Annotated in this window: 54 protein-coding genes and 1 tRNA gene (2 of these 55 running past the window's edge); 22 read left to right on the top strand and 33 right to left on the bottom strand. The window is 59.3% G+C overall.

The features are described 5' to 3' along the window. From serS to AT6N2_RS02290, 10 genes are all read right to left on the bottom strand, one after another. A protein-coding gene (gene serS, locus AT6N2_RS02335; protein ID WP_209088169.1) for a serine--tRNA ligase crosses the window boundary here: on the bottom strand, positions 1 to 950 show its 5' portion. The gene continues 334 nt to the left of window position 1, outside the view; only the first 950 of its 1,284 coding nucleotides appear in the window; it begins with the start codon at positions 948 to 950; its stop codon lies beyond the left edge, outside the window. Positions 951 to 1,051: 101 nt separating this feature from the next. Next, a complete protein-coding gene (gene tatC / locus AT6N2_RS02330) occupies positions 1,052 to 1,855 on the bottom strand; it encodes a twin-arginine translocase subunit TatC (RefSeq protein WP_063948849.1) in 804 nt (267 codons plus the stop codon). Continuing rightward, the gene (gene tatB / locus AT6N2_RS02325; RefSeq protein WP_209088166.1) at positions 1,852 to 2,595 is read right to left on the bottom strand and encodes a Sec-independent protein translocase protein TatB; all 744 of its coding nucleotides are present in this window, start codon (positions 2,593 to 2,595) and stop codon (positions 1,852 to 1,854) included. Before tatB ends, tatC begins: the two co-directional genes overlap by 4 nt. 56 nt (positions 2,596 to 2,651) lie before the next feature. Continuing rightward, positions 2,652 to 2,858 (bottom strand): twin-arginine translocase TatA/TatE family subunit, encoded by a 207-nt coding sequence (locus tag AT6N2_RS02320; protein ID WP_003515599.1) that lies wholly within the window; start codon positions 2,856 to 2,858, stop codon positions 2,652 to 2,654. A 130-nt stretch (positions 2,859 to 2,988) separates the two neighbouring features. Beyond that, positions 2,989 to 3,723: an SMC-Scp complex subunit ScpB gene (scpB, locus tag AT6N2_RS02315; protein ID WP_209088163.1), complete on the bottom strand. Its 735-nt coding sequence runs from the start codon at positions 3,721 to 3,723 to the stop codon at positions 2,989 to 2,991. Beyond that, complete coding sequence (locus tag AT6N2_RS02310) at positions 3,716 to 4,561, bottom strand: segregation and condensation protein A (RefSeq protein WP_063948846.1); 846 nt, start codon at positions 4,559 to 4,561, stop codon at positions 3,716 to 3,718. Before AT6N2_RS02310 ends, scpB begins: the two co-directional genes overlap by 8 nt. Positions 4,562 to 4,616: 55 nt before the next feature. Beyond that, complete coding sequence (gene nagZ / locus AT6N2_RS02305) at positions 4,617 to 5,633, bottom strand: beta-N-acetylhexosaminidase (protein ID WP_209088160.1); 1,017 nt, start codon at positions 5,631 to 5,633, stop codon at positions 4,617 to 4,619. Between the two features lie 254 nt (positions 5,634 to 5,887). After that, complete coding sequence (locus tag AT6N2_RS02300) at positions 5,888 to 8,890, bottom strand: SPOR domain-containing protein (RefSeq protein ID WP_209088157.1); 3,003 nt, start codon at positions 8,888 to 8,890, stop codon at positions 5,888 to 5,890. Between the two features lie 66 nt (positions 8,891 to 8,956). Continuing rightward, positions 8,957 to 10,714: an arginine--tRNA ligase gene (gene argS / locus AT6N2_RS02295; RefSeq protein WP_209088154.1), complete on the bottom strand. Its 1,758-nt coding sequence runs from the start codon at positions 10,712 to 10,714 to the stop codon at positions 8,957 to 8,959. Positions 10,715 to 10,789: 75 nt separating this feature from the next. After that, entirely contained in the window at positions 10,790 to 12,007 is a 1,218-nt protein-coding gene (locus AT6N2_RS02290) for a deoxyguanosinetriphosphate triphosphohydrolase (protein ID WP_209088150.1), read from the bottom strand. Positions 12,008 to 12,221: 214 nt separating this feature from the next. Between AT6N2_RS02290 and erpA the strand changes: the two genes are divergently transcribed. Both erpA and xth read left to right on the top strand, forming a co-directional pair. Beyond that, a complete protein-coding gene (erpA, locus tag AT6N2_RS02285; protein ID WP_022556278.1) occupies positions 12,222 to 12,554 on the top strand; it encodes an iron-sulfur cluster insertion protein ErpA in 333 nt (110 codons plus the stop codon). Positions 12,555 to 12,650: 96 nt separating this feature from the next. After that, the gene (gene xth, locus AT6N2_RS02280; protein WP_209088147.1) at positions 12,651 to 13,448 is read left to right on the top strand and encodes an exodeoxyribonuclease III; all 798 of its coding nucleotides are present in this window, start codon (positions 12,651 to 12,653) and stop codon (positions 13,446 to 13,448) included. A 41-nt stretch (positions 13,449 to 13,489) separates the two neighbouring features. On the opposite strand, the gene exoR is transcribed toward xth, so the two are convergent. From exoR to AT6N2_RS02240, 8 genes are all read right to left on the bottom strand, one after another. Then, positions 13,490 to 14,284, bottom strand: coding sequence for an exopolysaccharide production regulator ExoR (exoR, locus tag AT6N2_RS02275; protein WP_063948840.1), 795 nt, complete (start codon positions 14,282 to 14,284; stop codon positions 13,490 to 13,492). Between the two features lie 555 nt (positions 14,285 to 14,839). Then, positions 14,840 to 16,132, bottom strand: coding sequence for an outer membrane protein transport protein (locus tag AT6N2_RS02270; RefSeq protein ID WP_063948839.1), 1,293 nt, complete (start codon positions 16,130 to 16,132; stop codon positions 14,840 to 14,842). 453 nt (positions 16,133 to 16,585) lie between these two features. Continuing rightward, a complete protein-coding gene (locus AT6N2_RS02265) occupies positions 16,586 to 19,429 on the bottom strand; it encodes a valine--tRNA ligase (protein WP_209088144.1) in 2,844 nt (947 codons plus the stop codon). A gap of 216 nt (positions 19,430 to 19,645) precedes the next feature. Continuing rightward, a complete protein-coding gene (gene popZ, locus AT6N2_RS02260) occupies positions 19,646 to 20,635 on the bottom strand; it encodes a DUF2497 domain-containing protein (RefSeq protein ID WP_209088141.1) in 990 nt (329 codons plus the stop codon). Positions 20,636 to 21,018: 383 nt separating this feature from the next. Then, positions 21,019 to 21,690, bottom strand: a complete 672-nt coding sequence (locus AT6N2_RS02255; protein ID WP_209088138.1) for a protein-L-isoaspartate O-methyltransferase family protein — start codon at positions 21,688 to 21,690, stop codon at positions 21,019 to 21,021. 183 nt (positions 21,691 to 21,873) lie between these two features. Continuing rightward, the gene (locus AT6N2_RS02250; protein WP_144576286.1) at positions 21,874 to 22,071 is read right to left on the bottom strand and encodes a hypothetical protein; all 198 of its coding nucleotides are present in this window, start codon (positions 22,069 to 22,071) and stop codon (positions 21,874 to 21,876) included. Positions 22,072 to 22,160: 89 nt separating this feature from the next. Further along, positions 22,161 to 22,234 (bottom strand) — tRNA-Cys (locus AT6N2_RS02245). Positions 22,235 to 22,474: 240 nt separating this feature from the next. Next, positions 22,475 to 22,627, bottom strand: coding sequence for a DUF3309 family protein (locus AT6N2_RS02240; protein ID WP_003495626.1), 153 nt, complete (start codon positions 22,625 to 22,627; stop codon positions 22,475 to 22,477). Between the two features lie 646 nt (positions 22,628 to 23,273). Here AT6N2_RS02240 and AT6N2_RS02235 point away from each other — a divergent pair. Together AT6N2_RS02235 and AT6N2_RS02230 are read left to right on the top strand one after the other, a co-directional pair. Beyond that, complete coding sequence (locus AT6N2_RS02235) at positions 23,274 to 23,579, top strand: hypothetical protein (RefSeq protein ID WP_144574044.1); 306 nt, start codon at positions 23,274 to 23,276, stop codon at positions 23,577 to 23,579. Between the two features lie 94 nt (positions 23,580 to 23,673). Then, a complete protein-coding gene (locus tag AT6N2_RS02230) occupies positions 23,674 to 23,919 on the top strand; it encodes a DUF982 domain-containing protein (protein ID WP_144574042.1) in 246 nt (81 codons plus the stop codon). 485 nt (positions 23,920 to 24,404) lie between these two features. Here AT6N2_RS02230 and wrbA read toward each other — a convergent pair whose 3' ends face one another. Continuing rightward, positions 24,405 to 25,004, bottom strand: coding sequence for an NAD(P)H:quinone oxidoreductase type IV (gene wrbA, locus AT6N2_RS02225; RefSeq protein ID WP_063949109.1), 600 nt, complete (start codon positions 25,002 to 25,004; stop codon positions 24,405 to 24,407). Between the two features lie 280 nt (positions 25,005 to 25,284). Between wrbA and AT6N2_RS02220 the strand changes: the two genes are divergently transcribed. The 6 genes from AT6N2_RS02220 (at position 25,285) to AT6N2_RS02195 (ending at position 33,752) form a co-directional block, all read left to right on the top strand. After that, positions 25,285 to 26,076 (top strand): competence/damage-inducible protein A, encoded by a 792-nt coding sequence (locus tag AT6N2_RS02220; protein WP_063948832.1) that lies wholly within the window; start codon positions 25,285 to 25,287, stop codon positions 26,074 to 26,076. Positions 26,077 to 26,171: 95 nt separating this feature from the next. Further along, positions 26,172 to 27,017 carry a universal stress protein gene (locus tag AT6N2_RS02215; protein ID WP_063948831.1) on the top strand — a complete coding sequence of 282 codons (846 nt, stop codon included), beginning with the start codon at positions 26,172 to 26,174 and terminating at the stop codon, positions 27,015 to 27,017. A 290-nt stretch (positions 27,018 to 27,307) separates the two neighbouring features. Beyond that, on the top strand, positions 27,308 to 27,805 hold the full coding sequence (gene gpt, locus AT6N2_RS02210; RefSeq protein ID WP_063949108.1) for a xanthine phosphoribosyltransferase: 498 nt from the start codon (positions 27,308 to 27,310) through the stop codon (positions 27,803 to 27,805). Between the two features lie 828 nt (positions 27,806 to 28,633). Then, entirely contained in the window at positions 28,634 to 32,452 is a 3,819-nt protein-coding gene (locus tag AT6N2_RS02205) for a vitamin B12-dependent ribonucleotide reductase (RefSeq protein ID WP_209088132.1), read from the top strand. Between the two features lie 111 nt (positions 32,453 to 32,563). Then, positions 32,564 to 33,184 (top strand): DUF5343 domain-containing protein, encoded by a 621-nt coding sequence (locus AT6N2_RS02200; protein WP_209088129.1) that lies wholly within the window; start codon positions 32,564 to 32,566, stop codon positions 33,182 to 33,184. Then, positions 33,174 to 33,752: a Swt1 family HEPN domain-containing protein gene (locus AT6N2_RS02195; RefSeq protein ID WP_209088127.1), complete on the top strand. Its 579-nt coding sequence runs from the start codon at positions 33,174 to 33,176 to the stop codon at positions 33,750 to 33,752. The genes AT6N2_RS02200 and AT6N2_RS02195 overlap by 11 nt, the downstream gene beginning before the upstream one ends. Positions 33,753 to 33,885: 133 nt before the next feature. Here AT6N2_RS02195 and AT6N2_RS02190 read toward each other — a convergent pair whose 3' ends face one another. Next, complete coding sequence (locus AT6N2_RS02190) at positions 33,886 to 35,211, bottom strand: Nramp family divalent metal transporter (RefSeq protein WP_209088124.1); 1,326 nt, start codon at positions 35,209 to 35,211, stop codon at positions 33,886 to 33,888. Positions 35,212 to 35,474: 263 nt separating this feature from the next. Here AT6N2_RS02190 and AT6N2_RS02185 point away from each other — a divergent pair, with 263 nt between their 5' ends. Both AT6N2_RS02185 and AT6N2_RS02180 read left to right on the top strand, forming a co-directional pair. Further along, positions 35,475 to 35,840, top strand: coding sequence for a VOC family protein (locus AT6N2_RS02185; RefSeq protein WP_209088121.1), 366 nt, complete (start codon positions 35,475 to 35,477; stop codon positions 35,838 to 35,840). A gap of 126 nt (positions 35,841 to 35,966) precedes the next feature. Next, positions 35,967 to 36,188, top strand: a complete 222-nt coding sequence (locus AT6N2_RS02180) for a hypothetical protein (protein ID WP_063948826.1) — start codon at positions 35,967 to 35,969, stop codon at positions 36,186 to 36,188. Between the two features lie 16 nt (positions 36,189 to 36,204). On the opposite strand, the gene AT6N2_RS02175 is transcribed toward AT6N2_RS02180, so the two are convergent. Then, on the bottom strand, positions 36,205 to 37,938 hold the full coding sequence (locus AT6N2_RS02175; protein ID WP_209088118.1) for an ABC transporter ATP-binding protein: 1,734 nt from the start codon (positions 37,936 to 37,938) through the stop codon (positions 36,205 to 36,207). Positions 37,939 to 38,166: 228 nt separating this feature from the next. Here AT6N2_RS02175 and AT6N2_RS02170 point away from each other — a divergent pair, with 228 nt between their 5' ends. Continuing rightward, positions 38,167 to 39,402: an AI-2E family transporter gene (locus AT6N2_RS02170; RefSeq protein WP_209088114.1), complete on the top strand. Its 1,236-nt coding sequence runs from the start codon at positions 38,167 to 38,169 to the stop codon at positions 39,400 to 39,402. 168 nt (positions 39,403 to 39,570) lie between these two features. Here the strand turns inward: AT6N2_RS02170 and AT6N2_RS02165 are convergent, their stop codons facing one another. After that, complete coding sequence (locus AT6N2_RS02165; protein ID WP_209088111.1) at positions 39,571 to 40,026, bottom strand: GNAT family N-acetyltransferase; 456 nt, start codon at positions 40,024 to 40,026, stop codon at positions 39,571 to 39,573. 107 nt (positions 40,027 to 40,133) lie between these two features. Between AT6N2_RS02165 and AT6N2_RS02160 the strand changes: the two genes are divergently transcribed. Beyond that, complete coding sequence (locus AT6N2_RS02160; protein ID WP_063948823.1) at positions 40,134 to 40,541, top strand: hypothetical protein; 408 nt, start codon at positions 40,134 to 40,136, stop codon at positions 40,539 to 40,541. Positions 40,542 to 40,598: 57 nt separating this feature from the next. Here the strand turns inward: AT6N2_RS02160 and AT6N2_RS02155 are convergent, their stop codons facing one another. The 3 genes from AT6N2_RS02155 to AT6N2_RS02145 form a co-directional block, all read right to left on the bottom strand. Continuing rightward, positions 40,599 to 41,753, bottom strand: a complete 1,155-nt coding sequence (locus tag AT6N2_RS02155; RefSeq protein WP_209088108.1) for a DUF2336 domain-containing protein — start codon at positions 41,751 to 41,753, stop codon at positions 40,599 to 40,601. Positions 41,754 to 41,862: 109 nt separating this feature from the next. After that, positions 41,863 to 42,474 (bottom strand): flavin reductase family protein, encoded by a 612-nt coding sequence (locus tag AT6N2_RS02150; RefSeq protein ID WP_209088105.1) that lies wholly within the window; start codon positions 42,472 to 42,474, stop codon positions 41,863 to 41,865. After that, positions 42,474 to 43,055 carry a nitroreductase family protein gene (locus tag AT6N2_RS02145; RefSeq protein WP_209088102.1) on the bottom strand — a complete coding sequence of 194 codons (582 nt, stop codon included), beginning with the start codon at positions 43,053 to 43,055 and terminating at the stop codon, positions 42,474 to 42,476. The genes AT6N2_RS02150 and AT6N2_RS02145 overlap by 1 nt, the downstream gene beginning before the upstream one ends. A gap of 110 nt (positions 43,056 to 43,165) precedes the next feature. Here AT6N2_RS02145 and AT6N2_RS02140 point away from each other — a divergent pair, with 110 nt between their 5' ends. After that, the gene (locus tag AT6N2_RS02140; protein ID WP_063948819.1) at positions 43,166 to 44,146 is read left to right on the top strand and encodes a hypothetical protein; all 981 of its coding nucleotides are present in this window, start codon (positions 43,166 to 43,168) and stop codon (positions 44,144 to 44,146) included. A 251-nt stretch (positions 44,147 to 44,397) separates the two neighbouring features. Here the strand turns inward: AT6N2_RS02140 and thrS are convergent, their stop codons facing one another. The 4 genes from thrS to AT6N2_RS02120 all read right to left on the bottom strand — a co-directional run bounded on the left by thrS (position 44,398) and on the right by AT6N2_RS02120 (position 47,857). Next, complete coding sequence (gene thrS / locus AT6N2_RS02135) at positions 44,398 to 46,401, bottom strand: threonine--tRNA ligase (protein ID WP_209088100.1); 2,004 nt, start codon at positions 46,399 to 46,401, stop codon at positions 44,398 to 44,400. A gap of 125 nt (positions 46,402 to 46,526) precedes the next feature. Further along, positions 46,527 to 47,051 (bottom strand): DUF1697 domain-containing protein, encoded by a 525-nt coding sequence (locus AT6N2_RS02130; protein ID WP_209088097.1) that lies wholly within the window; start codon positions 47,049 to 47,051, stop codon positions 46,527 to 46,529. Continuing rightward, entirely contained in the window at positions 47,048 to 47,407 is a 360-nt protein-coding gene (yidD, locus tag AT6N2_RS02125; RefSeq protein ID WP_144574018.1) for a membrane protein insertion efficiency factor YidD, read from the bottom strand. Before yidD ends, AT6N2_RS02130 begins: the two co-directional genes overlap by 4 nt. A gap of 3 nt (positions 47,408 to 47,410) precedes the next feature. After that, positions 47,411 to 47,857, bottom strand: coding sequence for an iron-sulfur cluster assembly scaffold protein (locus AT6N2_RS02120; protein ID WP_209088095.1), 447 nt, complete (start codon positions 47,855 to 47,857; stop codon positions 47,411 to 47,413). 282 nt (positions 47,858 to 48,139) lie between these two features. On the opposite strand from AT6N2_RS02120, the gene folE reads away from it, so the two are divergent. From folE to AT6N2_RS02105, 3 genes are all read left to right on the top strand, one after another. Continuing rightward, positions 48,140 to 48,766 (top strand): GTP cyclohydrolase I FolE, encoded by a 627-nt coding sequence (folE, locus tag AT6N2_RS02115; RefSeq protein ID WP_063948815.1) that lies wholly within the window; start codon positions 48,140 to 48,142, stop codon positions 48,764 to 48,766. 27 nt (positions 48,767 to 48,793) lie between these two features. Beyond that, the gene (gene hisI, locus AT6N2_RS02110) at positions 48,794 to 49,246 is read left to right on the top strand and encodes a phosphoribosyl-AMP cyclohydrolase (RefSeq protein ID WP_063948814.1); all 453 of its coding nucleotides are present in this window, start codon (positions 48,794 to 48,796) and stop codon (positions 49,244 to 49,246) included. A 96-nt stretch (positions 49,247 to 49,342) separates the two neighbouring features. After that, positions 49,343 to 50,281 (top strand): patatin-like phospholipase family protein, encoded by a 939-nt coding sequence (locus AT6N2_RS02105; protein ID WP_063948813.1) that lies wholly within the window; start codon positions 49,343 to 49,345, stop codon positions 50,279 to 50,281. Positions 50,282 to 50,471: 190 nt separating this feature from the next. Here the strand turns inward: AT6N2_RS02105 and AT6N2_RS02100 are convergent, their stop codons facing one another. Further along, positions 50,472 to 50,906 (bottom strand): CBS domain-containing protein, encoded by a 435-nt coding sequence (locus AT6N2_RS02100; protein WP_063948812.1) that lies wholly within the window; start codon positions 50,904 to 50,906, stop codon positions 50,472 to 50,474. Positions 50,907 to 51,060: 154 nt separating this feature from the next. Continuing rightward, positions 51,061 to 51,798: a rhomboid family intramembrane serine protease gene (locus tag AT6N2_RS02095; RefSeq protein WP_209088092.1), complete on the bottom strand. Its 738-nt coding sequence runs from the start codon at positions 51,796 to 51,798 to the stop codon at positions 51,061 to 51,063. A 354-nt stretch (positions 51,799 to 52,152) separates the two neighbouring features. Here AT6N2_RS02095 and AT6N2_RS02090 point away from each other — a divergent pair, with 354 nt between their 5' ends. The 3 genes from AT6N2_RS02090 to AT6N2_RS02080 all read left to right on the top strand — a co-directional run bounded on the left by AT6N2_RS02090 (position 52,153) and on the right by AT6N2_RS02080 (position 54,777). Then, positions 52,153 to 52,710: a PAS domain-containing protein gene (locus AT6N2_RS02090; protein ID WP_209089588.1), complete on the top strand. Its 558-nt coding sequence runs from the start codon at positions 52,153 to 52,155 to the stop codon at positions 52,708 to 52,710. A gap of 176 nt (positions 52,711 to 52,886) precedes the next feature. Then, entirely contained in the window at positions 52,887 to 53,504 is a 618-nt protein-coding gene (locus AT6N2_RS02085; RefSeq protein ID WP_209088089.1) for a PilZ domain-containing protein, read from the top strand. A gap of 664 nt (positions 53,505 to 54,168) precedes the next feature. Further along, on the top strand, positions 54,169 to 54,777 hold the full coding sequence (locus AT6N2_RS02080) for a transglutaminase-like cysteine peptidase (protein ID WP_063948808.1): 609 nt from the start codon (positions 54,169 to 54,171) through the stop codon (positions 54,775 to 54,777). Positions 54,778 to 54,858: 81 nt separating this feature from the next. On the opposite strand, the gene AT6N2_RS02075 is transcribed toward AT6N2_RS02080, so the two are convergent. Beyond that, a complete protein-coding gene (locus AT6N2_RS02075) occupies positions 54,859 to 55,293 on the bottom strand; it encodes a DUF1489 family protein (RefSeq protein ID WP_209088086.1) in 435 nt (144 codons plus the stop codon). A gap of 65 nt (positions 55,294 to 55,358) precedes the next feature. Next, positions 55,359 to 56,762 carry an L-serine ammonia-lyase gene (locus AT6N2_RS02070; RefSeq protein WP_209088083.1) on the bottom strand — a complete coding sequence of 468 codons (1,404 nt, stop codon included), beginning with the start codon at positions 56,760 to 56,762 and terminating at the stop codon, positions 55,359 to 55,361. A gap of 93 nt (positions 56,763 to 56,855) precedes the next feature. Here AT6N2_RS02070 and AT6N2_RS02065 point away from each other — a divergent pair, with 93 nt between their 5' ends. Continuing rightward, on the top strand, positions 56,856 to 56,888 hold the start of the coding sequence (locus AT6N2_RS02065) for a hypothetical protein (RefSeq protein WP_209088080.1). It continues 258 nt past the right edge of the window; only the first 33 of its 291 coding nucleotides appear in the window; its start codon is at positions 56,856 to 56,858; its stop codon lies beyond the right edge, outside the window.

Below are 56,888 nucleotides of genomic sequence, written 5' to 3'. Positions count from 1 at the left end.
AAATGCAGGCCGAGACGTTTCAGCACTTCCTCGGCACATGCCGTCATACGCTCATGTTCGGCAACGGCACTTTCCGCGTCGGTGATGGAGACGAGTTCGCATTTCCAGAACTGGTGCTGGCGCAACATGCCGCGCGTATCGCGACCGGCCGAGCCCGCTTCCGAGCGGAAGGACGGTGTGAGCGCGGTGAAACGAAGCGGTAGCTTCTCCTGTTCGAGAATTTCGCCTGACACGAGGTTGGTCAGCGTCACCTCGGCCGTCGGGATCAACCAGCGGCCATCCGTGGTCTTGAACAGGTCTTCGGCAAACTTCGGCAATTGGCCGGTGCCGAACATAGCCTCGTCCCGCACCATCAGCGGCGAAGAAACTTCGGTATAGCCATGTTCCGAGGTGTGCAGGTCGATCATGAACTGGCCGAGCGCCCGCTCCAGCCGCGCGAGCTGGCTGGTGAGGACGGTGAAACGCGAACCCGAAAGCTTGGCGGCCCGCTCGAAATCCATATAACCAAGTGCTTCGCCAATCTCGAAGTGTTCCTTGGCCGCGTGGTTCCAGCCGGGCTTCTGGCCGACGACACGGGTCACGACATTGTCGTGCTCGTCCTTGCCATCGGGCACATCGTCGAAGGGCATGTTCGGCAGGCGCGACAGGGCGTCGTTCAGCTCGGCGGTGACCTGACGGTCCTCCTCCTCGGCGCGCGGCATCTTGTCCTTGAGGTCGGCGACTTCCGCTTTGAGTTTTTCCGCAAGCTCCATGTTCTTCTGCGCCATGGCTGCGCCGATTTCCTTGGAGGCGGCATTGCGGCGGGACTGCATGTCCTGCAGGGACTGGATGACGGAACGGCGCTTTTCATCCAGCGCGATCAGGCCTGCGGCCGCAGGCTCCGCGCCACGGCGTGCAAGCGCCGCGTCGAAAGCTTCGGGGTTTTCACGTATCCATTTAATGTCGTGCATCGTCGTTCCAGACCGTTGTTGCATCACCGGTGTTTTACAGCAAAACGCCGGGCAGAAGCCCGGCGCGAGGAAATGTCTTGAGCGGCGAGACCGTCGAAAACTCAGGTCTCCTCCAGCTCCGTACTTGCGGATTCCGCAGCACGTTTCCTCTCCACGAGTCGAGCCATATAGATGGAAATCTCGTAGAGAATGATCGCAGGCAGTGCAAGACCGATCTGGGACATCGGGTCCGGCGGGGTCAGCACGGCCGCGACCACAAAGGCCATGACAATCGCAAACTTGCGCTTCTCACGCAGCCAGTCGCTGGTCAGAAGGCCGACGCGCGCCAGAAGCGTGGTGACCACCGGCAGCTGGAACACCAGACCGAAGGACAGCACCAGCGTCATGATGAGGCTCAGATATTCCGACACCTTCGGCATCAGTGAAATCGCGACCTCACCATCTTCCGGCAATTGCTGCATGGCCAGGAAGAACCACATGACCATCGGCGTGAAGAAGAAATAGACGAGCGCCGCACCGATGAGGAACAGGATCGGCGATGCGATGAGGAACGGCAGGAACGCGGCGCGCTCATTCTTGTAGAGGCCTGGCGCCACGAATTTGTAAAGCTGCGACGCGATCACCGGAAAGGAAATCACCATCGCGCCGAACATCGCGACCTTGATCTGCGTGAAGAAGAATTCCTGGGGCGCGGTATAGATCAGCGACGACTTCGTCACATCAAGGCCAGCCCAGAGAACCGCCCACTTATAGGGAATGACAAGCAGGTTGAAGAGATGCTTGGCTACGGCAAAACAGGCGATGAAGGCAACGAAGAACGCACCCAGCGACCAGATCAGCCGCGTGCGCAGTTCCATCAGATGTTCGATAAGCGGCTGCGGCTTGTCCTCGATGTCCCCGCTCATGCTTCGTCCTTCTTGGGCTTTGCAGCCTTGGTTTTCGCCGGCTTTGCCGGCTTGGCATCAGCGACCACGACAGGCTTTTCAGCCACGACCTTCCTGGCGGCCGCTTTTTTAGCGACGGCTTTGACGGTCGGCTTTGCAGCTGAACTTTCCGTGGAGTTGACAGCGACGGGCGCTGACGCCGCGACCGCTTTGGCGCGGCTGGCGCGTTTCGGCTTGGCGGCAACCGCTTCCGCCTCGACGGTCGCAATCGATTTCGCCCGGGCTCGCTTCGGCTTTTCCGCCGGTACGACCGGTGCCGCAACGGGGGCGGCACTCACGGGCGGCGTATCCGGTAGCTTCATCTCAGGCTCGGGAACGCTGACGAGCGGTGCAACCGGTTCACTGGTCGCAGGTGCTGCCGTCGAGGTCGCAGGTGTGGATGACAGGCTCTCAGGTGGCGTTGTCGCCTTCTGAAGATCGGATTTGATCTCGTTGCCGAGCTGGCGAAGCGGGTTCATGGCATCGCGCAGCGAGTTGGTCGGGTTGAGATTGCGGACATCGGAGATGGTCTGGCGCACATCGTCCATGTCGGCCTCTTTGAGCGCCTCATCGAACTGGCTGCGGAACTCCCCTGCCATCTTGCGAAGACCGGCCATGGTCTTGCCGAAGGCGCGGATCATGGGCGGCAAGTCTTTCGGCCCGACAACCACGATCAGCACGACCGCAATCACCAGCAGCTCGCTCCAGCCGATATCAAACATCAATATGCTCCCGAGACCCTAACGCGTGTCAGTCTCAAACTAGACGGCAGTGCCGCTTACTTGATCTCGTCAGCCTTGTGGTCGACGGTCTTTGCGTTGACATCGGCCGGCGGCGGCGTCTGATCTTCGTCAGCCATGCCCTTCTTGAAGCTCTTGATGCCCTTGGCGACATCGCCCATCAGTTCCGGGATCTTGCCGCGTCCGAAAAGGACGAGAACAATCACCAGCACGATGAGCCAATGCCACACACTAAAAGAACCCATAACTGAAACTCCTGAATTTCGCTTTCAGACGATGTAAGACGTTTGAAAGGCTTTTACAAACGACAAATCGCCGGTTCAACAGGGTGTGAGCATAAAGTTTCTGCGTCTTGTCACCCGTGCGATAACGATCTCAATCGTCGCCGTCGCTACCACCGGGCGCAAGCAGGCCCAGCTCTTCCAGATCAAGTTGCGTTATCGGATCTTCATCCTCGCGCAGCTCGTCGCTCATCATCGGCAGGGGCACGCCGAAATTGGAAGGGATGCGGCCGGAAAGCAGCCCTGCCCCCTTCAGCTCCTCGAGCCCCGGCAGATCGCGCAATTCCTCAAGGCCGAAATGGTCGAGAAACTCAACCGTGGTGCCGATGGTTACGGGTCTGCCGGGTGTGCGCCTGCGGCCCCGGAAACGCACCCAGCCCGCCTCCATCAGCACGTCAAGCGTGCCGCGCGAGGTCTGCACACCGCGGATTTCCTCGATCTCGGCACGTGTCACCGGTTGATGATATGCGATAATCGCCAGAACTTCCAGCGCCGCGCGCGAGAGCTTCTTCGGTTCCTTTTCCTCCGTGCGGATGACGAAGGACAAATCGCCAGCCGTGCGGAATGCCCATTGCCCGCCCACCTGCACGAGATTGACACCCCGATCCGCATAAGCGGCTTTCAGGCGCTCAAGAGTGGCAAGGACATCCATCCCCCGCGGCAGGCGCTCCGCGATGAAGCCTACGGAAACCGGCTCGGCAGAGGCAAAAACCAACGCCTCGGCGATACGCTCGGCCTCCTTCAGCTGACGTTCGGAAAACACCGTGGATTCGGTGGCCACGCCATCAGACACGATCGTCGCCCCGGCAGCCTCATCATGATCAGTCATTGTCAGTCCTCTGCGCGTCACCCGCGCGATCATCCCTTGTGCCACGGCGCATATAGATGGGCTGGAACGCCCCTTCCTGCCGGATTTGCAGCGATCCCTCGCGCACCAGCTCCAGCGAAGCGGCAAAGGCGCTGGCGATCGCCGTCACCCTCATGGCGGGATCCGGAACATATTGCAGCAGATACTGATCGAGAACGGTCCACTCCCCGACATCGCCAAGCAGATTGTTGAGAAGCTCGCGCGCTTCCACCAGCGACCAGACCTGCCGTTTTTCAATCGTGACCTGCGTGATCGCCTGTCGTTGCCGCAGATTGGCGTAAGCGCTGAGCAGATCATAGAGGCTGGCCTCGAAGGCCGAGCGGTTGATATGCGGAATATGTTCCGGAGCACCGCGGGCAAAGACATCGCGGCCAAGCTGGGCGCGGTTGACGAGACGTTCCGCCGCCTCGCGCATTGCTTCCAGACGCTTCAGCCGGAAGGCAAGGGTCGCAGCCATCTCCTCGCCCGAGGGACCGTCATCCTTGGATTGCTGCGGGATAAGCAGCTTGGACTTGAGAAAAGCGAGCCACGCGGCCATCACCAGATAGTCTGCCGCCAGCTCGATGCGCACACGCCGCGCGCTTTCCACGAATTGCAGATATTGCTCGGCCAGCGCCAGCACGGAAATGCGCGACAGATCGACCTTTTGCGTGCGGGCAAGGTGCAACAGCAGATCGAGCGGGCCTTCGAAACCCGCGACATCGATGACCAGCCCGGCCTCACCCGTCAGCCGCTCCGGCGTCACATCCTGCCAGAGCTTGTCCATCGGTGTGGAATTTCGTGATTTGTCTGCGGCCATCGTTCCATCCGCCGGAACTTCCGGCCTTGATCCCGGGTGAGCGGCCGCCCGACTGTCAGGAAACGGCCCACATGGCGTTAAATTCCGCTCTCAGCGTTGCTTCATCGGACGCGTCGGCGGCGGTGAAGCCAGCCTCCACAGCCCGCACCCGCTCCAGCGTACGGCCGGAAAGAACGGGAACCTCCTTCACGACCTGAAGCATTTCACTCATCACACCGTTGCAATGCAAGACTATATCGCAGCCACCCGCAACAATATTCGCAGCTCTCTCACCCAGCGTTCCCTTTAGCGCATTCATGGAGCTGTCGTCAGACATCAGCAACCCGTCAAAGCCGATGCGGCCGCGGATGATCTCCTCAATCACCTTCGGCGATGTCGTCGCCGGCCGTTCTCTGTCCACCGCGTTGAAAACGAGGTGCGCACTCATGCCCATCAACTCGTTGTTGAGAGCCCGGAACGGTATGAAATCATGCGCATCCAGCTCCTCGACCGGCACGTCGACCACGGGTAGTTCATGATGCGAGTCCACCATGCCGCGACCGTGCCCCGGCATATGTTTCATGACGGGCAGCATGCCGCCCGCCTTCAACCCGTCGGCCGCCGCCTGCCCCATCTCGGCAACCATGATGGGTGAATAACCATAGGCACGGTTACCGATGACGTTGCTCGCACCCTCCACCGGCACATCGAGCACCGGCAGGCAATCGATGTTGATCCCGAATCTCGTAAGATCAAAGGCATGCAGGCGCGACATCAGCCAGGCGGCGCGCAGACCGGCATCGCGATCACGCTCGTAGATTTCACCGAGAATACGGGCGTTCGGATAGGCTTGCAGGATCGGCGCCTTGATGCGCTGTACACGACCACCCTCCTGATCGATCAGGACCGGGGCATCTGGCCGCCCGACCGCCTCGCGCATGGCGGCAACAAGATCGGTGATCTGCTGCGGCTCGCTAATATTGCGCCCGAACAGGATGAAACCCCAGGGCTGCTCATCGCGGTAAAGGGCAATCTCGTCGGCGGTCAGCGAAAGCCCGCTGCATCCGAGGATCATAGCTTTGCAATCGGTCATGGTATCACGCTTTCAGGGAAAGGAAGGATCGGACGTCGCCAAACTCTCGACCCTTAGGGAGGCGGCAACATGAAACACACGTCACCCCGGACTTGATCCGGGGTCCAGCGCGATCAAGTCCTTGATCGCTTAAGGTCCGTTTCACGGCGCGTCTGCGCCGTGGCTGGATGCCCAATAAAGCCCGGCATGACGGAGGTTAGCTGCTCCGCCACTGCGTCAGGCAATCAGCGCCGGGGATTTCCCGGCGCGTCTCTTTACCGCGCCACCAGGCAGCTGCCGCCCGCAGAGCGGAACTTTTCGCAGAGCGCCACGGCTTCGTTCTTGTCGCCGGCCGGGATACGAACACGGTAGAAGGTGCCCTTGCCAGCGATTTCGGCTGCCTTGATGTCGACGCCGCGTCCACCGATGACCGAGCCGAACTTGGCCGACATGTTCTGGTAGGACTTCTGCGCTTCCGCCTGGCTCGGCAGCGAGGCGATCTGGATATAATAACCACCGGCAGACGGCGTGCTGGTGGCGGCAGGTGTTGCGGCTGCCGTCTGCTGCTGTGCGGCCTGCGGCTGTGCAGGCGCGGTCGGGCGGACATTGCCCTGGTTCGTCACCGTCGCCACAACATTTGCAGGCTGCGAGGACGGGCGCGCCGCTGGGAGCGGTGCTGCCGACTTGTTAGCCGAAGCCGGCGTGTTCGCCTGCGGCTGAGCCTGTTCCGATGCGACCGGAACCCGCGATGCGGCGATGACAGCCGGAGCGCCTTCGCCGGGCTTGGCGGTCTGCGGGGCTGCAAGCTCGTCGACCTTGTCGGCCTTCGGCGGCTGGGCGGCCGGTGCATCGACTTCCTGCGCGACGAGCGTGCCGTCAGGCTTGACGATCATGGTGCGAACCTTGCGCGGCGAAACGCCGGTTGCGGCAGCACCTTCATTCTGGGCAGCCTTTTCTTCCGGCGAAAGCAGGCGCGGATCCTCGGTTTCGCCAACCGGCGTACCGGCGGCTTCCATATCGGCGTCGTTTTCGCCTTCCAGCGGCAATTGTTCAGGGATCAGCGTCCGCTGAACCACGTCCACAGGCTGTTCGTTGCTGGAAATCAGCGCCGGTTGCTTTGGATCGGCAGCGCTGCCACCGGCCACGCGGTCATAAACCGCCTTGTCCTGGTTCGGCACGACGCGGCCACCCGGATTTTCCGGCACAACCTTCATCGGATCGTTATCGGCGGAAATGATGACCGGCGCGCCATTGGAGCCAGTGCCGGACGAACCGCCTGACATCAGCGCGTAAACGCCGCCACCGATCAGGACGAGGCCGATTGCAGCCGCAACCGGCATGATCCAGGGGCGACCGCCACCCTCATCCTCATCGCGGTAAGCGGCCTGAGGGTCGACATAGGTGTTTTCAGCTTCACGTGGCGCGTTGCCACGGGAGGCAGCGGCCTCCTGCATAGATCGGCGGAAGTCTTCTTCCAGAGCCCGTTCGAATTCGTCGACCTCTTCCGTCGCCTGAACCGGACGCGCCTGGGCAGCGCCGCGATTTTCCGCATGCTTGTGACGGTCGAGACCGCCGGCAACAGCGGGCGCAAACAGCGTTGCAAGCTCGGTGTCAATGTCGAGGTCTTCCTCATGACGACGGGGCGCAGGCTTCGGCTCAAAAACGCCGACGGGCAATTCCGGCACGTCCATCTCGACGATTGTTTCCGGATGTTCTTCCGTCTCGCCAATCTGCGAGGGATCGAAAGGCAGGCTTTCCAGCGTCTGCGGCGCCACGGGCTGAGGTGCAGCCGGGCGCGCCTTAACCGGTGCGGCAGCAACCGGCGCGGGGGCAACGGCAGCGACAGGCGCGGCAACAGGTGCCGGGCGCGGCTGCGGTGCGGGCTGAACCCTCACCGGCTGCGGCGCCGCGGCCTGGACGGCGACGGGCGCGGCCGGTTGTTCGCGAACGGGCTGCGGTGCAGGCGCGGGTGCAACCTCGGCTTCAGCGATGTCCGAGAGATCGAGGTCAAGATCGAGATCGTCAAGCGCAAGCTCGAAATCATCATCATTGAAGCCCGCGAAATCGAAATCATCGGCAGATACTGCCGGCTCCGCAGCGGCTACCGCTGCTGCCTTGACGGGCGGGGCCGCAACCACGGCAGGCTCAGGCTTGGCCACCTGGGCAGCGGGCACAGCCTGTACCAGCGGCGCTTCGCCACGGCCGGGAATCGAATATTTCGCGACGTCGTAAATCAGCTCGTCCATCGGCGAGAGATTTTTTGCGGCAGGCCTCTCGGAAGGCTCGGCCGCTTCAGCAGCCGTGAAGGTGTCTGCCTTAGGCGGCGTGAAAGAAGGCGCAGTGTCTGCGGCCTTTACGACCGCCGGCGCGGGCGCTGCAGCTTCCACCTGCGGCTCGATACGGGCTGCGGCAGGCTGCTGCTCGGAGCGCGGCCCAACCCGCTTCGGGTCACCAGCCGACACATCCCGGCGCGCGCCAAAATTGGCAAGCGGCAGACGCAGGCTTGAAAACTCCAGCGAGGAACGACCGCCGTGCGATGGCGGGCGAACCGAAATCGGCGCGGGCGCTTCTTCGGCGACGGCTATTTCCACCTCGTCGGCAAGGTCGATTGCCTGCGGCTCCAGCGCATGAGGCTGAACATTGCTGGAGACGTCGGCCGGAAGCTCCGGCATGGCGTGCCATTCCGGCTGCGAGGCCTGCGGCTGTTCCCAGGCAGCCTGTGGCGTAGCCGGCTGATACACCATCGGCTCGGCAGGGCGCGCCTGGCGAGAATGCACATCGAAAACCTCGGCCACAGCACCGGCATCGTCGCGGAAATCCGCACGAATGTCCTGGGTGGTCGTGTCGACATAATTGTGAATATAGGCCTGATCGACCTCCGGGAGCGGCTCCTCCCTCACCTGCGGGGCAGGCGCGGCAGCGGCTTCCGGCTCGGCAATCGGCGCAAGCTCCGGCTCGCGGCGGGCAAACACCTGCTCGACGCGCTGCATGAAATCATTGGGATGAATGCCCGCACGGACATCGTTTGCCGGATCGAGAACGACCGGATCGGCGTGCGGCGCATCGTAAACCTCAAACTCCCGAAGCAGCTCGTCCTCGAGATTGAATTCGGGTTCGCGGCGGGTAGCCGGCGAAACAGCGCGTGGCGCAGCGTCGGAACCCGCATGCGAAGGACGATCTTCAAAGCCGACGATCCGCGCCAGCTCTGCCAGAGGATCGTTGTCAGCGAACCCTTCGGACCGGGTGTCCCGGTTATACGCGACATTTTTTTCGACCATTACGTGTTCCACCATCTACGCATTGCAGCTCTTGCCAGCGTATTGTGAGCAAATAATGGTGAGATGTTATCGCATTTCAGCAGGTGCGTCCGCTCCTAAAAGCGTGAGGCCGGACCTCAAAACATTTGCGACAGCATTCACCAGCCCGAGTCTGGCAATGCTTAATTCTCGGTTTTTATCGTTAATAAAACGTAATTCCGGATTGTCTTTGCCCTTGTTCCAGTGTCCGTGGAAGGAACTGGCCAGATCATAGAGGTAAAAAGCAAGCCTGTGCGGCTCGTGTGAAAGGGCCGCAGATTCGATCAGACGCGGATATTCGGCAAGCTTAGCAACCAGCTGCAACTCGTTGATATCGCTAATTAAAGAAACGGACCTTGCCATGTCTTCCGCCGATGGGGACAAGTCCGGAAACGCCTCCTGCGCCTGCCGGAAGATCGACATGCAGCGAGCGTGCGCATATTGCACATAAAATACCGGATTATCCTTCGATTGTTCGGTCACTTTCGCGAAATCGAAGTCCAGCGGCTCGGAATTCTTCCGGTAAAGCATCATGAATCGCACGGGATCGCGACCGACTTCGTCAACGACATCGCGCAGCGTGACGAAATCGCCGGAGCGTTTTGACATCTTCACCGGCTCGCCGTCACGGAACAGCTTGACGAGCTGGCACAGAAGAACCGTCAGCTTGGACTTGCCCTCAGAGACGGCGCGCGCAACGGCTTCCAGACGCTTGACGTAACCGCCATGGTCGGCGCCGAGCACATAGATCATCTCGGAAAAGCCGCGATCGAACTTGTTCTTGAAATAGGCGACGTCGGCGGCGAAATAGGTGTAGGAACCATCCGACTTCATCAGCGCACGGTCCATGTCGTCGCCCACTTCGGTGGAGCGAAACAGGGTCTGTTCGCGGTCTTCCCAGTCATCAGGTAATTCGCCCTTCGGCGGCGGCAGCGTGCCCTTGTAGACATGGCCCTTGAAGGTGAGGTCGTTGATCGCCGAGAGGATCGGCCCGCCATTGCCCTCATGCAGCGTGCGCTCCGAGAAGAACACGTCGTGCCGGACGTTGAGAAGCGCCAGATCCTCGCGGATCATCGCCATCATCGCATCAATGGCCTTGTCCTTGACGATCGGCATCCATTTTTCTTCAGGCATGGTGCGCAGCTTGATGCCATATTCATCGGCGAGCGCCTGTCCAACCGGAACGAGATAGTCACCCGGATAGAGACCGGACGGAATGGTGCCGATATCCTCGCCCAGCGCCTCGCGATAACGCAGGAACACGGAGCGGGCCAGCACATCGATCTGCGAGCCGGCATCGTTGATGTAATATTCCTTGGTAACGCCATAACCCGCAAAGGCGAGCAGGTTCGCCAGCGTGTCGCCCACAACGGCGCCACGGCAATGGCCGACATGCATCGGGCCGGTCGGGTTGGCCGAGACATATTCGACGTTGATCTTCTGGCCGGCACCGATGGTGGAGCGGCCGAAATCGATGCCCTGCCCGATCATGTCGGCGAGAAGGCGCTGCCAGTAACCGACCGAAACCTTGAGATTGATGAAGCCGGGACCGGCGACATTGACGCTATCGACATCGCCATCCGCCTGAAGCGCCGGCACGATGAGTTCGGCCAGCGCCCGCGGATTGGTGCCGAGCGGCTTGGCGAGCACCATGGCTGCATTGGTCGCGACATCGCCGTGGCTGAGATCGCGCGGGGATTCGACGGTAATTCGACTGAAATCGACCTTTTCGCGGTTCTCTTTCACGAGGTCGAGCGTCTCGAGCGCGTTTTTGATCCTGGTATCGAAATCGGCAAAAATGTTCATCGTTCCAACCTGCGCGAAGGGCTTCTGTTCATGTCCGGTATATTAGCCGGTCGGGCTTCGCGATCGCCCGCTGCCCTATCTCAAATCGGGGGTGCGGTCAAACAGCCGCTGGTGGGCGCGCAGTGCATAACTGTCGGTCATGCCCGCCAGATAGTCGCCCACATGCCGCGCTTTCGCGGCCACGCTCATGCCGGAAATGCTGTCCACCCAGTAGTGGCTCTGCATTTCCGCCGGCATCTCCATATAACGGTGGAAAAGATCGGTGACGATCTGCGTAGCGCCGGCGCGGATGCGCATGATGTCCGGGTGCCGGTAGATATGGGCAAAGAGCAGCTTCTTGATCTGCCGGTCCGTCTCGGCCATCTCGGGCGAAAAGGTCGCGACAGTAAAATCCGCGGCCCTGATGTCGGCAGCCCGCTGCGGCTTCAGCCGGGCAAGATTCTGCTGCGCCACGCCGATCACATCCTCAACCATGTGGGTGATCTGCCGCCGCATGATCTCGTTGGCGAAACGCTCCTTGTCGAGAACAGGATATTTCGCGCGCACCTGCGCCATCAAGCCGCTGAGGAATGGCACCTCCTCCAGCATTTCAAAGCTGAGATAACCGGCACGCAGACCGTCATCGATGTCATGGGTATTGTAGGCGATGTCGTCGGCAATTGCCGCCACCTGCGCCTCGAGGCTGGCATAGCTGCCGATCTCGAGATCCTGCAGCTGGCAATATTCGAGGATGGGCAGCGGAACCGGACCTTTTATGCCCTCGCCCTCCGCATTCACCAGCGGGCCATTGTGCTTGACGAGGCCTTCCAGCGTTTCCCAGGTCAGGTTGATGCCGTCATATTCGGCATAACGGCGCTCCAGCTTGGTGACGATGCGCAGCGACTGGGCGTTATGGTCGAAGCCGCCATAGGGCAGCAACACCGCATCCAGCGCGTCTTCGCCGGTATGGCCGAAGGGCGTGTGGCCGAAATCATGCACCAGCGCCACGCCCTCGGCCAGATCCTCATCCAGCTTCAGCGCACGGGCGAGCGCGCGGGCGATCTGCGCCACCTCGATGGTGTGGGTGAGACGCGTGCGATAATGGTCGCCATCGGGGCTGATGAAGACCTGCGTTTTGTGCTTCAGGCGGCGAAAGGCTGTCGTGTGGACGATCCGGTCACGGTCCCGCTGGAACTCGGAACGCGTCAGGCTTCCCTCTTCGGGAAAAAGACGTCCGCGCGTCGTCCATGGATCCGAGGCGAAGACCGCCCTCTCCCCACTTCCGAAACCCAATGCGCGCTGGTCTATGATCATGCATCCACCTGTTACTTTCCAAGGCCGCGACGTCCTTTTGGTCCCGGCCATTGACCTTTTCATTCACCCTTCATACCTATCGCAGAGGTCAGCGCAAAGCATCATCGCCGCGCAGACCCCCTTACACAGGCTATAGACCGTTAATTTGACCGGTTTATAATAGTGGCAACGAGATTATTGCTCTCCGGATCTTGACCCCGGCAGGAGGAACGACATGGAAAACAGCGACATTACCCTTTCGGAAGCGGCAGCAAAACGAATCGCGCAGATCGTTGCAGCAGATGCCGGCAAACAGGCGCTGCGCGTCTCCGTCGAAGGCGGCGGCTGCTCGGGCTTCTCCTACAAGTTCGACCTGGCCGAAAACCCGGCCGATGACGACATCGTGATCGCCCGCGGCGATGCCAAGGTGCTCATCGACAGCCTTTCGGTCGTCTATATGGCCGGCTCGGAAATCGACTTCGTCGACAATCTGCTGGGCCAGTCTTTCCAGATCAAGAACCCCAATGCCGTGGCAAGCTGCGGCTGTGGCACCAGCTTCTCGATCTGACGATATCTATCCACCACATCCTCGCCACCGTTTTTCAAAAACGGTGGCATTCGCTTTTCCATCGGGTAAAAGTACCTCCACAAAAGGGAAACTCCGATGAAGATTGCCACCTGGAACATCAATGGCGTCAAGGCGCGTATCGAAAACCTCTGCCAGTGGCTGAAGGATTCGTCACCTGACATCGTCTGCCTTCAGGAAATCAAGTCGGTCGACGAAGGATTTCCCCGGCTGGAGATTGAGGCGCTTGGTTATCACATCGAGACCCATGGCCAAAAAGGATTCAACGGGGTCGCCCTGCTCTCGAAAGTCAAACCCGATGAGGTAAATCGTGGCCTGCCGGGCGATGATGCCGACGAGCAGGCCCGTTTCATCGAAGGCGTGTTTTCCGTCGAAGGGGGCGCGATCCGCGTCTGCTCGCTTTACCTGCCGAACGGCAACCCGCCTGACGATCCGGTCAAATATCCCTACAAGCTTGCCTGGATGGAGCGCCTGCGGCGTTTTGCCGAAGAGAGGCTGGCACTCGAAGAGCCGCTCATTCTCGCCGGAGATTACAACGTAATCCCCGAACCCTTCGATTGCCACGACCCACGCGTGTGGGAAGGCGACGCCTTGTTTCTGCCGAAGACCCGAGAAGCCTTCCGCAAACTCGAAAACCTCGGCCTGACCGACGCCGCGCGCGCGACCACCGATGAAGCAGGACTTTATTCCTTCTGGGATTATCAGGCCGGCGCATGGCCGAAAAACAACGGCATCCGCATCGATCATCTGATGCTGTCAGCGGAAGCGGCCGACAGGCTGGAAACCGTCAGCATTGAAAAACACGTTCGTGGCTGGGAAAAACCGTCCGACCACGTCCCGGTTTGCGGTTATTTCGATTTTAGTCCGGCCAACTGACCGGCTCGCGGCATGCGAAAAAGAACGCCTGATCGACCCGTTCAATCCGGGTCGTTGAACTGCATGTTCTGCGCAAGCGCAATGGCAGCCCGGCGGTCATTCTCGCCGGCGAGCGAAAATGCCTGCTCCTGCAGGTTCTGAATCCAGGTACAGTCCGCCGCCGTGCATTTGTCGAGCGCCGCCGTCATGAAGGCGAGCCCCTGCGTCGTCTGGCCTTCCTGAAAGATCAGGTTGCCGAAGATCGACATGGCGCCGGCATGGCCGTGCTTGCGGGCCTGGTTGAGCCACTTCTTGGCCTGCTGCACATCCGCGCGCCCGCCCTCACCGGCGAGGATCATCTCCGCCAGCCGGAACTGCGCTTCCGCGACGCCAAAGGTGGAGGCGACCTGAAAATAAAGCTGCCGCGCCTGTGAAAGGTCCATTTTGACGGGGCTTCCGGGAATACCGTGGCGGTAATAATCGGCCAGAGACAGCAGCGCATTGACGAAAAAGCCGGTGTCTTCCGACCCGGGCTCTACGCCCTGGCTGGCAATTTCGCTGTAAATCTTGAAAGCTTCGAAATCATTCTTGGCGACGCCGTCGCCATAGGCATACATATTGGCAAGCGCCCAGCGCGAACCGGTATGGCCCTTCTCGGCCGCATAACGATAAGCCTCGACGGCTTCGTCCTTGTTGCCGTTCTTGTAGGCCTTGAAGCCGAACTTGAACAGGTCGAAAGGACCAGACTCCTTCGTCACGCCCGCATTGATGTCAAAAGCCAGAACCGGCATTGCGAGCGACGCAAGCAACATGCCCATGAAGAGCGGCTTTAAAACGTTGGCTTCACATTTCAGCATTTCAGCGAACTTCTCTCACTCTTCCCGGCATGACGCCAATCCTTGCGGAATATGAACCCCGCCGGGCCGCGATTTTTCGAACACACTGCGCCTCTCCGGCAGCACTTTCCAGCGCACCACCGGTGGTCATCTGCGGTCATTGCTCCAAATTCTCGTCAAGACAGGTATAGGCATAATTTCCGGCAATATCACGGCATTTCCCCGCTCGCCGACCAGTGTCAAACAAGAAAGCCGGGCCAATTTCCCGTGTTACTTGCTTAAACCCTGAATCCAAACCCGTTTTCACTTTTTGCAACTCCACAGGCCCACATCAAACGCCCGCATGTTCTTTCATTCCCGCGCCTCTAAACATCAGCCAAGCACTCTGTTTGTGGCGGGAAATGGACAGATATGCTCACATTCCAACGCGACCACACGCTTGCAGAAAAGTGTTGCCAAATCGTCACAAAACTCCCGGGCCAGAAACTTTTATCTGACAGAAATGACAGGTCGCGCATGAAAAAAGGTCCGGTTGGTAAACCGGACCTTTATTTTAGCAACTTACGTTGAAAGCCTTCAGAACTTGACCTTCACGCCGGTCGAGATGGCTGCAACGAGATCGTTGCCGAAGGAGTAACCTGCTTCATCGCCGCAACGTGCGCCCAGCGGACCGCAAGGGGCACCGCCAATGGACGAGCTGCCGGAGGTGAGCAAACCGAGCGCACCGGCAATCTTGAACTCGACGTTCTTGTTGGGCGAATAAACGAGCTGCGTGCCAAGCATCCAGGTGTCGGTCTGCGTGCCGATGACAGTCGAGGTGCCGCGATCCCACGTCAGGCTGACGGCGCCGCTCCACTGTTCGTTGAACTTGTGGCCAATACCGCCCGAGATCGTCCAACCGTCACGATAGAAGAGGTCGAGCGTATTGATCGCGCTCGGCGTTCCCGCAACGCAGGTGGGCGAACCGATGGCGCAGAATGGGATCGTCTGGATCTGGCTCCAGTCTGTCCACTTCACCGAACCGAAAGCGAGCCAGCCGGGCGCAATACCCGACTGTACCTTCCACTCGATGCTATCAGGCATGGACACACTGCCGTAGACGGGCGTGATGCGGCCTGAAATCGGATTAAGGCCGATCGGCAGATTGGTCAGATTGACGTTACCCGTCAGATCAACGTCCACCGCGCTGTTGTAAACAAGGCTCGTGCGGAACGCGATTTCAGGAATTTCGTAGGCCACGCCGGCGCGCCAGCCCCAGCCATCGCCTTCCATGTCCAGCTTGCCGATGCCGTTATAGATCGACGTCGGGATGCCATTTGCAGCCAGTGCGATGGGCGAAACGACCTGACGATATTTGTAGCCGCTCAGTTCCTGATAGAAACCGCCGCCAATGATCGAGAAATCGCCCTTGCCCAGATCGAACTTCACGCGGCAAGTCGTTGCGTAATTATGCGACTTAACCTTGGTTTCGATATTATAGCTGGAGCCCTGCCAGATGCCCGGATTGAGATCCGCACCCCACGGCTGCGAATAATCGAACATGCAGTCGCCGAAATCACCGATAGCCGCCTTGGCGCCAACGCGCGTCGTCCAGTAATTTTCGCCATCATCGGCGGTCGTGCTCCAGCTGGATGGCAGCGGGATCGGAACCGGGCTGGTCGGGCTCTTGTTGGGATTGTCCCGTGCATTCTCAACCTTGCGCTGCGGCGCGACGAAGGTTGCGGAACTGTCCAGAACGTAATCGGACGGATCGAACAGCAGATCGATATTATAACCGCCGCGCTCAAGACCGCCGGCCAGTGAAGGCGTTACCGCCGCAATGCTGACTGCGAAACATACCGCGCCGCGAAAAATTGCAGTTTTTGCCATCTCTCTCCCCAATCAAGGCAATGTGATCATCAAAAGAGTGAAGGGCTTTGAGGCAAATGACAATCTTCAGCACAGTGGCACAGTTCTGCGACACTGCCTCATATTTTACGTAAGAATTTCATAAGTAAGCCTTGAATTAGTCATTTTAGGTTATTTTTCTAATCCCTTGGGATAATCCCGTCGCGAAATGAAACAATCGACTACGCATGAGCGGAATTGTCGCCAAATAACCACAGTCGAAAGTTTCGCTAAAAAACCCCGTTATGGGACCGTTTTTATTAGCTTATTTCGCTTCCCAGCGATGATTTTCGTGGCCTGCCCTTGAAATTGGCCTGCCATGTACAGGTGACGATTCGACGCTGCGACGCAACATTCCAGGAGTTGGCAAAACGCAAAAGCGCCCCGCTTGATGCGGGGCGCTTGATTTGTCGTGCTTGTTTATGATGGCGAGGATCAGCCGGCTTCGCTAACGCGCTTCAGTGCCGTTCGAAGGCTCGTCAGCTGAACGTCCAGCTCCGCCTTTCGCTCACGCTCGGCGGCGACGACATCAGGATCGGCATTGGCCACAAATTTCTCGTTCGAGAGCTTCTTGTCGATGCGTTCCATTTCCGCATCCACCTTGCCGATGGCCTTTTCGAGCCGCGCCTGTTCAGCAGCCAGATCCACCAGGTTGCCGAGCGGCAGGCAGACCGTTGCTTCACCGACGATGATCTGCGCCGAGCCCTTCGGTGCGACGTCGGCAGCGCGGATTTCGTCCGCCCGGGCAAGGCGCCGTATGGCGGCGGCATGGCGATCAAGCCGCGCTTCCGTGGATGTGTTCGCCCCCACAACAACGAGAGAGGCGGTGGCGCCGGGCGGCACGTTCATCTCGGCGCGAGCCGAACGAATGCCGGACACGAGGTCGATCAGCCAGTTGATTTCGGCGGCTGCGGCATCGTCGCGGAATTCCGGCTCCGGCCAATCGGTGAGGCACAACAGGTTGTCGCGCTCCACGCCCTCGCCCGCGGTATGGGCCCACAGCTCTTCCGTCATGAAGGGCATGAAGGGATGCAGCAGCTTGTAGATTTCATCAAGCACATAGGCCGCGCAGGCCTGCGATTCCGCCTTCGCCTGCTCGTCTTCACCGCCGAAGACCGGCTTCAGCAACTCCAGATACCAATCGCAGAACTGGTTCCAGACAAAGCGATAGAGAATGCCTGACGCGTCGTTGAAGCGGAAGGCCTCGAGCGCCGCCGTCACGTCGCGCGCCGTATTGGCGAGCTCGGTCAGGATCCAGCGGTTGATGGTCAGCGACGCCGTCTCGGCAATGAAATGCGGATCGCGCTTGACGCCGTTCATTTCGGCAAAGCGCGTGGCGTTCCACAGCTTGGTGCCGAAGTTACGATACCCTGCAATACGCGCCGGATCGAGCTTCACGTCGCGACCCTGCGCCGCCATGATGGCCAGCGTGAACCGCAGCGCATCCGCGCCATATTCGTCGATCAGCTCCAGTGGGTCGATGACGTTGCCCTTGGACTTCGACATCTTCTGGCCGTTCTTGTCACGAACCAGCGCGTGGATGTAGACCGTGCTGAAGGGCTCGACGGGATTGCCGGCATCGTCCTTCATGAAATGCAGGCCCATCTGCATCATCCGCACCACCCAGAATGGGATGATATCGAAACCGGTCACCAGCACGTTGGTCGGGTAATAACGCGCCAGTTCCGGCGTCTGCTCGGGCCAGCCGAGCGTCGAGAACGGCCAGAGCGCCGACGAGAACCACGTGTCGAGCACGTCTTCGTCTCGCGTCAGGATTTCGCCGGGAGCGAAGTTCTCAAGCTTCTCCTCAACCCAGGCCTTCCACGGGCCTTCATGCGCAATGTAGTGCTGGATGGCCGCCTGAAGCGCCTCTTCTTCGGTCTTCTCAACGAAGACCTGCCCGTCGGGGCCATACCATGCCGGAATCTGGTGTCCCCACCACAATTGCCGCGAGATGCACCAGGGCTGGATGTTCTCCATCCACTGGAAATAGGTGTTTTCCCAGTTCTTCGGCACAAAATTGGTGCGGCCTTCACGAACCGAGGCGATCGCCGGCTGGGCCAGCGTCTTGTTGTCCACCCACCATTGGTCGGTCAGGCGCGGCTCGATCGGCACGCCGCCACGGTCGCCATGCGGCACCACGTGCTTGTGCGGCTCGATCTTGTCGAGCAGGCCGGCTTCCTCGAAGATTTCGACGATAATCTTGCGCGCGGCAAAACGATCCTGCCCTTCCAGACGGTCCCACGCGCCATGCAACGCTGCGGGATGGCTGAGACCCTCGAGAAAATCCTCGTTCTCCTTGATGGTGATCGTGCCGTCGATATTCATGACGTTGATGGCACGCAGGCCACAACGCTTGCCGACTTCGAAATCGTTGAAATCATGCGCGGGCGTGATCTTGACCGCACCCGTACCGGCGGTCGGATCGGCATAATCGTCGGCAACGATCGGGATCCTACGTCCGACGATCGGCAGGATGACATGCTTGCCGACGATACCCTTGTAACGCTCGTCTTCCGGGTTCACGGCAATGCCGGTATCCCCAAGCATGGTTTCAGGACGGGTCGTCGCCACGACGATGTAATCGCGGGTCTCGAACTCGGTGGGCTTGCCCTCCTCATCGAAAGCGACGGGGTATTGATACGTGACGCCCTTTTCCAGCGGGTAACGCAGGTGCCAGAGATTGCCCTTCATCTCGATCTGCTCGACTTCCATGTCGGAAATCGCCGTCAGCAGCTTCGGATCCCAGTTGACGAGGCGTTTGTCCTTGTAGATCAGGCCCTGCTTGTAGAGCGTGACGAAAACTTCGAGAACGGCTTCGGAGAGACCTTCATCCATGGTGAAGCGTTCGCGCGACCAGTCGCAGGACGCGCCGAGACGTTTCAACTGGTTGAAGATGAGGCCGCCGGACTCAGCCTTCCACTCCCAGACCTTTTCCACGAAAGCCTCACGGCCCATATCGCGGCGGCCGGGAAGCTGCTGTTCCATCAGCTTGCGCTCGACGACCATCTGCGTGGCGATGCCGGCATGGTCCATGCCCGGCTGCCACAGCACGTCCTTGCCGCGCATGCGCTCGAAGCGGACCAGAATATCCTGCAGCGTGTTGTTGAGCGCGTGGCCCATATGCAGGGAGCCGGTCACATTCGGCGGCGGAATGACGATGGTGAAGGTTTCCGCACCCGGTTTTGCGTTGGCGCCGGCGCGAAAAGCGTTAGCCTCGTCCCAGGCTTTGGCAATTTTCGGTTCGACGGAGGCGGAATCGTAGGTCTTTTCGAGCATTTCCTGACCTGAATTTTAGAGTTCTTGTGTGGATTTTTTAAATAAGGATGGACGGGAGAGAGTCAACAGAAACCCACCCGCTGGCCGACCATTGAGCGGACCCACTGATAACTATGACCCCATAACACCTTCATCTTCAACAAAAAAGCCGCCCCGTTGCCGGAGCGGCCGCTGTTTCATCGCATCAGCAGCAATTGCGGATGCGCAGACCGGGATTCAGCGGCGCGAACCGCGCGCCACCCGCTCGATTTCCTCACGCACCAGACGCTCAACAAGCGTCGGCAGATTGTCTTCCAGCCAGTCCTGCAACATCGGGCGCAGCATCTCGGCAGCCATATCTTCGATCGAGCGCCGCTCGACGCCGTCGAAAACCTCCGCCAGTTCGCTGAACGACCGGGCAATCTGCGCACCGGCAGCGGCGGAGATCAAGTTGAGCGAGAGGCCGCTATCGCCATGTGTCTCTTCCGGCGCCAGCTCCTCAGCGGGTTCGAAAGTCGCCGTCTCGACGACAGGTTCCTGAGCTGACGCGTCTGCCTGCGTCACGGCCGGGGCCGCATCGATGGAGCCGCGCAACGAGAGCTGGTCAAAACGGCTTTCCGGCGACGGCGCGCTTTCGATGGCCGCAGCGGCGGCGCGATCTTCCGAGACGAAGGGGGCAGGCTGTTCAGCCACACCGGCGGCTGCAACAGCCGCCATCAGCGGCCGGACATCCGTCGGACGCTGGGGTGCAGCGCGCTCCGAAGAAGCCGCGGACACTGGCTGCGACGCATTCGAGGGCGCAGAGGCAGGAGACGGTGTCATCTCAACCGCGCCACGTTGCGCCTGTGCAGCAAAAGCCTGCGGGCCCATGGCGGCATTGCGGTCGGCCGCGGCACGCACACGGGCGGCGACATCGGCAAGCGACATGGTCTTTTCCGCGGCGGTTTCCTGCCGTTCGCTTACCGCACTTGCGGAAACCGGCGAAAATTCCGGCGCGGGGCGTGCACCATAAGGCTGATTTGCGGCGGGGGGAACGCGGGCCGGCGGGCTGATGGGCTCGGCAAGGAACGGGCTCTCACTCGCAGCCTCGTCTTCATCATCGTAAACCGGCGGCAAGGGCCCCGAAAACGCGCCGGCAGGTCCGGGTTCGTTGCTCTCTATGATCCGGCGGATAGATGCCAGAATCTCCTCCATGGACGGTTCACGCGCTACGCTTGGCTGGGCCATATCAATCCCCGGTTTCCACTTTTTCAAGCACCCGCCACACCCTTGGATACGGCATAAGCGCCTTTGACCTGTTCAATTCGCACACCGCCTCGCGGCAACCGAAATGGTTGTCGCGCCGATGTTCTGAAACATGACGGGCAAAAGTGCCTTGGCGCTCCGCTGTCCCTGTCCCAGGTCTCACGGGGCAGAAATACGCACACCCCGAATCACCCATAGTGTAAGTCAGCAGCATCAGGAACTAAATCACTGATTCGATGCGTTTCGTGGTGATGCACAGCTTTCTCTGGGGACCGGGGAAGAAGTGCTGCACAGTGGTTCGGACATGAAAAAGCCGGCGCGAAAAATACGCGCCGGCATTAACAAGTCAGCTGATCGTCAGCCGATCAGAAAACGAATTCGGCCGCCTTGGCGAAACCGGGCAGCGGCTTGACCGATGCGTTAAAGAAAGTCGCCGCAGACGTGCTATTGCCATCACGGCGATAGACGGTGGCCTTTGCGGCATTGCCGTATCCGACAACAACGACAAGGCGTCCGCCGTCGCGCAGCTGGTCCGTCAGCGCCGCCGGAACTTCTTCCACCGAGCCATTGAGGAAGATCAGATCGTAAGGCGCTTCGCTCGCATAGCCCTTGGCCAGATCACCCGTGACGACGGCAACATTGTCGTAGCCGAGGGACGCCAGCGTTTCGGTTGCCTGCGCGGCAAGAGCTTCGTCGCTCTCCAGCGACACGACGGAACCAGCAAGTTGCGACAGGATGGCGGCCGCATAGCCGCAACCGCCACCGATCTCCAGCACCACGTCTTCCTTGGAAACAGCGGCAAGCTGCAGAAGTTTCGCCAGCGGCGACGCCTTCATGACGTAACGGGCCGGACGGCCATCCCGGGCGGGACAGATCTGGAGATCTTCGTCCACATAGGCAATCTGGCGCACGCCGGCCGGCACGAACGCCTCGCGCGGCACGCTCAGAAACGCCTTGAGCACCGAATGCGACGTTACGTCGGTCGTGCGCAGCTGGCTGTCGACCATATTGGCGCGTGCGGTTTCGAAATCCATCATGTCCTTATCGCCTCAATTTCAAGGATAGGGGCCAAAATTGAGCCCAGGCCGGAAGATGCAGCCGGCCGTTAGAACAATCTCATAGTTGGCAGACGCTGCGCTTTCAAGCGCGCTCATCGGCTCCCGTCTCAAAAAGCGCAGGCGAATGATGCAAATTTCTCGCAATCGACGCAGGATAGGTCGTCAGGAAGCGGGAATGTCAGGCATGATCCACCAGAACAGCTGCACGAGATCGCTCCAGAGCCGCGCCGTCTCTTCGATCATCTCGACCGTCGTTACATAGGCATAAATCGCCATGATACTGACAAAACCCACGAGCAGCCACGGCCAAAGCCTTCTCTTGCCACCCTCGCCCGCGATGTCCCGCTCACCCTGATCCACGTCTCCTCCCGCATGGCCGCCGAAGACAGCATGCGCTCGTAACATCCGCGGACCGGAGATACAACAAAACACCAATGTGGGAGTTTTTTTGGAGGCCTCGCCCGGAATTGAACCGGGGTACAAGGATTTGCAGTCCTCTGCGTCACCACTCCGCCACGAGGCCTCACACGCTCATCAATCAAGCGATGGCGGGCATTTAGAACGAATCCATTATGGGCGCAAGAGGGTTCATTCGGAATGTGGTGTTTTTTCGGACCCTGAGGTCACACAGCAGGGTCGTTTCCGTTAAGCGCCTCAGATTGCGAGGCTTTTTGGTTCAAGGCATCATTTCGAAAAACAGAGCCCGTAGCCGGCGTTTTATGTGCCGGATACGGGCTGCTGCCGATTTGCTTGGATGCGAGACTTAAATACGCCCGAGCAGCACGAGGATCAGGACGATCACCAGAACCAGTCCGAGACCGCCCGACGGACCGTAACCGTAATTATGGTATCCCCAACTCGGCAATGCGCCGATCAGAAACAGAATGAGCAGGATGACAAGGATGGTGCCGAGCATGTGTAACCCTCCACTGTTGGCATGTATCTGCCCGGCTAAATGTCTTGGCGAACAAAAAGTTCCCCTTGCTGCGGTTTCGACAGCGAAATTCTGGTCGACATCCCGTTCTGTTTCAACGAGTTACATCCAGCCGCGTCTATGCTGATCGGAACGATGGCGCTGTACAGGACGCGGCCGAAAATACAATTTTTTCGAGGTGATTTCTCAGCCTATATCTATCGGCAGTTGTTGTTCATATTCAACCCAGTCGCCCGTTCCAGGAAACCGGCGGGAGACGGAGAGATCTGGCATCGCTGGCAGTGCGCCGGATCTCTCCCGCCCCTTCCCCGCGGGCTCCCAACCGACATGCGAAAACACTAATATGTGAGCAGCCACGTTCGCCTTTCCCTTGCCTTCACGGCTTTGCTGCGGCTAGACCGGGACCGGGAGGGAGAAACGAGAATCACATGTCCGGTTTTGCAAACCTCATCCCGCTTTTCATCTTTGCGCTCTTCATCTACTTTTTCTTTCGCTGGGTCGCCCACGATATTCAGGGTCCGAAGCGCAAGTAGCGCCGGAATTCATCTGAGGGCGCGCGTCTTGGGGAACCGCCGTGCCTTCATATCGTTTTTACTGGCGTATTCGGGCTCGTATTCGGGAGGACAGGATGAGAACGCTCGCATCATCGGCCACAATAGCCCTTGCACTCTTACTCGCCGGATGCAGCACCGGAGGGCCCGGCGCTTATGTCGGTCCGGCGCCCTATGTCGAGCCCATTCCCGGCAGCATCACCTATCGGGGACAGCCGCGCACAAAGCTGACGAAATCGCCGATCGGAAGCACCTTCAAGCACGAGTTCCGCATCGATGGCAGCACGAGGGCCGTCGAGACCTACCGCATTGCGCCCGATCGCTCGCTGGAACTCATTGACCGCCGCATCATCCGTGACTGGCTATTCGGGCGCGACGACTGACCGCACCCTCGCCGGCTGAATTGGCCCGCTGACGGCATTGCGCAGGCCAGCCGCTTGGTTTAGAGCCGGGCACGACAACCATTATGGATAGGCGATGAATACGCGCTGGCAGAAACCCGTTCTGATCGCCTTTGAAACGCCGGGCGAGTACACGAGCATCGACACCACACAGGCGGCCTCATGGGCGCTGATCGAGGATTGGCCGATCGAGGATGGCGAGGCGCTCGACAGGGCGCTTCTCGTTTGCGCCGCCGTCGATGCCGGTCGCAAAAAGCCTGAGGATGCCCGCAAGGCCTTCATCGCGGCAGCAGTCGAAGCGGGTCTTGATCTCAAGGCCTGATATTCTCGCAGCGTAGGCCAGTTAGGTGCCGCCATTCTGCCGGTGGCTTGCTCGACCAATCGCAACAGACGGAAGCATTGTCGAACATGAAAAAAGCACTGTTTATATTTCTTCTTTCCTGCCTGGCGATCGGGTTGATCGGCCATCTCGTCGTCGCCTTTGTTGTCACCGGCTAAGGCGCGACGTCGCGACCGTCAGGAACGTCTTAAAAAATCCTGAATTTCGTTCTTCCGTCATGGAACTGCCGCAAGCTCTGATCGTTCTCTTTTCGCCTATCACAAGGAGGATTGATATGCGTGACGGTCTTAACAGTTTTCTTGAAATTTCGATGATCGGCGTCGTGGTCGCGAGTTGCCTTTTGATGGTCAATCTGCCGATCTGAAGCTCCTGATAAATTATCGGACGGCCCGGCTCTAAATACCGCCGGGGCAAGAAAATGCGGCCTTTTGGGCCGCATTTCTTTTTTGCGAGGGTTTGGCTCAGGCTCAGGCAGAAAGCTTGGCGGCAATCTTCGCCACATGGGCTCCCTGGAACCGCGCGCCTTCCAGTTCGATCTCCGAAGGCTGGCGGGACCCGTCCCCATCGGTGATGGTGGAAGCGCCATAAGGCGAACCGCCCTTGATTTCATCGACGCCCATCTGGCCCTGGAATGCATAGGGCAGACCGACAACGGCCATGCCATGGTGCAGGAATGTGGGAATGAAACCGAGAATGGTCGATTCCTGACCGCCGTGCTGGGTGGCTGTCGAGGTAAAGGCCGAGCCGACCTTGCCGACGAGCTTCCCGTTGAACCAAAGGCCGCCGGTCTGGTCCCAGAAGTTGCGCATCTGCGAGGCAACCGTGCCGAAACGTGTGCCGGCACCGACGATGATGGCGTCATATTCGGCCAGTTCATCCACCGTCGCTACGGGTGCAGGTTGATCCATCTTGAAGTGCGAGGACTTGGCGACTTCTTCCGGAACCAGTTCGGGAACGCGCTTTACCACCGCTTCTGCGCCGGTGGACTTCACGCCTTCGGCAACTGCATAGGCCATTTTCTCAATATGGCCGTAGGAGGAATAATAGAGTACCAGAACCTTCGTCATTCTCTGCGTTTCCTTTGCTGGAACTGTTTCCGGCGTACCGGCGACAAGCTTCTTTAAAAACTCGATGATCATCGGCCTTAACCTGTAAAAACCGTATGACAAAAGAGTAGCGGACGGGCCGCTATCTCACCAGCCGGTGATTGGCATACGCACTGTTCACGATCACTGAACACTCCAGGCCATCGTCAAATAATTCCATATTCTGCGTTTCTTTAAAACAGCTTTGCATTCGCGCTGGCGCGGGTCTAACGTCACATAAAAACAGCTCACGAGTGCACCCATGTCCAGTCCCTCCTCCACCTCTTCCGTTGTCACCGCCGCCATGCTCGCCATCGGCGACGAGCTTCTGTCCGGCCGCACCAAGGACAAGAACATCGGCCACCTTGCGGATGTGTTGACCATGTCCGGCATTGACCTCAAGGAAGTGCGCATTGTTGCCGATGAGGAAGATGCGATCGTCGACGCACTCAATGCGCTGCGCAGCCGATACGATTACGTCTTCACATCAGGTGGGATCGGCCCGACCCATGACGACATCACCGCGGATGCGGTTTCTGCGGCGTTTGGCCTGCCCTGCGAACACGATGCCGAGGCATTGCGCCTGCTGGGGGACATGTATCGCGCCCGCGAGATGGAGTTCACCGAGGCGCGCAAGCGCATGGCGCGCATGCCCAGAGGCGCGGCCCATATCGCCAATCCCGTTTCCGTCGCCCCCGGCTTCATCATCGGCAATGTTTATGTCATGGCCGGTGTGCCGCAGGTATTCCAGGCCATGCTCGACAATGTCATGCCGACCCTGCGCACCGGCGCCAAGGTCATGTCGCAGGCGGTGCGCTCGCCCTATGGCGAAGGCGATATCGGCACGCCGCTGACGGCTATCCAGAAGGCCCATCCCGAAACCAGCATCGGTTCCTACCCGAAATATGACGGGCAGCGATTTTCAACCGAAATCGTCGTGCGCGCCCGCGATGCCGGCGTGCTGAAGGCGGCCGCGGATGCCGTGGCGGCCATGATCGAAGCGATCGGCCAGGAGAAGCAACTGGCCGCCAGCAAGGGTGATGCCACCGCCTGAGGCGAACGTGTGCGACATTGACCAAAATCAAGGTGGCCATCAGCAAAGACGGCCATTCTCCCCAACAGCAACGAAATGTCACCGAGGAGAGAAAAATGGGTTACAAAACGATCCTGGCAGTGGTCGACAATGTTTCGAACACGCAGAAGCTCGGCGAATTCGTGGTCGGCCTTGCCGACCAGTTTTCCTCACATGTGATCGGCCTGCACATGGAAACGCTGGCCGCCGTTCCACTCGTCGCACCGATGGAAATCCCCGATCCCGCCACCGTGCAGGCGCTGCAGGATGTGGCGCATAAGGAAACCACCGATGTCGGCACGATTTTTGAGCGCACGCTGTCAGAAAACGGCATCTCGCATGAATGGCGCAGCTTCGTCACATCCGTTGGCTACGCCTCGTCTGCCGCGATTGACAGCGCCCGCTGCGCCGACCTCATCGTCGCCCGCCAGAGCAATTCCTCAGCACTATCAGACAGCCGCACGGATATCGACAGTTTCCTCTACGAAAGCGGTCGTCCCGTTCTCCTCGTTCCGCATGTGCTGACGGTTGCCAAACCGATCAAACGGGTCCTGATCGCCTGGAACGGCTCGCGCGAGGCAACCCGCGCCACCTTCGATGCCCTGCCCTTTCTCAAAGCCGCCGATAGCGTCGAAATCTTCTCTGTCGACCAGGCCGAAAGCGAAACGCAGTCTGCGGGTCTCGCCGGCACCGAACTCGCCGCAACGCTTGCCCGCCACGGTGTCAATGTCACCGTCACCTCGCAGGAAAAGATCGCCGGAATTTCGGCGCAGGCTGCCATCGAGAACCGCCTCTCCGACAACAGCATCGACCTTCTTGTCATGGGCGCCTACGGCCATTCTCGCTGGTGGGAACTGCTGTTTGGCGGCGTCACCCGCACGCTGCTCGATTCCATGACTGCGATGACACTGCTGTCGCGTTGAAAATGGATCGGGTGCGGATAACCCCTCAACATCCGACATGAAGCGGGCGATTGCCGCTTGTTTCTTCTCCCCGAGGGGGAGAAGTCCGCGGCAGCGGGATAAGGGGCAAGCTCTCCGCATATCTCTACCGTTGCCCCCTCATCCGGCCCTTCGGGCCACCTTCTCCCACGTGGGGAGAAGAACCAAGCCGTAATCTCCCGCACTCACCTTTTTGCGGAACTCTTGCCTTTTTGCCTGTCTTGCCGCTATTAGCCAAAGCCATCGACAATTTTGACCAGATGGTAGACGACATGTCCCTTCCCGATAAAGCCTTTCCCGTTTCCTGGGACCAGTTTCACCGCGACGCCCGTGCGCTCGCCTGGCGTCTTGCCGGCCTCGACAAAGAGTTTCGCGCGATCGTCTGTATCACCCGCGGCGGCCTCGTTCCGGCGGCGATCATTTCCCGTGAACTCAACATCCGCCTGATCGACACCGTCTGCATCGCCACGCGCCATGACTACGTCAACCAGGGCGATACGGTTCTCCTGAAGGGCGTAGCCCCCGAGTTGACGGCCGACGCCGGCGAAGGCGTGCTTGTCGTCGACGACCTCACCGATACCGGCAAAACGGCGCTCGAAGTGCGCGAGATGCTGCCGAAAGCGCATTTTGCCTGCGTTTACGCCAAGCCGAAGGGTGTGCCGACCATCGATACCTTCGTCACCGAAGTGAGCCAGGACACCTGGATCTATTTCCCCTGGGACATGGGCTTCACCTATCAGGAGCCGATCGCCAAGGGGTCGCGCGGCTGAGTGCCCACAGGGGAACCCATTTCTCTTCCGTCATTCCGGCCTTGAGCCGGAATTCAGCCACGGCGCGTCTGCGCCGTGAGAAAGTCGTTCGCGATCAAGGACTTGATCGCGCTGGACCCCGGATCTGGTCCGGGGTGACGGAGTGCGGATGCAACAACCGCGCGAACTTCGCCCCCCCGCAATATCCACTCTTTCGCCGCCCCACCGAGGGCGGTTTTTTGTGGAGAAACGTCTTTTCTGACAAATGCGAAAAACACGGAAAAACCGCAGTGTCGCCATTATGCCTCACCCCGGAAATGCAGGGTTTTGCCTTTCCGTTGCGGAAACCAGCCTCGCGCAAGCTTCAAATTTTCCCGCCAAGTCACTGATTTTTCTATTCGCTTTTCCTATCCCCGTTTTCCACAGGCACTCCACACAATATCTTGTGGTTAAAAATGGGTTTCAATCTATGGCTTGACGAATCTGTGTCACGAGAGGAAAGTGACACTTATGTTGCGGCGGCAACGGACCGGAAAGTAACGAGGCCGGTTCTTTTCCATCTTGAGCGCGCGTGTCCAGACGGCGTCCCGGCCATGAGGGGGCGGTTCGCCGATGGCTTTTCTGCGCCGTGTGGAACCGCCAAAAACATCACGCGGGGACTGGCAGCAAGAATGTGTTAATACTATATATAGTAGGCTTGCAGCCATCTTAAACACGAGATACAGGGGTGGCATCCAAGGATGAACATCCCTATCAGATCGGCAACAACCGGCTGCGCGAAGGCATCGCACGGCTGGATCGGATTTTTGCGCCCTTCACCGGGCGCCCCAATGGACGAGGACAGAAACCATGCGCATTGAACGCCGCTTCACGAAGCCCGGCCAATCGCCTTACGCGGAGATCGACTTCCGCAAGGCCGTCAGTGAAATCAAGAACCCGGATGGATCCATCGTGTTCCGTCTGGCTGACATCGACGTTCCCGCGCAGTTCAGCCAGGTTGCGACCGACGTTCTGGCGCAGAAATATTTTCGCAAGGCCGGCGTGCCGAAGTTCCTGAAGAAGGTCGAAGAGAACGATGTTCCTTCCTTCCTGTGGCGCTCCGTTGCCGACGAAAAGGCGCTGAAGGACGTTCCGGAAGCCGAGCGCTACGGCTCCGAAACCGATGCACGCCAGGTTTTCGATCGTCTGGCCGGCACCTGGGCCTATTGGGGCTGGAAGGGCAAATATTTCTCGTCCGAAGAAGATGCGTCCGCTTTCAAGGATGAGCTTGCCTATATGCTCGCCACCCAGCGTGTTGCTCCCAACTCCCCGCAATGGTTCAACACCGGCCTGCACTGGGCCTATGGCATCGATGGTCCCGGCCAGGGCCACTTCTATGTCGACCCGTTCACCGGCAAGCTGACCAAGTCCAAGTCCGCTTACGAACATCCGCAGCCGCATGCCTGCTTCATCCAGTCCGTTGAGGACGACCTCGTTAATGAAGGCGGCATCATGGACCTGTGGGTGCGCGAAGCGCGCCTGTTCAAATACGGCTCCGGCACCGGCTCCAACTTCTCCTATCTGCGTGGCGAAGGCGAAAAACTCTCCGGCGGCGGCAAGTCCTCAGGCCTGATGAGCTTCCTCAAGATCGGCGACCGCGCAGCCGGCGCCATCAAGTCCGGCGGTACGACCCGCCGTGCGGCCAAGATGGTCGTCGTTGATGCCGACCACCCGGATATCGAAGCCTATATCGACTGGAAGGTGAACGAGGAGCAGAAGGTTGCCGCGCTCGTCACCGGTTCCAAGATCGTCGCCAAGCACCTGAAGGCGATCATGAAGGCCTGCGTCAACTGCGAAGCAGACAATGGAGACTGCTTCGACCCGGCCAAGAACCCTGCCCTGAAGCGCGAAATCCGCGCTGCCAAAAAGGACATGGTGCCGGAAAACTACGTCAAGCGCGTCATCCAGTTCGCAGAGCAGGGTTACAAGGACATCCAGTTCAAGACCTACGACACGGATTGGGATTCGGAAGCCTACCTCACGGTATCCGGCCAGAACTCCAACAACTCCGTCTCGCTGAAGGACGATTTCCTGCGCGCTGTCGAAAATGACGGCGACTGGAACCTCACCGCCCGCAAGGACGGCAAGGTCATGAAGACGCTGAAGGCCCGCGACCTCTGGGAAAAGATTTCCCACGCCGCCTGGGCGTCTGCCGATCCGGGTTTGCACTTCAACACGACGATGAACGACTGGCACACCTCGCCGGCGGCCGGCCCCATCCGCGCTTCTAACCCGTGCTCGGAATACATGTTCCTCGACGACACGGCCTGCAACCTCGCCTCGCTGAACCTTCTGCAGTTCAAGGATCAGGCGACGAAGCGCATCGATATCGCCGATTACGAACACGCCGTTCGTCTGTGGACCGTGGTGCTCGAAGTGTCCGTCATGATGGCGCAGTTCCCCTCGCGCCAGATTGCCGAACTCTCCTATGAGTACCGCACCCTCGGCCTCGGTTACGCCAATATCGGCGGCCTCCTGATGTCCTCGGGCATTCCCTATGACAGCGCCGAAGGCCGCGCCATTGCCGGTGCGCTGACTGCCATCATGACCGGCGTGTCCTATGCCACCTCGGCCGAAATGGCCGGCGAGCTTGGCCCCTTCCCGGGCTTTGCGCCGAACCGCGACAACATGCTGCGCGTCATCCGCAACCACCGCCGCGCCGCCCTTGGCCAGTCGGACGGTTATGAGGGCCTGTCGGTCAACCCGGTCGCGCTCATCCATGGCGACTGCCCGGATCAAGACCTGATCGCCCACGCGACAGCCGCCTGGGACAAGGCGCTGGAACTTGGTGAAAAGCACGGCTACCGCAACGCCCAGACGACCGTTATCGCACCGACCGGCACGATCGGCCTGGTGATGGATTGCGACACGACCGGCATCGAGCCCGACTTCGCGCTGGTGAAGTTCAAGAAGCTCGCCGGCGGCGGCTACTTCAAGATCATCAACCGCGCCGTTCCGGATGCGCTGCGGTCGCTCGGTTATTCCGAAAGCCAGATCGCCGAGATCGAGGCCTATGCCGTCGGCCATGGCAATCTCAACCAGGCTCCCGGCATCAACCCCTCGACGCTGAAGGCCAAGGGCTTCACCGATGAGAAGATCGAGGCCATCAATGGCGCGCTGAAGAGCGCCTTCGACATCAAGTTCGTCTTCAACCAGTGGACGCTCGGCGCCGACTTCCTCAAGGAAACCCTGAAGGTTTCCGACGAGCAGCTCTCCGACATGAGCTTCAACCTGCTCGAGCACCTCGGCTTCGGCAAGAAGGACATCGAAGCGGCCAACGTGCACGTCTGCGGCGCGATGACGCTGGAAGGCGCACCGTTCCTGAAGAACGAACACCTGGCGGTCTTCGATTGCGCCAACCCCTGCGGCAAGATCGGCAAGCGTTATCTCTCGGTCGAATCGCATATCCGCATGATGGCGGCGGCTCAGCCCTTCATCTCGGGCGCGATCTCCAAGACGATCAACATGCCGAACGATGCGACGGTTGAGGATTGCGGCGCAGCCTACATGCTCTCCTGGAAGCTGGCGCTGAAGGCCAATGCCCTTTACCGCGATGGCTCCAAGCTTTCCCAGCCGCTCAACGCTTCGCTGGTGGAAGACGAGGACGACGAAGACTTCGTTGAAGAACTGATCCAGCAGCCGCTCGCCCAGCAGGCCGTGACGATCACCGAAAAGATCGTTGAACGCGTCGTTGAGCGTGTTTCGCGCGAGCGTGAAAAGCTGCCGAACCGCCGTCAGGGTTACACCCAGAAGGCAACTGTCGGCGGTCACAAGGTCTATCTGCGCACCGGCGAATTCGGTGACGGCCGCATCGGCGAAATCTTTATCGATATGCACAAGGAAGGCGCCGCCTTCCGCGCGATGATGAACAACTTCGCCATCGCCATTTCGCTCGGTCTGCAATATGGCGTGCCGCTGGAAGAATATGTGGAGGCCTTCACCTTCACCAAGTTCGAACCGGCCGGCATGGTGCAGGGCAACGACGCGATCAAGAACGCCACGTCGATCCTCGACTACGTGTTCCGCGAACTCGCCGTCTCCTATCTCGGCCGCCACGATCTCGCCCATGTCGATACGTCCGACTTCTCCAACACGGCGCTCGGCAAGGGTATCCAGGAAGGCAAGACCAACCTCGTTTCCACCGGCTGGACCCGCGGTTACAAGCCGACCATCGTGTCCCGCAATGACGGCGAACGCACCGCTTCCGAGCCCAAGGGTTCGGCAACGGCAGCCCCTGCCCGCGCCTCGGCCAACGTAACGGCTTTCGCCGGCTCCGCCGCCCGCAAGCTGGAACCGACAGTCGCCATCGCAACCTCCGAAATCGTCTCCTTCAAGCGGGACTATGAAGAGCGCGCCAAGGAACTGGCCGAAGAAATCGCCGAAGAGGTGATCGACGAGGTCGTCCAGGAATCCCAGCAGACCGCGACCGCCCTCTTCTCCGACAAGGCCGCCGCAGACGCAGCGTCAGCCAAGACGGAAGCCAAAAAGGTGGAAAACGAACGCCGCATGCGCTCGATCGCTCAAGGCTATACGGGCAACATGTGCTCGGAATGCCAGAACTTCACGATGGTGCGGAACGGCACTTGCGAGAAGTGCGATACTTGCGGTGCTACGAGCGGTTGCAGCTGAGAAATACAGGGATAAGTAGCGCAACCACTTTCCACTAGCTTAAGTTAAGCAGAATATATCCCCGCTGTGATTTAGTTCATCGCGGGGATTTTTATTGAGGAGGTCTAGACTTTGTCACTTACAAATACATATCTAGTCGGCTCGGGACGAGTGAGAGAGTTTTTTGAAAAAATCAAAAGCGGCCAAGCGCCGGAACAATTCACCACGCAGCTTCTTAAAGATTGGGGCTTTGGCTCGTCGAATGACAGAGCCTTTATTCCTCTATTGAAAGCGCTTGGGTTTCTTTCACCCGATGGTAAACCCACTTCAAGATATCACACTTATCGTGATCATTCTCGATCCGAAAAAGTGATGGCGGAAGCTCTTCGGGAGGCATACTCAGACATCTTTCTTATAAAAGAAATTCCGTCAAACTCAGATAAATCATCAATACTTGGAAAATTTAAAAGCTACCACAATACAAACGATAATGTTGCTGGCTTGATGACAAAAACATTCTTGGCACTTTGCGAGCTAGCAGACTTCAAAGGTGGAAATGTTACCAAAAATGAAGTGTCATCCGAGCCGTCGGCAAATGTTTTGGATCGAATGGTAGCCCCCACAGGGCACGTTAGCCATAGACCTCCACCCGGCCTTCACTACAACATTCAAATTCACTTACCAGCCACAAAAGACGTGGAAGTATATAACGCGATTTTTAAGTCCCTCAGAGAACATCTATATGACCACTAAGGAGCTTAGAGACTTCCTTTTTCGCGGGCTAATGTTCGAAGCTGAGGCAGCCAATTTCCAGTCGGCGGGGATTCAAGTTGGGGCAGACCAACGTGATGCTGAAGAAAAACTACTTGCCGAAGCTTTGTCGCCCTTCAGCGTGTCTCTTCGCAATCGAGCACTTGAAATGGCGAGGCTTTATGCCGTTCTATTTTGCTTCGAAAATTCGGTCCGCGACTTCATTCGAGACACTCTCTTGGAAAAAGATGGAATAGAGTGGATTGAGCAGCTACCGCCGAAAATTAGAGGGCATGCCGAATCCCGTCGAAGCGCCGCCATACAAGACTCTTGGCTTGAAGGCGAAAACACAGATTTGCTTGGCTTTGTAGACTTTGGCCACTTAGCCCAAATCATTATAAACAAATGGGATTATTTTCCGATATTACCTTCTCAACATTGGCTTAAACAACGCATGGACGAAATGGAGAGGGTTAGAAATTTTATTGCGCACAATAGAATGCTGCTTCCGAGCGAGTTTCAAAGACTATATATGTACATCAATGACTGGAACCGAGTTGTGGGGCTTTAAGCTTGATAGATACGTCGCGAAGCCGTTTTTACCACCGTGCCTTAATTGACGAGCGTTCTAAATGCCACGCATCGACTACAGTTGATCCAAAGGAACGGCCGCCGCACTCCTGAAACGCGCAGCCTGACCCGCCTCACCCCATAAAATCCATCAGCAACTTCACATTCAACGCCGCAATCACCACCGCAATCAGCCACGCGAACGCCGAGAGCCAGAGCGGTGAGCGCAGTTCGCCCATCTTGGCCTTGTCACCGGTGAACATGACAAGCGGGAAGACGGCGAAGGAGAGTTGCAGGCTTAAGACCACCTGCGTCAGGATCAGCAGTTCGCCCGTGCCGCTCTCGCCATAAAATATCGTCACGCCGGCTGCGGGGATGATGGCGATGGCGCGGGTGATGAGGCGGCGCAGCCATGGGGCGAGCTGCATCTTGAGGAAACCCTCCATCACGATCTGGCCGGCGAGCGTTGCCGTGACGGTGGAATTGATGCCGCAGCATAAAAGCGCCACGCCGAACAGCGTCGGCGCAATGGCAAGGCCGAGCAGAGGCGCCAGCAGATTATGCGCCTCGCCGAGTTCGGCGACATTGGTCTGTCCCGCCTTGTAAAAGGTCGCCGCCGCCAGAATGAGGATCGAGGCGTTGATGAGGAGCGCGAACATCAGCGCGACGGTGGAATCGAGGGTCGCGAATTTCAGCGCCTCGCGTTTTTCGGCAATCGTTTCGCCGATTTCGCGGGTCTGCACGATGCCCGAATGCAGATAGAGATTATGCGGCATGACGGTCGCGCCGAGAATGCCGAGTGCGAGATAGAGCATGTCAGGATTGGTGACGATCTCGGTCGTCGGCGCAAAACCAAGAATTACCTGCCCCCAGTCAGGATCGGCGAGCGCCACCTGAATGGCGAAACACACGGCGATGACGCCAAGCAGCGTGATGACCAGCGCCTCCACCCAGCGGAAACCGAGCCTCTGCAGATAAAGGATCAGGAACACATCGAGCGCGGTGATGAGAACGCCGAGTTCGAGCGGAATGCCGAAGATGAGGTTAAGGCCGATGGCCGTGCCGATGACCTCGGCAATATCGGTGGCGATGATGGCGATTTCCGCAAGCAGCCACAGCAGCATCGCCACCGGTTTCGGATAGGCGTCACGGCAGGCCTGGGCGAGGTCGCGGCCGGAGGCAATTGCAAGACGGGCGCAGAGCGATTGCAGCACGATCGCCATGATGTTCGAGACCAGCGCAACCGTCAGCAGCGTATAGCCGAACTTCGAGCCGCCGGCGAGCGACGTCGCCCAGTTTCCGGGATCCATATAACCGACGGCAACGAGATAGCCGGGGCCGAAAAAGGCCATGGCCCGGCGAAACGTGCCGGCATTCGGCTTGATCCGGATCGAGGAGTGAACATCGGACAATGAAAGATCGTCGCCGTTTCGTCGCCATCCAAAGACTGGCTTGTCCATACTATGCGCTTTCTGAACGGAAATCTGATTAATGCAATTGCAAATCATTCGCATAAAGAGACGCAGGACGCAAGCTGACTTTTGACGCCGCATGTCGTGCGTAGCGCCCTCTCCCGGCACTGCGACCGGTCACGAGGATGCTGGACGATTGACAATGTCGTTACTCGACACCGCGCGCCATTGCCTCGCCATGTCAGCCATCGCTAGAAAGATCGGCGCCATCAGAAATTGAAAAGTGCGTCAGTCTGGCTGAGGAGAAGCGCGTGAATATTGTCGCCCATGTCGAAATCCCCGTGACCGATCTTGATCGGGCGATCCGCTTCTATCGCGCTGTTTTTGATGTACCTTTTGCCGAAATCGCCGCGATCCACGATAGCAGAATGGCCTATTTCCCTTTTGACAAAAACAGCAATGGCGCCAGTACCGCGCTTGCTGAAGGCCCGGCCTATGTGCCGACGCGAGATGGAGCGATCGTCTATTTCAGTGTCGCTGATGTGGACGATGTTATTGCCAGAGCCCTTGCCAATGGTAGCGAGCTTCTATTTCCCAAAACCCTGGTGAATGACGCCCTCTTCGTCGCAGAAATTTCTGACAGCGAGGGAAACCGGATCGCCATTCAATCTGCCTGATCGGCCTTCCCGAGACCAAATCACCGGACTCACGTCCTTGTCATCACCTGTTCGCCGCCCAAACGGAACAGTCGCGGGAGCGCTGGCGTTGATCTTTCACCGAAACACTTAAATCTGGGGAAGTTCATGCGACAACACCGGAATAACGACGTGGTGAACCATCCAAGCCGGTGGCCGAACTACATCATGGGGCACAAGAAGCCCCGCGAGTGGCTGATGACGATCAGCGGCGTCCTGCTGCTCTTCGTCGTCGCGGCCGCGGTTGCCATGGGATACCTCGTCAGCAGCCATCCCGGCAAGCCGGAGCCAAACCCCGGCATTGTCGAAGAACAGGCAGCGAAAGGTTAGAGGACATCCGGGCCGGTCAGCTGAGGCCCGCGAGATGCCCGCTGAACTGTGCCTCGTGCAAGCGGCTATAATGGCCCTTGGCGGCCAGCAGCTCCGCATGCGCACCTGTCTCGGCAATGCCCGTCTGGTCCACCACCACAATGCGCGACGCATCCCGGATCGTCGCCAGCCGGTGGGCGATCACAAGCGTCGTGCGCCCCCTGGCAAGCTCCGTCAGCGATTGCTGGATGGCCCGTTCGGTTTCGGTGTCGAGCGCCGATGTCGCCTCGTCCAAAATGAGGATGGGCGGATTCTTCAGGAACATGCGCGCAATGGCGAGGCGCTGCTTCTGCCCACCGGACAATTTGACACCGCGCTCACCGATAACGGTATCGAGCCCGAGCGGCATGGCCTCAATGACGCCGTCCAGCCGCGCGCGCCTAGCGGCATCCATAATCTCTTCGTCTGAAGCGCCAAGCCGGCCATATTCGATGTTCTCGCGGATCGTGCCGCCGAACAGGAACACATCCTGCTGCACGATGCCGATCTGATTGCGCAGCGAGGCGAGCTTCATCTTTCTGATATCGATGCCGTCAATGGTGATCGCGCCGCTGGTCACGTCATAAAAACGCGGCAGCAGCGAGCAGAGCGTCGTCTTGCCGGCACCCGACGGGCCGACGAAAGCCACGGTCTCGCCGGCGCTGATCCTCAGGTCGATATTGCTGAGAACCTGCTTGCCCTCGGCATAACCGAAGCCGACATGGCGGTATTCGATATCGCCGCGCAGCAACGGCGCGTCCACCGCATCGGGCGCATCGACGATATCGGGCGCAGTATCGAGAAGCTCGGTGAAGCGGCGAAAACCGGCGATGCCCTTCGGGTAGGTCTCGATGACAGAATTGATCTTTTCCACCGGCCGGAAAAATACGCCGACCAGAAGCAGGAAGCCGACAAAGCCACCCTCCGTGAGGTCGCCATTCAGCACGAACCATGCGCCGCAGATCATCACGATCATCTGTGTCAGACGCATGCTCATATAGCTCAGCGAGGTGCTGGCCGCCATGATCTTGTAGGCGTCGAGCTTCGTACGGCGGTATTTCTGGTTGTCCTTTTCGAACAGCGCCCTCTCGTGATCCTCATTGGCGAAGGCCTGCACCACCCGCATACCGCCGACATTTTCCTCGATCCGCGCGTTGAAATCGCCCACACGACCATAGAGCGCGCGAAAATTCTGCGTCATGCGGCCGCCATAACGGCTGGTAACCCAGGCAGTGACCGGCACCACGGCGGCCGTGATGAGAGCGAGCGGGACGTTTACCGAGAGCATCAGCAGGAACGCGCCGATAAAGGTCATGATGGCGATGAACAGATCCTCGGGGCCGTGATGCGCCACCTCGCCGATCTCTTCCAGATCCTTGGTGAGCCGACCCACGAGATGACCGGTCTTCTGGTTATCGAAATAGCGGAAAGAGAGCTTTTGCAGGTGATCGAAAGCGAGCCGGCGCATATCGGTCTCGATATTGATGCCGAGCATGTGTCCCCAATAGGTGACTGTCGCCATCAACCCGGTATTCAGCACATAGATAAGCAGAAGCCCGACGGAGGCGGCAAGAATGATCGCCCATTCACCGCCCGGCAGAAGCACATCGACGAAGGCCTTGACCGCCATCGGAAAGCCGAGTTCGAGCACGCCCGAAAGGACCGCGCAGGAAAAATCGAGAATGAACAGGCCGCGATAGGGGCGGTAATAGGCAAAGAAACGGCGAAGCATGGCATGACCTGGAGATCGGGCGCGGCGATCGGACACCGCGAAAAATTCGGAGTTCAATTGTCATATTTCAATGCGCGAGCCAAGGCTGATGCGCTATTTTTACCAAAATCCTTCAATAGCCTACACAATAAACACACAACGGTAATGTGAACGCGTCATATTGCACTTATATGTAGCCGTATGACAAAATGAATGCGCCCCTAGGGGAGACTGGGAGAAAAGCCTGCCGTGAGTAACAGTGACAGCCGTAAGCAGAGTGGCGAACCGAGATGGCTTGGCCCCGCCAGCCCGACGCGGATCGCCCTGATCCCGCCTATCTCGGCGGCGCGCTGGCTTCTGGTTCTCGTTGCGCTGGCCGGCATCTATTTCTTCCACGGCTTCCTGGTTCCGGTTCTCGCTGCCCTCGTCATCGGTTTCGCCAGCTGGCCGGTGTACACCCGCCTGCTGCGGCAGGTTGGCGGCAACACCACCCTCGGCGCCACCATCGCCATTGTGCTCATCATCGCCTTCCTCGTGGTGCCGATCTTCATTGCCGCTTCCTATACGGCAAGTGAAATCCGCGAGTGGTTCGGGTGGGCCGTGCATGTGAACAAGACCGGCGCCCCCGTGCCAGACTGGATCGCCGCCCTTCCCGCCATCGGCCCCTGGCTCGGCGAACAGTGGGTGAAATACATCGGCACCCCCGGCGCCATAGGCGAGGTCATCCAGCTCGTCAGCGGCGCCAATATCGGCAACATCTACCGGGCGATCCTCGCCGCCGGCAACGGCGCGTTTCATCTGGTGCTGACGCTGCTCTTCATGCTGATCGCGCTGTTCTTCGTCTACCGAAACGGCGCCGGTTTCACCCGTCAGGTCGATCTTGTGGGCGAGCGCATTCTGCCGACGCGGTGGGAACGGATTTCACGCGTCGTGCCCGCCACCATCAGTTCCACGGTCACCGGGATGACACTGATCGCCATCGGCGAAGGCATCATCCTCGGCATCGCCTACTGGATCGCCGGCGTCCCCTCGCCCGTCACGCTCGGCGTTCTCACCGGCGTCATGGCGCTCATTCCAGGCGGTGCTCCGCTCTCCTTCACGCTGGTATCGGTCTATCTTGTCGCCAGCGGCTCGCCCGCCCACGGGCTGGCCCTGTTCATCTGGGGCTCGGTAGAGCTTTTCATCGTCGACAAGACCATCCGCCCCAAGCTCGTCGGCGGCCCCATCAAGCTACCCTTCCTGCCCACCTTTTTCGGGCTGGTCGGTGGTGTCAAGACCATGGGTTTCCTCGGGCTTTTCATCGGCCCGGTGCTGATGGCGCTGCTTGTGGCCATCTGGCGAGAATGGGTGCGGGAGGTCGAACTCTCCGCCGCCGTCACCGAACTACCGCCTCCGCCCCCCACGCAGGATGATACGGTCGCAGAGGTTGTGTCGCGCGACGATGGCAACGATGAAAAGACGGCGTTCCGAAAAGCCGCTTTCTGACCGGCGACACCGACGTGTGTTGTCTCGCTCGATAGTGTAACGCGATCGCTACGTCATACCGGCCTCGAGCCGGTATCCAGCGGACGCGCATGGCGCGCGCGAGACTCGTTTCATCCCAAGGCTTGGACCGGCTGGATGACAGATCGACACGGATCCAGGCCGCAGGCCCTAAAGCACCTTCTCCATGAACAGGCTAAGCGGATCGGGCTTATAGGGCGCGAAGGCCTCGATCTCGACGAACCCCGCCTTCCGGTAAAGACCGATTGCTTCCGGCTGGCTGATGCCGGTTTCAAGCCGAATAGCGGAAAGGCCGCGTTCGATACCGCGGTCGATAATCGTATCCATGATCAGCTTGCCAATGCGCAGGCCGCGGGCATCGGGATCGACGAACATGCGCTTGACCTCGGCCGTGCCGTCGCCAGCCTCCACCAGCGCACCGCAGCCGACCACCCGGCCATCGTGCCGCGCCACGAAAAACGAGACATTTTCTTTTTCCAGCGCGCCAATATCGACCAGATGATTGCTCTCGGCGGGATAAAGCGATGCCATATAGGTATTGGAAAGATCGATGAGGCGCAGAACCGCACCCTGCCTCGGGGTTTCAAGCTTGATTTCGGTGGCCACTGGTATGCCTGCTTTCTTTCAGAAAATGCGTCTTTCGTCGTAATGTCACTGCAATCGAGATAGATGAGGTTTTAGAGCAATATTCCCGACAGAGGCAACCACGCACCATGAAAACAGCCCTCGTTCTCATGACCTTCCTCGGCTGCGACGACAGCGCCACCGACTGCCATTACCTTGCCACCTCGCAGCAGCGCTGGACAAGCATCGAGCTCTGCGACGCCGTGTCGGAAAAGGAGCTGGAGCGCTTCGCAAATGCGTCCTATCCCGTCGTGGTCGCCGTTTGCCAGACGCCTCCTGAGCAGACCCCGCAGACGGCAGGCGCGCAGCCGCCTGTAGCCGCGCCCCAGGCAGCGGTGGAAGTGACACCGAAGGAAGAAGAAAGCTTGACCAGGCAGGCAATCAGCCGCGTCAGCCGCATCCTGCCTTCCACCGAAGGCATCAAGCACCTCTTGGGCACGCCCGTCAGGATGGTTGAAAACAGCTATTCGTGGATCGCCAAGCGGTTTGACAAGTGATTGGGGCGCGAAGGCAAAGCGTGCCTGCCGTCGCCATAAAGTAATGGGTCCGGCTGTTTACGCCGCATCGACGGTCAGGGCTTCGGCATAATGCCGCGCCTTTTGCCTCTCCTCGGTCAGGGTAAGCTTTCGCACGGCATGCAGCAATTCGAACAGTGCTTCGGAGCCGTCGACATCGCGGAAATGGGCGAGCAATTCCGCCGAGACGGAGGCCGGCGCCTCCGGAACCTGGGAGCGGGCCGCACGCCGCCACATCATCGTCGCCTCGATGAAGACACCGACGACATCGCCGAACAGGCCGACCGACTGAAATAGCGCCTTCAGCGCATGCGGCCGCCCCGTCGCCAGAATGGCGCGCACCTTGCGGTCATCGAGACCGGACAGATTGACCATCGCCGCCGTGAAAAACTCAAGACGACCTGAACAGACCGCGTGGATCAGCAGCGCCGGCGTCAATTCCAGGCGCTGGCGCAGATGTTCCACCAGCGACGGCAACTCGGATGAAGAAACGTTCGAAGCGATCAGAATGGTGGCGGAATCTTCCGCTTCCCGGAAGAGGCCTTCGGCGCGCTGACGTGCGATCATCGCGTGAACGAGCGACGAGCCGGCAAGCGCATCGCTGATGCGGCGCACCAGCAGATGGCGCGCATCCGCCGGCAGTTCTTCCCGGCGCAAAAGAAGGTCACGAATATCCGCGTCGCCGCCATGGCGTTCGGCAATGCGCCGTAGTGAAAATGGCGTGATGAAGGCCTGATCGTTTTCAAGCATGATGACGGTTTCGGGCAAATCCCCCACTTCGGCGAGAGCCGCGCAGACACCGCGCGCCAAGCCGGGACGCGCTGCGATGAGCGAGCGCGTAAGACTTTCGCCGCGGGCAGCGATATCAACCAGATCGGCTTCGCTGAGAGCGGGGGAGCGGGCAATCACCGTGCAGGCGATTTCCAGTTGATCTTCCGCTAGTGAGACGAGAATGGCGCGTGGCGCATCGGGCGCGTCGGCGAGCGCTTCGGCAAGCGCAAGCCTTACCCGGGGCGACGGGTCGTCCAGCAGGTAGGTCATGGTCATATAGGCGGCATCGCGGTTTTCCGGCGCCAGATCGGACTGGAGATAGGTGCGACCGAGCGCATAGGCGGCCTTCGCCCGCTCAGTCGATCCAGCCTTTTCAGACCAGCGAAGAAATGCCTGTACGATCACCGGAGCCTCGAAACACATTCATACAACGGGTGACGGCATCCGCGCCGCCGCCATGTATAAGTTCTAGGCGCAAATGGTTTACGTTTGGTTCACCATAAACTTTAACCTTGCCGCGATAGGCCTATGGTCACCGCGCCGCCGTGGGCCGCTGCAGTTGGAACACATCTGTGCCGCCATCGCTATAGTCCATGTAGCCCATGCGCGCGACAGGGCGCGCAAGGCCCATATCGATACGGCCATCGCGAATGATCGTCTCATCGATATGAATCCCCATGACCTGGCCGATCACCATCCAGGAGTCGGATGGTTCCCCCTCGATATCCGTCAGTTGCTGAATCTGCGTCACGCGGCATTCGAGAGCGGCAAAAGCCTCGCCCACATAGGGCGCGTCCACGACCCGGCCGGCGACGGCCGTCAACCCGGCAAGCTGGAACTCATCGATCTCATAGGCCACAGGCGCGGAAGAGGCATTCATATGATCGATGAGATGCCGGCTGACGAGGTTTGCGGTGAAGACACCAGTCTCCTCCACATTGCGCAGACTGTCTTTGCGGCCGCTGGAGGAAAACATGACGAGCTTTGGCCGGTCCGAGACCGCGTTGAAGAAGGAATAGGGAGACAGATTGATGAAGCCATCCCTGCCCTTCGATCCGATCCAGCCGATCGGCCGCGGTGCGACAATCGCCTTGAAGGGATCATGGGGCAGGCCGTGTTGGTTGGTATCCGTGGTGTAGAACATCACACATCCCCGACCCAGGTGACGACATCGGCAAGGTCCGGCCGGGGACGCTCCACCGGCGGAAATACCGTCGAGCCGATATGGATGTAACCCGCAATTTTTTCGTCCGCGCTGACGCCGGTTTCCGACAGAAAGGCCGGGTCAAACGCAAACCACTCCGTCAGCCAGTTGGCGGCAAAACCGGTGGCATTGGCAGCGAAGATGAGGTTGAGGCAAACGGCGCCCGCAGACATGACCTGCTCCCATTCGGGGATTTTGAAATGCGGCTTGGCGGTGCTGATAACGGCGATCACAACAGGTGCGCGGGTGAAGCGCGTCCGCTCCACGTCCTGCTGCTGAAGGTCGAGTTCGGGATTCTTCTCGAGCGCGATCCTGAGTGCCGTCTCTCCGAGGCGCACACGCTCCTCGCCGCGATACACAACGAAACGCCAGGGAGCGAGCTTGCCATGGTCGGGAACGCGCACGGCAAGGCGCAGCATGTCCTCGATCTGCGCCGTCGAGGGTCCCGGTTCGGCAAGTTGCAGGGCCGGCGTGGAGCGGCGAACCTTGAGGTAATCGAGGAGCTTGATATCGCTGGTCATGATCAAAAACTTTCCATTCTGCTGTCATTGCGAAAACATGGGCCTTGAAATAGCCACGGCATTGGTTTTGAAGTGAGGCGGGAAAATCAAGAAGTCAATCGGTATCGAAAATGTCGGCATTCAAAATCGCGGCACGTCTGGCCATCGCATGCGCCGCGATCAGCGCTTTAGCACAGGCTTCTTTGGCGCAGGATGCCTTCAAGGACTTCAAACAGCTCGGCGGCACGCCAAAAATGCCGAAGCTCAACGCCTTCACAGCCCCTTCCGCCCCCAATGCGCCCGCAAGCACGGCCCGCGATATCGCCATGGAAGCCAAGCTGACCAGCGAAGGCGAAGCGGTACGGGAAGGCCTTTCCTGGCGCGTTTTCAGCCCTATTCCCGGCGCTGACGGCAAGTTGCCGATGCTGGCAAGTTCCGAGGGCGGTTCCGCCGAATTCCACCTCGTCCCGGGCGAATATTTCGTCAACGTCGCCTTCGGCCGCGCCGGCGTCACCAAGAAGCTCAACGTGCCGGCTTCCGGCAACGTGCAGAAACAGGTTCTGGTTCTCGACGCCGGCGGATTCGTACTGAACGCCGTGGCAGGGTCCGACAAGCAGATCTCCGGCAACCAACTGAAATTCTCCGTCTATTCCTCGGATGCGCGGCCGGACGGCGAACGCGGCCTCGTCATGGCCGATATCAAGCCCAACACGATCGTGCGGCTCAATGCTGGCACCTATCACGTGGTTTCGGAATACGGCAATGTCAACGCGGTGGTGCGCGCCGATATTCAGGTGGAAGCAGGCAAGCTGACCGAAGCGACGCTGCAGCACCAGGCAGCCCAGATTACTCTCAAGCTGGTCTCGGAACCGGGCGGCGAAGCCATTGCCGATACCGCCTGGTCGGTGCTGAACGGCGGCGGCGACGTCGTCAACGAAAGCGTGAGCGCCTTTTCGACCATGGTTCTGGCCGAAGGTGAATATACCGCCATTGCCCGCAATAAGGACAAGGTGTACCAGCGCAATTTCAAGGTGACCTCCGGCCGGGATTCGGACGTGGAAGTGCTGATGAAGGATCAGGCGCCGGAAGAGATGTCCGGGGATTTTGAGTAGCCCGGTTGAGCCGGCCGCGACGCCAGCAATAGATCCGAAACCTCTCATCCGTCACGCCGGGCTAGTTCCGGCATCCAGCCACGGCGCGCCTGCGCCGTGAAGAAAGTCTCCCGCGATCAAGGACTTGATCGCGCTGCCCCCAAATCAAGTCCGGGGTGACAGAGTGTAGATTTTCAGCTCATGCCGCCGGTATCACCATCACTTGACGTCCCCACAAACGAAAACGGCCCCCGAAGGGGCCGTCGTCACTATCACGCAACCTGCTTTTTCGCCGCAAGCTTGCGCTTCACATCCGGCGGTGTTGCTTCATCCACGAGGCTGGTGATCGCCTCTTCCAGCGACATCGATGTCTGGTTCTGCGAACCGAGACGGCGGATGTTGACGGTGCGCTCTTCCGCTTCCTTACGACCGCAGACGATGATGACAGGAACCTTGGTCACCGAGTGTTCGCGGACCTTGTAGTTGATCTTCTCATTGCGGAAGTCGGTCTCGACCGCCATGCCTGCTTCGCGCAGCGCTTCGGCGACTTCGCGACCGTAATCATCGGCATCCGAGGTGATCGTGGCGACCACGACCTGCAGCGGGGCGAACCACAGCGGCATGTGACCGGCAAAGTTCTCGATGAGAATGCCGAGGAAACGCTCCATCGAACCGCAGATGGCGCGATGGATCATGACAGGCTGCGTCTTTTCCGAGTTCTGGTCGATATAGAAGGCCCCAAAGCGTTCCGGCAGGTTGAAGTCCACCTGCGTCGTGCCGCATTGCCATTCACGGCCAATGGCGTCCTTCAACGTATACTCGAACTTCGGCCCGTAGAACGCGCCCTCGCCCGGCAGGATGCCGGTCTTGATGCGGCCTTCCGACTGCTCCTCGATGGTTTTCAGAACGTCCATCATCACGCTTTCGGCGCGATCCCAGAGGTCGTCGGAACCGACACGCTTTTCTGGGCGCGTGGAGAGCTTGACGACGACTTCGCTGAAGCCGAAATCCTCGTAGACCGACAGGATCAGATCGTTGATGCGCAGGCATTCCGCCGCCATCTGCTCTTCCGTGCAGAAGACATGCGCATCATCCTGCGTAAAGCCGCGAACGCGCATCAGGCCGTGCAGAGCACCGGAAGCCTCATAGCGGTGCACAGTGCCAAATTCCGCAAGACGGACAGGCATTTCCCGGTAGGACTTCAAGCCATGCTTGAAGATTTGCACGTGCCCGGGGCAGTTCATCGGCTTGAGCGCAAAGACGCGCTGATCGGCTTCCTCGTCATCGGGATGGGTAAAGGCATGGGCGGATTTTACCGCGAACATGTTTTCCTGATACCAGCCCCAGTGACCGGAAGTTTCCCACAGCGACTTGTCGAGCACCTGCGGCGCGTTGACTTCCTGATAGGTGTTGGCGAGCCGCCGGCGCATATAGGCCGTCAGCGTCTGGAACATGCGCCAGCCCTTGCCATGCCAGAACACGACGCCCGGACCTTCTTCCTGGAAATGGAACAGGTCCATTTCGCGGCCAAGGCGGCGGTGGTCGCGCTTTTCGGCTTCGGCCAGAACATGCAGATACTGGTCCAGCTCTTCCTGCGTCGCCCAGGCGGTACCGTAGATGCGCGACAGCATCGCATTGTTGCTATCACCGCGCCAATAGGCGCCGGCCACCTTCATCAGCTTGAAGGCCGTACCGATCTGACCCGTCGAAGCCATATGGGGACCACGGCAGAGATCGAACCAGTCGCCCTGGTAATAGATCTTCAGGTCCTGCCCTTCCGGGATGGCATCGACCAGCTCGACCTTGTAGTTCTCGCCCTTGGCGGCGAACACTTCCTTGGCCTTTTCGCGCGACCAGATTTCGCGCGTAAACGGCTTGTTGCGGGCAATGATCTCCTTCATGCGCTTTTCGATCTTCGGCAGATCTTCCGGCGTGAAAGGCTCGTTCTTGGCAAAGTCGTAATAAAAACCGTTCTCGATGACCGGGCCGATCGTCACCTGCGTGCCGGGCCAAAGCTCCTGCACGGCCTCGGCCATGACGTGGGCGGCATCGTGGCGGATGAGCTCCAGCGCTCGCTTGTCGTCGCGCGTGACGATCTCGATTTTGCCATCGGTGATGGTCTCGGACAAATCGCGTAGCGTGCCATCGAGCGCAATGGCGACGGCCTTCTTGGCAAGCGATTTGGAAATGGATTCGGCAACCTCGCGGCCGGTCGTGTCGGGCGCGTAGCTGCGGACCGATCCATCGGGAAATGTAAGGGAAATGGCTTCAGACATCGTCTCGTGCTCCTGTCCAGTCCCGCCAACGAATGCGGGTGGTGTTGGAATAAAAATCGCCCGATTTCGCACGGGCACGCAGGCTGATAAAGGCTTTTGCGATTGCAGTCAAAGGCGAAGGCCGCTTAGCGAAGCATTTCCGAAAGGCCGTTGACCGTATTGGCGTTGCGGGTCGTGCCGACACCAAGCCGCTTTGTGGTCAAGACCGGCAGCAGCCGGCTTTCGCTTGGCTTGCCGCGAAAATCGATCCATAAATCGCCGGAGACAACAGCGATCTCTTCCTGCCGGCGATATTTTTGGAGCAGGTCGAGCGCCGTGTCATCCAGCGGCTCCCGCATGACCCTAACGCAGACATCCGGCGGATTGCCTTGCGGAAACGGATTATTCGCCGCCAAGGTCAGCCAGTCGTCACCTGAACGAACAATAATATCGACATGTTTTCCGAACCGGCTTTCGAAGGCTTGCTCCAGCCTGTCCTCGATCCCGCGAACAAGTGTTGCCTGCGCACGGAAAACCAGATTTCCGGTTGCGACAAGCGTCCTGCAATCAATGAAGCCCAGTTCTGCCGCCAAGGCTTTCAAATCCGCCATGATCAGCCTTTTGCCCTGCCCAAGCACGATGCTGTGTAGCAAAGCGACATATTCGTTCATCGCTTCAGGCTCCAGTAACGCCACGGCATCCACCACCGCCGGCTGTCATCGAGCGCTTCCGGCACCGGGTCGAGACCGCTTTTGCCGCCGGGTCCGCAACGCGCCACGCGAAACAGTGTCATCCAGCCGCCAGCCCAGAGGCCGTGACGGGCGATTGCCTCATAACCATATTCGGAACAGGTCGGGATGTGGCGGCAGGAGTTGCCGATGAAGCCGGACAGGGTCAATTGATAAAGCCGGATGAAACCGACGCCGAAAAGCCGCCCCGGAGTTTTGGCAAAACGGCCCGTCCAGTTGCGGGTTCGGCCGCCTTTTACCGCCGTCTGCGGGTGCCGGCAGTCCGGTTCGCCGCACATCCCCTAACCCGCGACGTTGAGCGCGGGCCGCCCGTCGATCTGGTCCAGCGCATCGACAACGGCCTCAAAGGTCAGCATGGTGGAGGCGTGGCGGGCCTTGAAATCGCGGACAGGGGAAAGCACCCGCATATCCTCGAAGCGGCCGGTAGGGCCCTCGCCGCCCTGTTTCAGCATCGCCAGCATATCTTCCCGCGCCTTTCGGATTTCCGTGCTGGTAGCGCCGATGACATGATGTGCCATGATGGAGGCGGAGGCCTGACCCAGCGCACAGGCGCGCACCTCGTGCGAAAAATCCGTCACCCTGCCGGCTTCGACCTTGAGATAGACCTTAAGCTTAGAGCCGCAGAGACGCGAGTGTTTCTCGGCGCTTGCATCGGCATCTTTGAGAATGCCGATCAGCGGAATGTTCCCGGCGAAGTCCAGAATGCGGTTATTGTAGATGTCGTCCATCGTCAGGTGTCCGGCGCTATCGAAAATGCCCAAAACAGGACAGGTCAGATTTTTCTAACACAGCGTTTGTCGCAGTGAAGCTTTTCTGCCCTTCATTCTCATTATATGCTAACGAGCTTTCTGGACATCAAGCCGTGACCAAATTAACGGCTCCGATACCGAAAAAACAGCATCGGCCTTGCCAAAATGCTATAAAACAACCAGATAGCAGCAACTGCGAACATGAGTTCGCGATGAAAAACGAATTCAGGTGCGGCCTTTACCCGCATCGGGAGAGACAAAATGGATGCGATCGTGAAGAATTTCCCCGGCGCTGGCGCAAAACCCGACGTGGCAGAAGCTCGCCCGAGCCAGGCTGAAGCGGAAGAAGCAGTGCGCGTTCTCTTGCGCTGGGCCGGAGAAAATCCTGCCCGCGAAGGTCTTCTGGACACGCCCAAGCGCGTCGCCAAAGCCTATCGCGAGCTGTTTTCCGGTTATGAGCTGAATGTTCAGGACGTACTCGGCACGACCTTCGAGGAAGTCGGCGGTTATGACGATGTGGTGCTGGTGCGCGACATCCCCTTCTTCTCCCATTGCGAACACCATATGGTGCCGATCGTCGGCAAGGCGCATGTCGCCTATCTTCCGGCCGGGCGCGTGCTTGGTCTGTCGAAGATCGCCCGCGTCGTTGAAATCTTCGGCCGCCGACTGCAGACGCAGGAAAACATGACGGCGCAGATCGCTCGCTCGATCGAAGAAACGCTGAAACCGCGCGGTGTCGCTGTCATGATCGACGCCGAACACATGTGCATGTCCATGCGCGGCGTCAACAAGCAGGGCTCCACGACGCTCACCACCAGCTTCACCGGCACGTTCAAGAACGACCCGGCCGAACAGGTGCGCTTCATGACCATGGTGCGGAACCGCTAAGGGTTCCGCCTTTCCTTCGGGGTAGCAATGTCCATTTCGTTTCCCTCCGCGCCTGCGGACAAGGAAGTTCTCGAAAATGCCGGTCTCTTTTCGCCGAAATTCGATGCTCACGGCCTCGTAACAGCGGTCGTGACCGATGTGCGCGACGGCGAATTGTTGATGGTCGCCCATATGAATGCGCAGGCCCTGGCGCTAACGCTTGAAACAGGCATTGCCCATTATTACAGCCGCTCCCGCGACAAGATCTGGAAGAAGGGCGAAACATCAGGCAACCTGCAGACGGTGAAGGAATTCCGCACCGATTGCGATCAGGACGCCGTTTGGCTGAAGGTCTCCGTCGCCGGCCATGATGCGACCTGCCACACCGGTCGTCGCTCCTGCTTTTACCGGTCGGTTGAACTCGTCGATGGCCAGGCGAAGACCCGCATCCTCGACGATGTCAGGCATTTCGACCCGGCAACCACCTATTCCAGCGAATAAACGACGACCTTCCATCGGTCGCACCGATTTGCTACCAATACAGTGAGTTCCGGGGATTTGGAGCGGAACCTGAAAGGCAGGCAGGGAGTGCGATCAATGTTGGGATGGGGAAATCGTCACAATCCGCTTGCAACGGGAAATCCTGAAGCCACCAGCAACGAACCACCCGTCACCCAGCTTGTCGACAAACATCGGATAGCGCTTGCGCTCGGCGGCGGTGCCGCCCGCGGTTGGGCTCATATTGGCGTCTTACGTGCATTGGACGAGGCTGGCGTCAAGATCGGCATGATCGCGGGGACCTCGATCGGGGCGCTGGTGGGCGGGTGTTATCTCGCCGGAAAGCTCGATGAGCTGGAGGAATTCGCTCGCTCGCTGACAATGCGCCGCATCGCCGGTCTGCTCGATCTGACCATTGGCGGCGGCGGCCTTTTTGGCGGCATGCGGCTGACCAAGCGCATGCAGGAGCATCTGGAAGGCCTGCGCGTCGAAAGTCTCGAGCACCCCTTCATTGCCGTTGCCACGGAGCTGCGCACCGGCCACGAGGTCTGGATCCACCAGGGGGATCTCGTCACCGCCCTGCGCTCCTCCTATGCGCTGCCGGGCATTTTCGAACCGGTGCAATGCAATGGCCGCACGCTGATCGACGGCGCGCTCGTCAATCCCGTGCCGGTTTCCGTCTGCCGTGCCTATGAGCAGGCGCTGGTTGTCGCCGTCAATCTCAACTACGATCTTTTCGGGCGCTCTGCCGTGGTCAAACACGCCGCCTCTCCGCCTGGCGCCGGCACGCCACCGGTTGAAACGGCACCGCGTCCCGGCCTGCCGGGTGTCATGGTACAGGCCTTCAACATCATTCAGGACCGCATCTCGCGCTCGCGTCTGGCAGGTGACCCACCCGACCTGATGCTGCATCCGCGCATCAACGATATCGGCCTCTCGGAATTCCACCGCGCCAGCGAAGCCATCGACAGAGGTTACGAGGAAACACGTTCGCGTATTCCCGAACTTGAGCGCATGCAGCAGGCATTCCGGCGCTAGGTACTGCTAAAGCGCGAAACGGATAGACGAAAAACCAACTGTGGTGAAACCATGTATTGGTCGATTTCCATCCTGCCGCCTGCCGACGAAAATATTGTATCCGACACGAATCGCCTGATCCAGTTTCTCGAAAGACAGTCCCCGGCCCGAGGCTGACGCTTGTTCAGCCAATGCAAGCCGGGACGCAGGATCAGCCAGCAATATAAGCCTTGATTTGTTCGGCTTCGGCTTCGATCTCACCGATCCGCGCCTTAACGACGTCACCGATGGAGATGATGCCGGCAAGGCGGCCATTCTCTTCAACCGGGACATGCCTGAAGCGTCCGCCCGTCATGATTTCCATCAGCTGATCGGTGGTGGAATTGTGCTGACAGCGCACGACGTTCTTTGTCATGGCGACAGAAACGGACTGCTGCAGGGAAGCCGCGCCCTGGCCTGCCACGGCCTTGACGAGATCGCGTTCGGTGAAGATGCCGAGAACCACACCATCCGCGTCGGTCACGACGACAGAGCCGATCTTGTGCGCATGCAGCGTGCCCGCCGCCTCGCCGATGCTGACATCCGGACCGACAGTCACGACGTCCCGGCCCTTGCGGTCGAGTAGATCCTTCACGAATGTTGCCATGCCTTCCTCCTCTTTGCAGCGATTGGCAGTGCCGCAGTCTCCCCCGGCGGTTGCAAATCATGCAGTATGGTGCGCTGAGGCCCGTGCGAATGCAATCCCGGATGGGACGCGCATCAGCAAATTTGCGCCGCCTCCGACAAGGAGCGTGATCGGCCTAGCGAACCGGTCGATCAAAAAGGCCGAAGAACAGAAAGCCAAGGAGAAAACCGAACACGTGGGCATCCCAGGCGATCTGGCCGCCCACATCGCCAAACAGCGGTACGCCGACGGCAATCAGAACATTGCCGAAGAGCCACATCAGCGTGAAGATCAGCACCGTCCGGTTCTGGAGCGCCCCCAAGATACTCTGCCGCGGCATGAGATGGCCGAAGGACGCGCTATATCCACCGCGCGCGGGGAACGCAAAGCGGCAGGCCGCCCCCATCAGTGCCGAAACCACGCCAGACGCACCGATCAGCACCGTCGCGTCACCCCAGTTCAGCGCCGCATGTCCAAAAGCGGAAACGGCGGCGGAAATGCCCCATAACAGCACGAAACGCACTGTTCCGATCCGGCGCAGGACGGGCGCTCCGAAAGCCATCAGCCATAATCCATTAAAGAGAATGTGCTCGATGCCGCCATGCAGGAAAGAATAGGTGACAGGCGTCCAGAGCCACTCCAGCCCCTGCTGCGAAAAAGGGACAGCGTAACGCAGCGGGATAAAGCCAAAGGTGAAGACGAACCAGCCATTGCCTTCCTCCGACAGCAGATAGGCAGGAACCACATAAGCGATGATCAGCGCGGCCAGAATGCCGACCAACAGCGACGGCAGGTTAAAGACGGGAGCGTTCGCGTCGTCTTTCGGTTCCGGCGTTCCCGAAACCGGCGGCTGTTCGCCGTCCTCGTAGGACATGATCCCATCCCTGTCTTGGTCGAATGTTGTGTTCCCCGAGCAATATAGGAAGCTCGAACGAAAAAAAAGCCGTCCCGCTTTTCACTTGCGCGACGCCCGTGCCGCAAGCGGAAAAGGGCGCCGGGCAGGAAGCGGTCCGGCTTGCGTGCGCCGAACCTGACCGGCAGCCCCGCGTGAAATTGTGCTGACGGAGCTTTCCCCGACATGCCCGAGCCGATGCCACGGCTATCGCGGCTATTCAATATCAACCCCTTGTTAACCTTAACGGATCCGTCTGGCACGAAAATCGCTACTCCTCCAGATGCAGACGTTCGGATGGACATGATGTCCCAGAAGCGAACATGGAGAAATGCTATGAAGAGCATGGCCGGACTGGACATATATGCGTACTGGGATGACCTGCGCGGTAAGCGCTCAGCCCCTCGCCGCGAGGACATAGACCCCACAAAACTGAAACATCACCTTGGCGATCTTTTCATTCTGACGGACAAGGGAGAGAATACGCCCTATTTCCGCCTCGCCGGCACGCGTCTGTGCGACCTGTTTGGCCGGGAATTGCGGGACCGTCCTTTTTCTGAACTGTGGAATGAGGCCAATGCCGTTTTCCCCTGCCGCGTTGCGCGCGGTATCCTGCAACACCAGTTGCCGGTGATTTTCGACGTCGAAGCCGAAGACGAGCACGGTGCCGCGCCCCTGGCGTATGAAATGCTCCTTTTGCCGCTGCTGACAGAGATGGACACCGCCCCAAGGCTACTCGGCGCCCTCCTGGCTGAAAGACCACGGGTGAATTTCTCGACGCCGATCCGATACCTCTCCATGAAAAGCAGCAGGCTCTTGCGTCTGGACGTGGCGCCCAAAGACCGAACGTCCAGCACCAGCGCGACGGCCGCTCCTTTCGCAGGACGGCTGTGACACAGTTCGAGCATGGCGGCGACATCAAACAATGTGCGCCGCCATGGAGAATGATAAAGTAGGTCAATACTGCCATCATTGCCTTAAATGGAAAAATTGTAGATATCAGGCAATACAGTCTGTTAACTGGCACGCGTTAGAAAGAGGCATCATCATTCATTACAATTGCGATGCCCATGTTTTCGTCCCGCTCGGTCAACACCGCCCAAATTCAGCGCCCGGTTGAGGAAGCTCCGCTTGACGATGCGGTCCGTGTGTCTTTCACCGGCCGCCTCATGTTGCCCGACCACGAAGAATATGATTGCACCGCCACCGAGATGACCGCCGAAAAGGCGCAGTTCACTTGCTCGGCCATTGCCCGGCGCGGCGACCGCGTGATCGCCTATCTTCAACATATCGGCCGTATTGAAGGCACGGTGAGTTCCCTTACCGCTTCCGGCTTCCTCATCTCCATAAACGCGCCGGAGCGCAAGCGGGAAAAGCTCGCAGCCCAGCTCGCCTGGATCGCCAAGCGCCAATTGCTCGGACTGCCGGAAGACCGCCGCCATGACCGCCTGACGCCACGCAATGCAAGGGCACAGCTCGTTCTGGAAGACGGCAAACTCGTCGCCTGCCGGCTTATCGACCTTTCCCTTTCCGGCGCCGCCATAGAGATTGAAAACCGGCCGCCGCTCGGTACCCGCGTGCAGCTTGGCAAGAACATGAGCGGCAAAATCGTGCGTCACTTCATGGAAGGTGTCGCTGTTGAATTCGACAGGGTGCAGTCGCCCGACGCGCTGATCGAGTTTCTCTAAGCGTATAAAAGACGACAGTCTTCCCGCACCAGAAACGCGTAGCGTTTTATCGCGGGTGCTCGCCTGACATCATTGCCAAACCCGGACGATCCCTGCACCGCAAGACGCACCCCCTTGCTGAGCCACCACGATTGCAGCCTCGTTGGCGCATCTGGCTTTCGAGCGCTTTACACATTACCGCTCACGAAGGTGTCCGAGCCGCACGAAGTGGCGCGCTTCTCACGACCCATCCCCTCGCCCAACGCGGATCCTTCGCGGTCTGAAGGCCATCCAAATGCCCTCCGCACATCTTTTTCCGTAAAAAATGCGAATTTTCTTGAATTTTTTTTGCCCGATTTTCGCGCTTGTTTCAGCATGGGACAACCATCCCATAACGGGAATTCGCACTCCCGTTACACGGAGCGGGGCCAGTCGCGTATTGCCGCCAGAGCCATCCGGATCTAAAAATCGCTGTTTATTCAGCGCGCTAAATGACTACCAAAAACCTAAGATCATGATGCGTAAAATTGTAATAAAATTTGCCTCGAATAAGCGTAAAAACTGACTCAAATACAATTCAAAACAACGGCTAATTTGCTGAAATTTAAGCTCAAATTGCGCCACGCAAATTTCCGACGGGTCAAAATATAGCTGCGAATGTCTCCTCACCACGGGGAGACAAGCAATGAACAAGAACCACCGTTTCGTATTCGCCCTGATCGCATTCGTCGTCAGCGCCGTCGCACATCAGGCAAGCGCATCGCCCGCCGCCGGCATGCGCGTCATCGGCAAGGCCAATCCGCCAATCGGCCATTATGAATTCTGCCAGACCTATCAGAGCGAGTGCCAGCCGACTTCGCTCGATACCGGGCCGATGAAGCTGAACGAAGAGCGCTGGAAGACGATGCTCGACGTCAACTATACCGTCAACACCACCATCACGCCGATGACGGACATGGAAATCTATGGTGTCGAAGAGCGCTGGGCCTATCCGACCACAGTCGGCGATTGCGAAGATTTCGTTCTTCTGAAGCGCAAGATGCTCATGAACAAGGGCTTCTCCGCGTCCAACCTGCTGATAACGGTCGTTCTGCAGCCGAATGGCGAAGGCCACGCCGTTTTGACCGTGCGCACGGATCGCGGTGACTTCATTCTCGACAACATGCGCAACAAGGTCATGAACTGGTCTGAGACCGAATACACCTACCTGAAGCGTCAGGACAGCGCCAACCCCGGTCGCTGGGTGAAGATTCAGGATGGCCGCGCCACCACGGCGGTCGGCGGGATCAACTGACCGCCGTAACCGTCCCGTCTCCCCAGAATCACAAAGCCGGCCTGTGCGAAGGGCCGGCTTTTTCTTTTTGCTCCGACACCGTTAGAGCAGGCCAAGCTCGGCCAGTTCACGCCGGAGATCGGAAGGCATGTCTTCACCGCCCGTGCCACCGCCGAGATCACGCGGCGCTTCCGTGTCCTGAAGGTAGCGCCAGCCCTGAAACGGCCGCTTGGGTGCCGGCGACGTTTCAATGACCTCCGGGCCAAGAACGAGGTCGCAGCGGGAAATACCGTCCTCCCCCTTGAAGGAGCGGATATCGAGAAGCTTCTGCCGGGCCTGCACCTGTCCCTTGATCACCCAGTAGAGCGAACCGCCTTCAAGCAGTTCCTCGACCCGTTTCGGGATCATCCGGGTGGTGTGGACACTGTGCGGCTCAAGGCCAGCGGCAATGGCTGTCAGCGAACGGTGCGCGACCCAGTCCCTCAAGTCCTGGATGGAATCCGCACCGACGCACAATTTGATGAGATGTAGAGGCATGCCCCTATCAATGCCTTTTTGCGGCGGGCGTCAAGCATCCGTAGGACACCTGCCGCCCGGCACACTCAGCACTCCACAACGTTGACGGCGAGGCCGCCGGTGGAGGTTTCCTTGTATTTCTCGCTCATGTCGTTGCCGGTCTGACGCATGGTTTCGATGCAGGCATCGAGCGGCACGAAATGCTGGCCGTCGCCCTTCAGCGCCAGCGACGCAGCGGTCACCGCCTTGACGGCGCCGAGCGCATTGCGCTCGATGCAGGGCACCTGAACGAGGCCCGCAATCGGATCGCAGGTCATGCCGAGATGATGTTCGAGCGCGATTTCCGCAGCATTCTCCACCTGTTCGGGTGAGCCCCCCATGACCGCGGCCAGACCCGCAGCCGCCATGGCAGCCGCCGATCCGACTTCGCCCTGACAGCCGACTTCCGCGCCTGAAATCGAGGCATTGTGCTTGATGATGCCGCCGATCGCGGCCGCCGTCAGCAGGAAGTCGCGCACGTCGTCAACCGTCGCATCCTCGTGGAAATGCCGGAAGTAACGCACGGTCGCCGGAACCACACCGGCCGCGCCATTGGTGGGCGCGGTAACGACGCGGCCGCCGGCGGCGTTTTCCTCGTTGACCGCCATCGCGTAGACGCTGAGCCAGTCATTGGCCATGACCGGGTTCAACCGGTTGCTGCGCCATTCCGCATTCAGCTTTTCGTAAATGGAGCGGGCGCGGCGGCGAACCTTAAGGCCGCCCGGCATGATGCCATCCACTTTCAGGCCGCGTTCGATGCAGCCGTTCATGGCGTCCCAGATCTGGTCGAGACGCGCGTTCAGCTCCTCGCGGGAAACAACCGTTTCCTCGTTGGCCCGCTTCATCTGGGCGATGGTGCGGCCGGAACGGGCCGCCATCTCGAGCATTTCCCGCGCCGTCCCGAACGGATAGGGTACACGTGGGCCATTATCGATGGTCTTGCCGCGCTGCTTGATTGCCTCCAGCTCCGTATCCGTGACGACAAAACCGCCGCCGACGGAATAATAGATTCGCTTCAAGAGCAGCCGGCCCTGATTGTCGAAGGCGGAGAAGGTCATGCCGTTGGCATGGCCGGGCAACGGGTTCTTTTTGTCGAACACCAGATCTTCGGCCGGGCGGAAAACGTAAGAGGGATGGCCGGGCGGCGTCACCGTGCCCGCCTTCTCGACGCCCTCGATGATCGCATCCATCGCGTCGGGATCGACGAGATCGGGCTGCTCACCCGTGAGGCCCAGAACGACGGCACGCCCCGTGCCGTGGCCAATACCCGTATAGGCAAGCGAGCCGTGCAGGCTGACATTCAGCTGCGCCACGGCAGCACCCGAAGGACGTGGCCACTCGTCACTGAGGATAAGCGCCAGGAAACGGTTGGCGGCCGTCATTGGCCCCATCGTATGCGAACTGGACGGACCGATGCCGATCTTGAAAACGTCGAAGACCGAAAGAAACATGAAATATACCCTGCGTCATGGATTCCACCGCATCATATCCAAAGCTGAAACGGATCGCCATAAAAGAGCGGCACCGGCTTTTGCAGCTGCGACATGAAGGTCCTGAAACGAAAACAGCACGGTTTC

The organism is Agrobacterium tumefaciens, assembly GCF_017726655.1.
Classification (GTDB): Bacteria; Pseudomonadota; Alphaproteobacteria; order Rhizobiales; family Rhizobiaceae; genus Agrobacterium; species Agrobacterium tumefaciens_B.
Note: the sequence above shows the minus strand (reverse complement) of the source record. Positions and strands in the feature narration are given on the sequence as shown.

Bases quoted from the DNA above. Each gene is read 5' to 3' on its own strand.
- gpt (WP_063949108.1), top strand. From the start codon at position 27,308: ATGTCCCTTCCCGATAAAGCCTTTCCCGTTTCCTGGGACCAGTTTCAC.
- AT6N2_RS02080 (WP_063948808.1), top strand. From the start codon at position 54,169: ATGAACAAGAACCACCGTTTCGTATTCGCCCTGATCGCATTCGTCGTC.
- AT6N2_RS02085 (WP_209088089.1), top strand. From the start codon at position 52,887: ATGTTTTCGTCCCGCTCGGTCAACACCGCCCAAATTCAGCGCCCGGTT.
- AT6N2_RS02320 (WP_003515599.1), bottom strand. From the start codon at position 2,858: ATGGGTTCTTTTAGTGTGTGGCATTGGCTCATCGTGCTGGTGATTGTT.
- tatC (WP_063948849.1), bottom strand. From the start codon at position 1,855: ATGAGCGGGGACATCGAGGACAAGCCGCAGCCGCTTATCGAACATCTG.
- xth (WP_209088147.1), top strand. From the start codon at position 12,651: ATGAAGATTGCCACCTGGAACATCAATGGCGTCAAGGCGCGTATCGAA.
- AT6N2_RS02235 (WP_144574044.1), top strand. From the start codon at position 23,274: ATGAGAACGCTCGCATCATCGGCCACAATAGCCCTTGCACTCTTACTC.
- AT6N2_RS02160 (WP_063948823.1), top strand. From the start codon at position 40,134: ATGAAAACAGCCCTCGTTCTCATGACCTTCCTCGGCTGCGACGACAGC.
- AT6N2_RS02120 (WP_209088095.1), bottom strand. From the start codon at position 47,857: ATGGACGACATCTACAATAACCGCATTCTGGACTTCGCCGGGAACATT.
- AT6N2_RS02175 (WP_209088118.1), bottom strand. From the start codon at position 37,938: ATGCTTCGCCGTTTCTTTGCCTATTACCGCCCCTATCGCGGCCTGTTC.
- AT6N2_RS02215 (WP_063948831.1), top strand. From the start codon at position 26,172: ATGGGTTACAAAACGATCCTGGCAGTGGTCGACAATGTTTCGAACACG.
- tatB (WP_209088166.1), bottom strand. From the start codon at position 2,595: ATGTTTGATATCGGCTGGAGCGAGCTGCTGGTGATTGCGGTCGTGCTG.
- exoR (WP_063948840.1), bottom strand. From the start codon at position 14,284: ATGCTGAAATGTGAAGCCAACGTTTTAAAGCCGCTCTTCATGGGCATG.
- AT6N2_RS02180 (WP_063948826.1), top strand. From the start codon at position 35,967: ATGCGACAACACCGGAATAACGACGTGGTGAACCATCCAAGCCGGTGG.
- folE (WP_063948815.1), top strand. From the start codon at position 48,140: ATGGATGCGATCGTGAAGAATTTCCCCGGCGCTGGCGCAAAACCCGAC.
- AT6N2_RS02270 (WP_063948839.1), bottom strand. From the start codon at position 16,132: ATGGCAAAAACTGCAATTTTTCGCGGCGCGGTATGTTTCGCAGTCAGC.
- AT6N2_RS02105 (WP_063948813.1), top strand. From the start codon at position 49,343: ATGTTGGGATGGGGAAATCGTCACAATCCGCTTGCAACGGGAAATCCT.
- argS (WP_209088154.1), bottom strand. From the start codon at position 10,714: ATGAACATTTTTGCCGATTTCGATACCAGGATCAAAAACGCGCTCGAG.
- AT6N2_RS02255 (WP_209088138.1), bottom strand. From the start codon at position 21,690: ATGATGGATTTCGAAACCGCACGCGCCAATATGGTCGACAGCCAGCTG.
- AT6N2_RS02220 (WP_063948832.1), top strand. From the start codon at position 25,285: ATGTCCAGTCCCTCCTCCACCTCTTCCGTTGTCACCGCCGCCATGCTC.
- AT6N2_RS02095 (WP_209088092.1), bottom strand. From the start codon at position 51,798: ATGTCCTACGAGGACGGCGAACAGCCGCCGGTTTCGGGAACGCCGGAA.
- AT6N2_RS02090 (WP_209089588.1), top strand. From the start codon at position 52,153: ATGAAGAGCATGGCCGGACTGGACATATATGCGTACTGGGATGACCTG.
- AT6N2_RS02155 (WP_209088108.1), bottom strand. From the start codon at position 41,753: ATGTGTTTCGAGGCTCCGGTGATCGTACAGGCATTTCTTCGCTGGTCT.
- AT6N2_RS02230 (WP_144574042.1), top strand. From the start codon at position 23,674: ATGAATACGCGCTGGCAGAAACCCGTTCTGATCGCCTTTGAAACGCCG.
- AT6N2_RS02195 (WP_209088127.1), top strand. From the start codon at position 33,174: ATGACCACTAAGGAGCTTAGAGACTTCCTTTTTCGCGGGCTAATGTTC.
- AT6N2_RS02205 (WP_209088132.1), top strand. From the start codon at position 28,634: ATGCGCATTGAACGCCGCTTCACGAAGCCCGGCCAATCGCCTTACGCG.
- AT6N2_RS02075 (WP_209088086.1), bottom strand. From the start codon at position 55,293: ATGCCTCTACATCTCATCAAATTGTGCGTCGGTGCGGATTCCATCCAG.
- AT6N2_RS02145 (WP_209088102.1), bottom strand. From the start codon at position 43,055: ATGACCAGCGATATCAAGCTCCTCGATTACCTCAAGGTTCGCCGCTCC.
- wrbA (WP_063949109.1), bottom strand. From the start codon at position 25,004: ATGACGAAGGTTCTGGTACTCTATTATTCCTCCTACGGCCATATTGAG.
- AT6N2_RS02240 (WP_003495626.1), bottom strand. From the start codon at position 22,627: ATGCTCGGCACCATCCTTGTCATCCTGCTCATTCTGTTTCTGATCGGC.
- AT6N2_RS02130 (WP_209088097.1), bottom strand. From the start codon at position 47,051: ATGAACGAATATGTCGCTTTGCTACACAGCATCGTGCTTGGGCAGGGC.
- AT6N2_RS02190 (WP_209088124.1), bottom strand. From the start codon at position 35,211: ATGGACAAGCCAGTCTTTGGATGGCGACGAAACGGCGACGATCTTTCA.
- AT6N2_RS02300 (WP_209088157.1), bottom strand. From the start codon at position 8,890: ATGGTCGAAAAAAATGTCGCGTATAACCGGGACACCCGGTCCGAAGGG.
- AT6N2_RS02150 (WP_209088105.1), bottom strand. From the start codon at position 42,474: ATGTTCTACACCACGGATACCAACCAACACGGCCTGCCCCATGATCCC.
- hisI (WP_063948814.1), top strand. From the start codon at position 48,794: ATGTCCATTTCGTTTCCCTCCGCGCCTGCGGACAAGGAAGTTCTCGAA.
- AT6N2_RS02070 (WP_209088083.1), bottom strand. From the start codon at position 56,762: ATGTTTCTTTCGGTCTTCGACGTTTTCAAGATCGGCATCGGTCCGTCC.
- thrS (WP_209088100.1), bottom strand. From the start codon at position 46,401: ATGTCTGAAGCCATTTCCCTTACATTTCCCGATGGATCGGTCCGCAGC.
- AT6N2_RS02310 (WP_063948846.1), bottom strand. From the start codon at position 4,561: ATGGCCGCAGACAAATCACGAAATTCCACACCGATGGACAAGCTCTGG.
- yidD (WP_144574018.1), bottom strand. From the start codon at position 47,407: ATGTGCGGCGAACCGGACTGCCGGCACCCGCAGACGGCGGTAAAAGGC.
- popZ (WP_209088141.1), bottom strand. From the start codon at position 20,635: ATGGCCCAGCCAAGCGTAGCGCGTGAACCGTCCATGGAGGAGATTCTG.
- erpA (WP_022556278.1), top strand. From the start codon at position 12,222: ATGGAAAACAGCGACATTACCCTTTCGGAAGCGGCAGCAAAACGAATC.
- AT6N2_RS02265 (WP_209088144.1), bottom strand. From the start codon at position 19,429: ATGCTCGAAAAGACCTACGATTCCGCCTCCGTCGAACCGAAAATTGCC.
- AT6N2_RS02100 (WP_063948812.1), bottom strand. From the start codon at position 50,906: ATGGCAACATTCGTGAAGGATCTACTCGACCGCAAGGGCCGGGACGTC.
- AT6N2_RS02290 (WP_209088150.1), bottom strand. From the start codon at position 12,007: ATGATCATAGACCAGCGCGCATTGGGTTTCGGAAGTGGGGAGAGGGCG.
- AT6N2_RS02140 (WP_063948819.1), top strand. From the start codon at position 43,166: ATGTCGGCATTCAAAATCGCGGCACGTCTGGCCATCGCATGCGCCGCG.
- nagZ (WP_209088160.1), bottom strand. From the start codon at position 5,633: ATGACCGATTGCAAAGCTATGATCCTCGGATGCAGCGGGCTTTCGCTG.
- scpB (WP_209088163.1), bottom strand. From the start codon at position 3,723: ATGACTGATCATGATGAGGCTGCCGGGGCGACGATCGTGTCTGATGGC.